General features: G+C 40.4%; 50 protein-coding genes and 3 pseudogenes (1 of these 53 running past the window's edge). 26 read left to right on the plus strand and 27 right to left on the minus strand.

Annotation, left to right across the window (positions count from 1 at the left end; translation table 11 throughout):
- From WH223_RS17070 to WH223_RS17080, 3 genes are all read right to left on the minus strand, one after another.
- On the minus strand, positions 1-166 hold the beginning of the coding sequence (locus WH223_RS17070) for a SusC/RagA family TonB-linked outer membrane protein (protein WP_340049034.1). It extends 3,164 nt beyond the left edge of the window; only the first 166 of its 3,330 coding nucleotides appear in the window; its start codon is at positions 164-166; its stop codon lies off the left edge, out of view.
- 89 nt (positions 167-255) lie between these two features.
- A complete protein-coding gene (locus WH223_RS17075) occupies positions 256-1,365 on the minus strand; it encodes a FecR domain-containing protein (protein WP_340049035.1) in 1,110 nt (369 codons plus the stop codon).
- Positions 1,366-1,435: 70 nt separating this feature from the next.
- Positions 1,436-2,041, minus strand: coding sequence for an RNA polymerase sigma factor (locus WH223_RS17080; protein ID WP_340049036.1), 606 nt, complete (start codon positions 2,039-2,041; stop codon positions 1,436-1,438).
- A 411-nt stretch (positions 2,042-2,452) separates the two neighbouring features.
- Between WH223_RS17080 and WH223_RS17085 the strand changes: the two genes are divergently transcribed.
- The 4 genes from WH223_RS17085 to WH223_RS17100 all read left to right on the plus strand — a co-directional run bounded on the left by WH223_RS17085 (position 2,453) and on the right by WH223_RS17100 (position 5,247).
- Positions 2,453-2,659, plus strand: coding sequence for a hypothetical protein (locus WH223_RS17085; RefSeq protein WP_340049037.1), 207 nt, complete (start codon positions 2,453-2,455; stop codon positions 2,657-2,659).
- Positions 2,660-2,844: 185 nt separating this feature from the next.
- Entirely contained in the window at positions 2,845-3,261 is a 417-nt protein-coding gene (locus WH223_RS17090) for an organic hydroperoxide resistance protein (protein ID WP_340049038.1), read from the plus strand.
- A 167-nt stretch (positions 3,262-3,428) separates the two neighbouring features.
- Positions 3,429-4,532 (plus strand): sensor histidine kinase, encoded by a 1,104-nt coding sequence (locus tag WH223_RS17095; RefSeq protein ID WP_340049039.1) that lies wholly within the window; start codon positions 3,429-3,431, stop codon positions 4,530-4,532.
- On the plus strand, positions 4,510-5,247 hold the full coding sequence (locus WH223_RS17100; protein WP_340049041.1) for a LytR/AlgR family response regulator transcription factor: 738 nt from the start codon (positions 4,510-4,512) through the stop codon (positions 5,245-5,247). The genes WH223_RS17095 and WH223_RS17100 overlap by 23 nt, the downstream gene beginning before the upstream one ends.
- A 348-nt stretch (positions 5,248-5,595) precedes the next feature.
- On the opposite strand, the gene WH223_RS17105 is transcribed toward WH223_RS17100, so the two are convergent.
- Both WH223_RS17105 and WH223_RS17110 read right to left on the minus strand, forming a co-directional pair.
- A complete protein-coding gene (locus WH223_RS17105; protein WP_340049043.1) occupies positions 5,596-6,402 on the minus strand; it encodes a DUF4249 domain-containing protein in 807 nt (268 codons plus the stop codon).
- Positions 6,403-6,420: 18 nt separating this feature from the next.
- Entirely contained in the window at positions 6,421-8,748 is a 2,328-nt protein-coding gene (locus WH223_RS17110) for a TonB-dependent receptor (RefSeq protein ID WP_340049045.1), read from the minus strand.
- Between the two features lie 316 nt (positions 8,749-9,064).
- Here WH223_RS17110 and WH223_RS17115 point away from each other — a divergent pair, with 316 nt between their 5' ends.
- The gene (locus tag WH223_RS17115) at positions 9,065-9,595 is read left to right on the plus strand and encodes a glycoside hydrolase domain-containing protein (protein ID WP_340049046.1); all 531 of its coding nucleotides are present in this window, start codon (positions 9,065-9,067) and stop codon (positions 9,593-9,595) included.
- 62 nt (positions 9,596-9,657) lie between these two features.
- Here WH223_RS17115 and WH223_RS17120 read toward each other — a convergent pair whose 3' ends face one another.
- A complete protein-coding gene (locus WH223_RS17120; RefSeq protein WP_340049047.1) occupies positions 9,658-11,235 on the minus strand; it encodes a Na+/H+ antiporter in 1,578 nt (525 codons plus the stop codon).
- A 193-nt stretch (positions 11,236-11,428) separates the two neighbouring features.
- Entirely contained in the window at positions 11,429-11,809 is a 381-nt protein-coding gene (locus WH223_RS17125; RefSeq protein WP_340049049.1) for a VOC family protein, read from the minus strand.
- Between the two features lie 158 nt (positions 11,810-11,967).
- Between WH223_RS17125 and WH223_RS17130 the strand changes: the two genes are divergently transcribed.
- The 5 genes and pseudogenes from WH223_RS17130 to WH223_RS17150 all read left to right on the plus strand — a co-directional run bounded on the left by WH223_RS17130 (position 11,968) and on the right by WH223_RS17150 (position 21,260).
- On the plus strand, positions 11,968-12,153 hold the full coding sequence (locus WH223_RS17130) for a hypothetical protein (RefSeq protein ID WP_340049051.1): 186 nt from the start codon (positions 11,968-11,970) through the stop codon (positions 12,151-12,153).
- 704 nt (positions 12,154-12,857) lie between these two features.
- Entirely contained in the window at positions 12,858-16,193 is a 3,336-nt protein-coding gene (locus WH223_RS17135; protein ID WP_340049052.1) for a SusC/RagA family TonB-linked outer membrane protein, read from the plus strand.
- 10 nt (positions 16,194-16,203) lie between these two features.
- Positions 16,204-17,979: pseudogene (locus WH223_RS17140) on the plus strand (RagB/SusD family nutrient uptake outer membrane protein).
- Positions 17,980-17,990: 11 nt separating this feature from the next.
- Complete coding sequence (locus tag WH223_RS17145) at positions 17,991-18,692, plus strand: DUF3823 domain-containing protein (protein WP_340049053.1); 702 nt, start codon at positions 17,991-17,993, stop codon at positions 18,690-18,692.
- A gap of 168 nt (positions 18,693-18,860) precedes the next feature.
- Positions 18,861-21,260 (plus strand): family 20 glycosylhydrolase, encoded by a 2,400-nt coding sequence (locus WH223_RS17150; RefSeq protein WP_340049054.1) that lies wholly within the window; start codon positions 18,861-18,863, stop codon positions 21,258-21,260.
- 132 nt (positions 21,261-21,392) lie between these two features.
- On the opposite strand, the gene WH223_RS17155 is transcribed toward WH223_RS17150, so the two are convergent.
- Together WH223_RS17155 and WH223_RS17160 are read right to left on the minus strand one after the other, a co-directional pair.
- Positions 21,393-22,112, minus strand: a complete 720-nt coding sequence (locus WH223_RS17155; RefSeq protein ID WP_340049056.1) for a LytR/AlgR family response regulator transcription factor — start codon at positions 22,110-22,112, stop codon at positions 21,393-21,395.
- On the minus strand, positions 22,090-23,187 hold the full coding sequence (locus tag WH223_RS17160) for a sensor histidine kinase (RefSeq protein WP_340049058.1): 1,098 nt from the start codon (positions 23,185-23,187) through the stop codon (positions 22,090-22,092). The genes WH223_RS17155 and WH223_RS17160 overlap by 23 nt, the downstream gene beginning before the upstream one ends.
- 242 nt (positions 23,188-23,429) lie before the next feature.
- Here WH223_RS17160 and WH223_RS17165 point away from each other — a divergent pair, with 242 nt between their 5' ends.
- Positions 23,430-24,455: a hypothetical protein gene (locus WH223_RS17165; RefSeq protein WP_340049059.1), complete on the plus strand. Its 1,026-nt coding sequence runs from the start codon at positions 23,430-23,432 to the stop codon at positions 24,453-24,455.
- A 92-nt stretch (positions 24,456-24,547) separates the two neighbouring features.
- Here the strand turns inward: WH223_RS17165 and WH223_RS17170 are convergent, their stop codons facing one another.
- Positions 24,548-24,835 carry an antibiotic biosynthesis monooxygenase family protein gene (locus WH223_RS17170; RefSeq protein WP_340049060.1) on the minus strand — a complete coding sequence of 96 codons (288 nt, stop codon included), beginning with the start codon at positions 24,833-24,835 and terminating at the stop codon, positions 24,548-24,550.
- A 190-nt stretch (positions 24,836-25,025) separates the two neighbouring features.
- Between WH223_RS17170 and WH223_RS17175 the strand changes: the two genes are divergently transcribed.
- The 4 genes and pseudogenes from WH223_RS17175 to WH223_RS17190 all read left to right on the plus strand — a co-directional run bounded on the left by WH223_RS17175 (position 25,026) and on the right by WH223_RS17190 (position 29,243).
- On the plus strand, positions 25,026-26,189 hold the full coding sequence (locus WH223_RS17175) for a TonB-dependent receptor (RefSeq protein WP_340049062.1): 1,164 nt from the start codon (positions 25,026-25,028) through the stop codon (positions 26,187-26,189).
- A gap of 33 nt (positions 26,190-26,222) precedes the next feature.
- Positions 26,223-27,461 (plus strand): annotated as a pseudogene (locus WH223_RS17180) (outer membrane beta-barrel family protein); the annotation flags it as partial.
- An 18-nt stretch (positions 27,462-27,479) separates the two neighbouring features.
- Positions 27,480-28,523 (plus strand): sensor histidine kinase, encoded by a 1,044-nt coding sequence (locus WH223_RS17185; protein WP_340049063.1) that lies wholly within the window; start codon positions 27,480-27,482, stop codon positions 28,521-28,523.
- 3 nt (positions 28,524-28,526) lie between these two features.
- Positions 28,527-29,243 carry a LytR/AlgR family response regulator transcription factor gene (locus WH223_RS17190; protein ID WP_340049064.1) on the plus strand — a complete coding sequence of 239 codons (717 nt, stop codon included), beginning with the start codon at positions 28,527-28,529 and terminating at the stop codon, positions 29,241-29,243.
- A gap of 73 nt (positions 29,244-29,316) precedes the next feature.
- On the opposite strand, the gene WH223_RS17195 is transcribed toward WH223_RS17190, so the two are convergent.
- A complete protein-coding gene (locus tag WH223_RS17195; RefSeq protein WP_340049066.1) occupies positions 29,317-30,282 on the minus strand; it encodes an alpha/beta fold hydrolase in 966 nt (321 codons plus the stop codon).
- A 28-nt stretch (positions 30,283-30,310) separates the two neighbouring features.
- Between WH223_RS17195 and WH223_RS17200 the strand changes: the two genes are divergently transcribed.
- The 4 genes from WH223_RS17200 to WH223_RS17215 all read left to right on the plus strand — a co-directional run bounded on the left by WH223_RS17200 (position 30,311) and on the right by WH223_RS17215 (position 32,452).
- Positions 30,311-30,679 carry a MerR family transcriptional regulator gene (locus WH223_RS17200; protein ID WP_340049068.1) on the plus strand — a complete coding sequence of 123 codons (369 nt, stop codon included), beginning with the start codon at positions 30,311-30,313 and terminating at the stop codon, positions 30,677-30,679.
- A 27-nt stretch (positions 30,680-30,706) separates the two neighbouring features.
- The gene (locus WH223_RS17205) at positions 30,707-31,396 is read left to right on the plus strand and encodes a helix-turn-helix transcriptional regulator (protein WP_340049069.1); all 690 of its coding nucleotides are present in this window, start codon (positions 30,707-30,709) and stop codon (positions 31,394-31,396) included.
- A gap of 81 nt (positions 31,397-31,477) precedes the next feature.
- Positions 31,478-31,870 carry a RidA family protein gene (locus WH223_RS17210; RefSeq protein ID WP_340049070.1) on the plus strand — a complete coding sequence of 131 codons (393 nt, stop codon included), beginning with the start codon at positions 31,478-31,480 and terminating at the stop codon, positions 31,868-31,870.
- A gap of 3 nt (positions 31,871-31,873) precedes the next feature.
- Positions 31,874-32,452, plus strand: a complete 579-nt coding sequence (locus WH223_RS17215; protein WP_340049071.1) for a YdeI/OmpD-associated family protein — start codon at positions 31,874-31,876, stop codon at positions 32,450-32,452.
- Between the two features lie 30 nt (positions 32,453-32,482).
- Here WH223_RS17215 and WH223_RS17220 read toward each other — a convergent pair whose 3' ends face one another.
- The 3 genes from WH223_RS17220 to WH223_RS17230 are packed head-to-tail and all read right to left on the minus strand — an operon-like array spanning position 32,483 to position 34,665.
- Positions 32,483-33,448, minus strand: a complete 966-nt coding sequence (locus WH223_RS17220; protein ID WP_340049073.1) for a nitrilase family protein — start codon at positions 33,446-33,448, stop codon at positions 32,483-32,485.
- Between the two features lie 37 nt (positions 33,449-33,485).
- Positions 33,486-34,328 carry an AraC family transcriptional regulator gene (locus WH223_RS17225; RefSeq protein ID WP_340049075.1) on the minus strand — a complete coding sequence of 281 codons (843 nt, stop codon included), beginning with the start codon at positions 34,326-34,328 and terminating at the stop codon, positions 33,486-33,488.
- 16 nt (positions 34,329-34,344) lie between these two features.
- On the minus strand, positions 34,345-34,665 hold the full coding sequence (locus WH223_RS17230; RefSeq protein WP_340049077.1) for a MerR family transcriptional regulator: 321 nt from the start codon (positions 34,663-34,665) through the stop codon (positions 34,345-34,347).
- 364 nt (positions 34,666-35,029) lie between these two features.
- Between WH223_RS17230 and WH223_RS17235 the strand changes: the two genes are divergently transcribed.
- Positions 35,030-35,686, plus strand: coding sequence for a hypothetical protein (locus WH223_RS17235; RefSeq protein ID WP_340049079.1), 657 nt, complete (start codon positions 35,030-35,032; stop codon positions 35,684-35,686).
- 188 nt (positions 35,687-35,874) lie between these two features.
- Here WH223_RS17235 and WH223_RS17240 read toward each other — a convergent pair whose 3' ends face one another.
- The 6 genes from WH223_RS17240 to WH223_RS17265 all read right to left on the minus strand — a co-directional run bounded on the left by WH223_RS17240 (position 35,875) and on the right by WH223_RS17265 (position 41,084).
- Positions 35,875-36,528, minus strand: a complete 654-nt coding sequence (locus tag WH223_RS17240; protein WP_340049080.1) for a YceI family protein — start codon at positions 36,526-36,528, stop codon at positions 35,875-35,877.
- Entirely contained in the window at positions 36,521-37,150 is a 630-nt protein-coding gene (locus WH223_RS17245) for a dioxygenase family protein (protein ID WP_340049081.1), read from the minus strand. Before WH223_RS17245 ends, WH223_RS17240 begins: the two co-directional genes overlap by 8 nt.
- A gap of 84 nt (positions 37,151-37,234) precedes the next feature.
- Positions 37,235-38,074, minus strand: coding sequence for a LytR/AlgR family response regulator transcription factor (locus WH223_RS17250; protein WP_340049082.1), 840 nt, complete (start codon positions 38,072-38,074; stop codon positions 37,235-37,237).
- A 969-nt stretch (positions 38,075-39,043) separates the two neighbouring features.
- Positions 39,044-39,991: a hypothetical protein gene (locus tag WH223_RS17255; protein ID WP_340049083.1), complete on the minus strand. Its 948-nt coding sequence runs from the start codon at positions 39,989-39,991 to the stop codon at positions 39,044-39,046.
- 289 nt (positions 39,992-40,280) lie between these two features.
- Positions 40,281-40,682, minus strand: coding sequence for an ester cyclase (locus WH223_RS17260; protein WP_340049084.1), 402 nt, complete (start codon positions 40,680-40,682; stop codon positions 40,281-40,283).
- Positions 40,683-40,700: 18 nt separating this feature from the next.
- The gene (locus WH223_RS17265; RefSeq protein ID WP_340049085.1) at positions 40,701-41,084 is read right to left on the minus strand and encodes an MmcQ/YjbR family DNA-binding protein; all 384 of its coding nucleotides are present in this window, start codon (positions 41,082-41,084) and stop codon (positions 40,701-40,703) included.
- A 439-nt stretch (positions 41,085-41,523) separates the two neighbouring features.
- Between WH223_RS17265 and WH223_RS17270 the strand changes: the two genes are divergently transcribed.
- Positions 41,524-41,772, plus strand: coding sequence for a hypothetical protein (locus WH223_RS17270; protein WP_340049086.1), 249 nt, complete (start codon positions 41,524-41,526; stop codon positions 41,770-41,772).
- A 422-nt stretch (positions 41,773-42,194) separates the two neighbouring features.
- On the opposite strand, the gene WH223_RS17275 is transcribed toward WH223_RS17270, so the two are convergent.
- Positions 42,195-42,719, minus strand: a complete 525-nt coding sequence (locus WH223_RS17275; RefSeq protein WP_340049088.1) for a GNAT family N-acetyltransferase — start codon at positions 42,717-42,719, stop codon at positions 42,195-42,197.
- Between the two features lie 226 nt (positions 42,720-42,945).
- Here WH223_RS17275 and WH223_RS17280 point away from each other — a divergent pair, with 226 nt between their 5' ends.
- Positions 42,946-43,470, plus strand: a complete 525-nt coding sequence (locus WH223_RS17280; RefSeq protein WP_340049089.1) for a GNAT family N-acetyltransferase — start codon at positions 42,946-42,948, stop codon at positions 43,468-43,470.
- Positions 43,471-43,567: 97 nt separating this feature from the next.
- On the opposite strand, the gene WH223_RS17285 is transcribed toward WH223_RS17280, so the two are convergent.
- The 5 genes and pseudogenes from WH223_RS17285 to WH223_RS17300 all read right to left on the minus strand — a co-directional run bounded on the left by WH223_RS17285 (position 43,568) and on the right by WH223_RS17300 (position 47,846).
- Positions 43,568-45,160, minus strand: coding sequence for an MFS transporter (locus WH223_RS17285; RefSeq protein ID WP_340049090.1), 1,593 nt, complete (start codon positions 45,158-45,160; stop codon positions 43,568-43,570).
- Positions 45,160-45,315, minus strand: a pseudogene (locus tag WH223_RS20145) (HlyD family secretion protein); the annotation flags it as partial. The pseudogene WH223_RS20145 and the gene WH223_RS17285, both read right to left, overlap by 1 nt.
- Positions 45,316-45,327: 12 nt before the next feature.
- Positions 45,328-46,206 carry an HlyD family secretion protein gene (locus tag WH223_RS17290; protein ID WP_340049092.1) on the minus strand — a complete coding sequence of 293 codons (879 nt, stop codon included), beginning with the start codon at positions 46,204-46,206 and terminating at the stop codon, positions 45,328-45,330.
- Between the two features lie 10 nt (positions 46,207-46,216).
- Entirely contained in the window at positions 46,217-47,551 is a 1,335-nt protein-coding gene (locus tag WH223_RS17295) for a TolC family protein (RefSeq protein ID WP_340049093.1), read from the minus strand.
- 10 nt (positions 47,552-47,561) lie between these two features.
- A complete protein-coding gene (locus tag WH223_RS17300) occupies positions 47,562-47,846 on the minus strand; it encodes a hypothetical protein (protein WP_340049094.1) in 285 nt (94 codons plus the stop codon).
- Positions 47,847-47,935: 89 nt separating this feature from the next.
- Here WH223_RS17300 and WH223_RS17305 point away from each other — a divergent pair, with 89 nt between their 5' ends.
- On the plus strand, positions 47,936-48,724 hold the full coding sequence (locus tag WH223_RS17305; protein ID WP_340049095.1) for an AraC family transcriptional regulator: 789 nt from the start codon (positions 47,936-47,938) through the stop codon (positions 48,722-48,724).
- A gap of 629 nt (positions 48,725-49,353) precedes the next feature.
- Here WH223_RS17305 and WH223_RS17310 read toward each other — a convergent pair.
- Entirely contained in the window at positions 49,354-49,653 is a 300-nt protein-coding gene (locus WH223_RS17310; RefSeq protein ID WP_340049096.1) for a hypothetical protein, read from the minus strand.
- A 1,485-nt stretch (positions 49,654-51,138) separates the two neighbouring features.
- On the opposite strand from WH223_RS17310, the gene WH223_RS17315 reads away from it, so the two are divergent.
- From WH223_RS17315 to WH223_RS17325, 3 genes are all read left to right on the plus strand, one after another.
- Positions 51,139-54,204, plus strand: coding sequence for a SusC/RagA family TonB-linked outer membrane protein (locus tag WH223_RS17315; protein ID WP_340049097.1), 3,066 nt, complete (start codon positions 51,139-51,141; stop codon positions 54,202-54,204).
- 2 nt (positions 54,205-54,206) lie between these two features.
- Entirely contained in the window at positions 54,207-55,967 is a 1,761-nt protein-coding gene (locus WH223_RS17320; RefSeq protein ID WP_340049098.1) for a RagB/SusD family nutrient uptake outer membrane protein, read from the plus strand.
- Between the two features lie 500 nt (positions 55,968-56,467).
- Positions 56,468-57,670: a hypothetical protein gene (locus WH223_RS17325; RefSeq protein ID WP_340049099.1), complete on the plus strand. Its 1,203-nt coding sequence runs from the start codon at positions 56,468-56,470 to the stop codon at positions 57,668-57,670.
- The last annotated feature ends 1 nt before the right edge of the window (position 57,671 follow it).

Here is a 57,671-nt window from a genome sequence, read left to right on the forward strand (position 1 = left end):
TCAACATTTGGTTGGAGTACAGGACACTATAGCCTGTTTGTTTTTTGATCTCCTTAATCAGGTCGGCCGCCTTGATACGTTGTTTCCGCAACGTAACATTCCCCTGGCCAGCAGCTGATATGGAAATCTGAAGCATAAGCATAGACACGCCTACAGTTCGTATCATTTTAAATGATTTAAACCACATAATTGTACTTGGATTTTAATGGATACTACTAGATTTATAATTTACTTCTCGCCCCGAAGGGACTTTGGTTATTTGTTTTTTATTTTAATAGAACGCCCTTGTATATCAAACGTTACTTTAGAGGTTAGTCTCAATAGCTTAACCACATCGGTTACTTGTGCATAGCGTGATACCTCCCCGTTAAAAGTGATGTCTCCCGTTTGAGGATCATCAAAAGTGTATTCAATATTATACCATCTACTTAAACGATCCATAATGGAGCTCAGGCTTTCATTCCTGAATACAAAGGCATTATTTTTCCAGTCTACATAATCTGCTACATCAACATCTTTGATTTTTACCTCTTGGCCATCCACTTGTGCTTGTTGTCCAGGACGTAGCTTCTTTTGTTTGTTGATGAGTACTGAACCCTCCAATAGGGTTGTCAAGCTACGCGATGATTGATAGCTGTTGACATTAAAAATAGTCCCTAATACCTGGATCTCTTGCTGATTGGACTTCACGATAAATGGTCTTTTCGCATCTTTAGCGACTTCGAAATAACCTTCTCCTTTAAGCTCTACAATACGTTGAGCTTGATGACGCATATTGACCGCAAAGCGTAGTGATGATGCTGCATTCAACGTTACCTGCGAGCCATCGGGCAGTGCAATTTCATATTGACCACCACGCGGTGTTTCAATGGTATTATAGCCTGTGCCCACTGCGGCTTCGGGGTCTATTGTATATTTTACTAATCCGGATGCTGTTTTCGTAATGGAAATACCCTGATCCTTGGCTGTTTCTGCACCTTTGTCGCTTAGTAGAATCTGGCGACCGTCACTGAGTGTTAGGGTAGCTTTATTTTCACCAGGAAGGATAGGGGTATGGGTTAGCTGCGTATGTTGCTCTTGAGCCTGACGCTGCCAAAGGAGGTAAGAACCACCAATAAGGGATAGCACCAAAGCGGCGGCGGCAGTCCATCGTAAATAGTTAGGCTTGGTACGCGGGGCGAAAGGAATAGCGGAATTGGCTGCTGTTATACGTTGAAATAATCGCGCTTTATCATCAGCACTTAAATTTTTACGCTCAGCGCCTTCTTGTTGCTCAAACCACAGTTCTAGCCACTGACGCTCCTCCAATGAGCACGTGCCTTTGGCATACTTATCGATTAATACTTTGATTTTATCACTGGTCATAACTGGTTCTTTTACTCCCCAACTATATACATGTTGCACAAGTAGGGACTAGGGAGTATAAAAAAAACAATTATTTTTTGTCCCAAAGGAAACTTAGGACTAAAAGCCCCTTAACGATGTCTTCACCAAGCTTATAGCGAAATACTTTAAGGACATTTTGGATTTGCTTGCGCACTGTTTTTTCTGAAATGTTCAATCGCTCCGCAATTTCCTTATGGGATAGGTACTCCTTGCGGCTAAGTTTGAAGATCTCTTGTGCTCTGGGCGGTAATTTCTCCAATTGTTGATCAAAGAAAAGACGGAGTTCTTTTTCTTGAATGACACCCAAAATTGGGTCATAAAAAGGAGAAACAAAGTCAACGATGCTCTGCATGTAGCGGTCACGATACTTTTTCTTACGTAACTGGTAAAGTGCTTGCTTGCGGATAGACATGTAGAGCCAAGCACCTAGATTTTCGATATTTAATTCGGCTCTGCGTAGCCACAATGATGAAAATACCTCTTGGATGATATCTTCTTGGTCCTCACTGTCGAGCGTTATTTTTTGCGCGTAGTTGTGTAGCTTATCAATAAAACGGCTGTATACTTCGGTAAAGGCTGCGTAGTTTCCATGCTGAAGCCCAACAAGTAAATCTTGTTCCGACCAATTTTCATAGTGTACAATAGCATTCCCCATGATAGCTTTGTCTCTAATAGAATTATAACTGATGGCTCAAATATAGATGATATTTTATGAGCTTTAAAATAAGCTTAACAATTTTATAACGATTTAGCTATCTAGAAAACATCTATTTGTATCTTATTCTTTTTAAATGGTTCGTAATGCTGCTTTCATCTTAAGAATCAGTTGACTAACTTTTGTTGGCGCTATTGCTTATCACAGCACTATTAACTTGTCTATGTTCGTTGCAAAAACTTTTTAAATGAAGATAGGAAAAAATGAAAATTTATTTTGTGTTAAGGCATCGTGTCAGCTTACTGATTTTCTGGTTGTTTATGTAACTTTAGGGGGGTAGCTGCTTAGTGAGGCCCTTTTTATCTTTTTGTTCTTAATATTGAGTTAATATTAAATGAGTAACTTTACGCCATGTTACCAATCGTTACTTCTATTTTCGCTGTTGCAGCTGTATTAGCGTTAATCAATATGGATTCAGTAAAAAAGGCACTTTTGTTTATTTTACTTGTGATTTGCGCTGTGGGTTTTATGGTGCTTTGTGTTTATGCACCAGGAGCTACAGCTTTGTTTACAGCTTGTGCTTTGTTTGCTGTCATCCGCTTCGGCGGTATGCGTTAAGCTTTTCTAGACCGGCTGTTCTTTTCTATAAAAGAACATTTTCGGAAGTTGAGCTTTTCATGTAAGCAGTTTGAGCTTTATAGGAAAACGTTTTTCTTTTGTCAGTTTTATATTTGAGTATAATTTTTGAGCGTATGGAACGTTTGTAAATTAGGACTCAATTAAATTGTTAAAAGAGAAATGCTATGAAAGAAATATATCAAACAACTGTAACAGTTAGTGGTGGTCGAAACGGCCATGCCAAAAGTGAAGATGGTTTGTTGGAGTTAGACCTTCGTATACCCAAAGAAATGGGTGGACAGGGTGGCCATACCAATCCAGAGCAACTTTTTGCGGCAGGTTATGCGGCATGTTTTGATAGTGCCCTAGCCTTGGTTCTTCGTAAGGAGAAAGTGGAAACAACAGGAGAGTCCGTAATTAAGAGTACCGTAGGTATTTTCGTCAATGAAAACCAAGGTTACGAGCTTACGGTAAAGCTATCGGTTCATATTCCGGGTGTAGACGCTGATCGCGCACGCGATATCGTCAATAAAGTACACCAGATATGTCCATATTCTAATGCGGTACGCGGAAATATCGACGTCGTATTAGAAATTGTTTAATAAATCAAAAACGTAATAATAAAGCTCAACTTAACCGTTGAGCTTTTTTTTTGATAGCCTTTTAAATAATCGCTATTATTCCTGAAATAAACCATCAAAAAGCCGTATATTACTTGTTAGTTCATGTACCTTTGTCGTACAATAGATGCCTTTAGCTTCTTCATTAAATGAAAAATACACAGCCCGTTGTGGCCTACGAAAATAGTTTGTTTTTAAACTTCGTAATTGATAGGAAATATCGATGGATTCGCCATTTTCTAATCATCGCGGCCATTGTCGGCATACACTTTTTGCCGACCTCGGATCCGCCAAATACGGATGAAGGAAAGGAAGGGTGGATTCTCTTTACGAAGTTTATTTCCATGGCTATTCTTTTGGGCTTTTTCTACATAAACCATTATGTCTTAATTCCAGTTTTCTTACTTAGAAACAGGTTTCTTGTTTATGGGATTAGTCTATTGGGATTTTGTTCGGCTATTTTTTTGATGATGCTAATCTTAGAACGTCTAGACCTACCGTTTATTGATAAGCAAGATGAAACACTACTAGACTGGAAAGACTATCTCGTTTTATTGATCTTACTTATGGTTTTTATTGCCGCCGTAAGTAGCTTGAAGTTGTTTAAAATTTGGATTGTCAATTTAATCCGTTTTAGGGAGTTTGAAACCAATACGTTGACCATTCAGTTGGAGCAACTTAAGAGCCAGATCAATCCTCATTTTTTGTTTAACACCCTTAACAACATCAATTTTCTTATTGATGAAAATCCAAAGCTAGCATCCAAAGTTTTGCTTAAGCTAAGTGATATCCTTCGCAATCAACTATACCTATCCAAAGGAGATACTATAGAACTTAAAGAAGAGGTCGTCGTCTTAAAGAATATTCTCTTCATGGAAGATATTAGAAGGGATAAGTTTGTTGTTGATTTTCAGGTAGAGGAAGGCTTGGACAATGTGCGTGTTCCCCATTTTCTATTTATCCCTTTTGTCGAGAATGTCGTTAAGCACGGAGCACATCAAGCGATGAAGAACGGCCTGCATGTGCAGATAAGCTTTACTAAAGCGGAAGGAAGGCTCTGTTTCACCTGTATTAACCCACAAAAAAAGAAAGCCAACCCGAATGATTATGGCGGTTTGGGCTTAAGTAATATTCAGAAGCGATTGGCCATAATCTACCCCAATAATTACCTTTTGGAGATTGATGAAAAAGCTGATTTTTTTAAAGTATTTTTGTCCATTCCTATAGACGATGGAACCTACGCATATGGATAAATTGAGTATTAAATATATTGTTATTGAGGACGAGCCACTGGCGCGTAGAGGCTTGGTTAAGCTCCTTAATGAGTTTGATTTCTTAGATTGTCAAGGGATGTATAGCAATACGGAAGATGCCCGTTTGATGTTAACGCAGCAAAACCTTGATTTAATATTTTTAGATATCCATCTACCGGAGGAAAGTGGTTTGGATTTTGCTAAAATTGTACCTCCATCTATTCAGATTATCTTTACGACGGCTTATGCAAATTATGCCTTAGAAAGCTATGAACTTAATACGCTAGATTACCTCTTAAAGCCTATTGCAGAAGATAGACTTAAAAAGGCATTGGATAAGGTGTTGCACTATTTTCAGAACCGAAGTAAAGAGAAGGAAGTAGCAACTCCGAAGGATCATATTTTTGTGAAAGCTGATCGCAAGTTATACCGTTTGGAGCTCAATGAGATTCAATATATCGAAGCCATGAAAGACTATGTGATGATTCATACACCCGATCGGAAGCTTATGGTAGCTATGAATATAAAGACCATCTTTAATCAACTCCCGAGTGTCGATTTTGTGCGGGTAAATAAATCCTTCGTCGTCAACTTGAATAATATTGAGAGTGTAGATAATCATTGGGTTACCGTGGCCAGTGTAGAGATACCTCTTGGCGCAAGCTTTAAGGAAGACTTATTGAAGCGTATCGAAAAACATACCATCAACCGTTGATAGGCTAGACTAAAGCAAGGAACTGTTTTACCAGTTCCGATGCATTAGCTTTGCTATCTTTTATCTCTTAATTAGCAGCATATGAAGCCTTTTTTAGAAGAATAGGGTAGATAGCGTATTGGAAAACATAAACTTTCTAGTGTTTTTTAAGCCTTCGACTAAGGCTAGGAACCACCATAGTGTGGTAGTTCCTTGGCATTAGCCTTGCTATTTATTGAGGGCGTACTATACGTTGAGGATGTATAAGCACGTATTTATGGACTTTTTGTCTTTGGCTTAATCCATTTTAAGCAGTAAGAAGAGGTTAAAGCAAGGAACGGCCTCCACTGTCCCTTGACAATAACCCTTCTAGTTTACCACTGTATTTTTCGTTGATGTTGTAAAGGCACTGAAGTAGCCTAACACTGTCGGGCTGATGTTCGTTGGCGGGTTGCTCGGTGTAATACCTCCACCTCCTGATTGTTGCATCAAGCTGTACCAATATTTGTGCATCGCTTTGTCGATACATTGCATCTCTACGCGAATTTTGTCGCCCGGGTAAAGCTTCAAATCATCATCACTATTCAAGTAGATGGTTAAGCTCACCTGATTGCCATTGTTGAAATCATCATCTGCTATCAAGATGTCTTTCGTTTGTTTGTCATTTACAAAAACAATAAAACGGTATTGATTCTCCTGGTCTGCAGGATCCTTATAATACACCTTAATATTGCGTGTATCTTTCTCTCCAAATTGTGGTTTCTCCGTAATGATAGAGTCTAGCAATACAACTTGTGGCATTTGTGATTGTGCAACATACTTTTGGTCGTCAACACGAACCTCCATATTGTAGGTTCTCCCCGGAATACCTGTGAAGTCTTTAGCAATATAGGTTCCCGCTTTGTTAACGCTCTCGCGAAACACATATTCATTCTTCGCATCATCGTGTACAATGATTGTGGCGCCAGTAACCGCAGGGTAATTGTTGCCCGACGAAAAAGATACATTTCTACTGAGCTTAAATTCCTGCTGCGCTGTTGTATTATTGATTTGACCTTCAATGACCAGCTTGCCCGTATCGTCATTAACTTTGATGTCGATAACCTTTTCGCAAGCCGTCAGCAGGCACAAAAATGCAAAGACTAAAGGGTAGGTATATGTACTATATTTTTTCATGATTCTTCTGCGTTAAGATTAAAATTTAAAGTTCCAAGTAACCGATGGAATCGGAACTCCAAAAATACTGGTCTGTACAGCTTCTGTTGCGTTAGGCACCTTTTTGCTATCTCTGAAAGCGATACGGTACGGATCTTTGTTCGCATACACGTTGTAGACACCGAATGTCCAGCTCGAGCTGTAGCGTCCGTTATTTTTACCTTCATAGGTTGCCGCAATATCGAGGCGGTGTGTCGCCGGCTGGCGGTATGCATTTCTATCCGAGTACGAATAGGTCGTGTTTCCGCCTACGTTATATTTTCCCGTAGGGTAAGTAACAGCCTTTCCTGTTCCATACACGAAGTTACTGGAGAATGTCCACTGGTCGTTGTATTTGTAGATGGCTACGATAGATAAATCGTGCGTTCTATCATGGGAGGAAGGGTAGTAACGTCCGCCGTTGATGCCATCAAACTTACGTTCTGTTTTAGATAGGGTATAACCAATCCATCCGTTCAGCTTGCCATATTTCTTCTTGAAGAAGAACTCCGCACCATAAGCACGGCCTACACCGTATAACAGTTGCGATTCTACATTCTCGTTTACTAATAATTGCGCGGCATCTTTATAATCGATTTGATTTTTCAAATCCTTATAGTAGATTTCCGTAGAGAACTCATAGGTATTATCCTTAAAGTTGCGGAAGTAACCTGCAGAAAACTGATCAGCAATTTCTGGCTTAATATTATTGCTACTCATCACATACAAATCTGTAGGGCTCGAGCTCGTCGAGTTGGTCAAGAGGTGGATGTTTTGTGTATTCCTGTTGTAGGAAGCCTTAATAGACTGTTGCTCATTCAAGAGGTAGCTCATGCTAAAGCGAGGCTCTAGATTAAGGTAGTTTTTAACCACCTCGCCCGAACTATACTTCTGTGAAGAGGTAATATGTCCAGCGGCATCATAGGTGCTGTATGTTCCTGGACCAACCAACAGCATGGAGCTCAGGCGCACACCATACATCATGCTCAATCGGCTGTTTACTTTCCATTCGTCGCTCGCATAAGCGGCTAATTCGTAGCCATAGCGGTGCTCTACATGCTTATCATTGAAGCTAGAGCTTGCCGTTGTGGTGATGTCACCTGGAGCAATATCATGACGCGTACCATGCACACCGAACTTTAGGGTGTGGTTGTAAGCTGCATAGTATTGAAAATCTTGCTTGGCATTAAGGTCCATGATTTTAGAGGTTGCCTTAAAGCCATCCTCACGGTCAAGTCCTTCGATTACATAGTTGTAGTTACTATAGATTAAAGACGTGTTGGAGAACAATTTGCTGTTAAAGACATGGTTGAAGCGTAAGGTAGCCGTTGCATTTCCCCAGTTGGTGCCAAATATATCCTTCAAGCCCAATACATCTTTACCAAAATATCCCGAAAGGAAGATGGCATTTTTATCATTAAAGCGGTAGTTTGCTTTAGCATTAATATCATAGAAGTACAAGGTACTTTTATTGATAGTCGTGTCTGAAGAGGCTTTTAAGAAAAGATCAGCATAGGTGCGGCGAGCCGACACCATGAAGGATCCTTTATCTTTAACTAATGGACCTTCCACTTTTATGCGTGAAGCAATCATCCCGATTCCACCCTGAACGGTTATTTTTTTATTATTACCCTCATTCATCTTCACATCTAACACCGAAGATAGACGACCTCCATATTCAGCAGGCATGCCTCCTTTATAGATGCTTACATCTTTAATAGCGTCCGAATTGAACGTAGAGAAGAAGCCCAATAGGTGAGAAGCATTATATACGGTAGCTTCATCGAGTAAGATTAAGTTTTGATCTGAGCTACCACCACGAACATAAAATCCGGTGTTTCCTTCGCCCGAAGTCTTGATACCCGGCATCAGGGTAATACTCTTCAACACATCCTGCTCCCCTAAAACAACAGGAAGCTGATTTATTTGTGCCATATTAAGCTTCTCAACGCCCATTTGCGGTGAAGCTACATTGTTATTGTTGCGTCGGTTGAGCGACACGACAACTTCCTCCAGCATCGATTGCGATTGCAGCGCGATGTGTAGGGATTGATCTTTCTGTAGGGTTATTGTGTCCGTATAGTTTTTATAGCCTACATAAGAAGCTATAACGACGTAGCGTCCTTCGGGAGCAGCAATAGAATAAAATCCATAGGCATTACTTGAACTACCAGATAGGGGGAGTTCCTTAAGTTTTACGGTCGCACCAATGAGTGTCTCCCCACTGGCAGCATCTGTTAATGTACCCGATAAAGTATAACGTTTTTGGGCAAAGGATGCCGTAGATAACGATACGATAAAGAATACAATAGATAAAGGTCTTCGCATTTTTTAAATTTTGTACGAAAGTAATCCTTAAGCGGTATCGAATAATGCTTTTTATAGGAACCTTGAGATAATTTATATGAACTGCTGATTTTAACGTTTTTTTTTCAGCAGCATAGCACCGTAAGATGGTTACGGGAAGGTCGTTTTTTAACTACAAATTAAAAATGGAAACTACTCGTATCGTCACCAAAATGTCCCTTTATTCCTCAAATTTATCGTTTAGCATAAAAATAAAGGCCTCTATAGCCTTTGATATCGCTGTGCCACCATTTTTCGGAATGGAAATTGTAAATAGATTCTTATAAAAATGTACAAAATGAAATATCCGGTTCTGGTGTTATTGGTCATTAGCTTTTTCGGAGGTACCTATGCTATGGCTAAGACAAAACCGAATTTGCTTTTAGCTATTCAGCATGGAAAGGGACAAGAGGCATCGTTGAACTGGAAAAGTAAACAGCGATTATCGGCAAAAGTAGCTAAAGGAGAGTTGTATATTTTTGAACTTAGCTTATTCGCGAAAAATCAAGAGGTGAAGGATGTACGCATCAAGCTTCAAGGGGATTTGCTGTCGAAAGGAAAGATGGGGATTTTGAGTAAAAGTTTCTTTCGCTTCGCGGATAATGAAAAAGCTTTGCAAGAGGAGGGGGTTATGCTGGAGCCATTTGCGCTTGCACAGGGCGATAAACACAAGGTTTATTGTGCGGTGAAAATTCCAGTTTATATTTCGCCAACGACGTTCAGTGGTACGTTAAACATTGAAGTAGATGGTGAAGTTTACACATCGGTAGATATACAGATGCATGTATCACCGAATATGATTAAGCATACACGTTTTTCAGAACAATAAATAAAACAAACACAGGTCTTAAGCAGACTGTCCAATGCGGGCAGTCTGCTTTTTTATTGATTTTATTCTTCTCCTCGAATGCGGTTTTCCTCGGTATCGATTAGGGCTAGATACTTACGCACCACTTCCTCATCAATTCGTTCATTATTGTTATTTTCCTTCAGCAGCCATTGCCTTTGTTTTTCCAAGAGATTTCTGTATTCCACGCGCAGCTGTGGTAAGGATTCATAATCTTTTACTTCGGTACTATTTTCTATCCAGTGCTGTGTTATTTTCTCCAGTTCTGGATAGAGAGCATGCCCTTGCATACCGGCTAAATAAGCCTTCGCTTGTGCGTTGATGCCTGCATCGAGGTAGCGTTCCGTTTCCTTTTCATCGATATGGTCATCAAAATCATTAAGTTTAATTTTCTTAATCAGCAGCGGCAAAGTTAGTCCCTGAATCAAAAGCGTGGAAAGAATAACCACAAAGGTGATAAACAAAATAAGGCTACGCTGTGGGAAGGGAACGCTATCGCTTATGTACAGCGGAATAGATAGTGCTGCCGCCAAAGAAACGACTCCACGCATACCCGTCCATGCAAAGACAACGGCAGTTTTATAGCCTGGATTGCGCGCATCGGCAACCTTCACATAGCGACTAGCAACCACGGTGAAGAGCATCGTGAGCAGGGCAAAGACGAAGCGGCTGATGATAAGAACAAGCGTGATTAAAAGGCCATAGCCTACGGCAGATGTAAGGCTGACGGACTCCGCGCGTAAGGAATGCACGATTTCGGGAAGATCCAGGCCGATCAACATAAATACCAATCCGTTCATCACAAAAATTAAACTCTCCCATACATTCAGTCCGCGCAAGCGGGTGCTGCTGGTTAAGAATAAATAACGTTTTGCCGACAGGAAGAGACCTCCAGACACCACGGCGATAACGCCAGAACTTTCGACCTCCTCGGCCAAGATATACATCACATAGGGAGCAATAATGGTCAGCACGATATCGACATTATCGTTCGAGTGTAGCAATTTGTGTAGCTTAATAAAAATCCAGCCCAGCGCAAGTCCTACAGCTAGTCCGCCGACAATCATCCATGCGAAGCTAAGGAGAGCTTGCCCTGCAAAAAATTGACCTGTCCCCAACGTTATCAAGGCGAAGCGAAAGATAATCAGTGAGGAAGCATCGTTAAGTAAGCTTTCACCTTCCAATACGGCCGACATGCGCTTGGGTATTTTCACAAACTTCATGATAGCCCCTGCACTAACCGCGTCTGGAGGGGACACAATGCCGCCCAAAAGGAAACCTAACGCAATAGAAAAGCCCGGAATAAAGTAGTTGGCCACAAAAGCAACCGACAGCGCCGTGAAAAATACCATCCCGAATGCAAATCCGGTGATGACCCTGCGCCAGCGCCATAGCTCTTTCCAGGAGATATTCCATGCCGCTTCATACAATAATGGAGGAAGGAAGATGGTGAATATCAACTCGGGCGCAATATGAATAACGGGGACGCCAGGGATAAAACTGATGCCTAAACCACCGAGTACCAGCAGGACGGGGTAGGCTACCTTAAGCTTGTTGGCCAGCACAATTAAAAAGATGATGACCAAGATGAGGATGAGGTAAAATGGAAATACTTCGTGCATAAATTTACGTTGTTGTAAGGCCTTAATAAAGCTGCTTTTTTCTTTAACAGCTTTATTAAGGTTTAGTTACAAAAGTAGATGCATTTATTTTACACTAGTTTCGTGTAAGGCTCAATTTTACTTTTTGTTTCTCTTTAGCTTTAGGCTGCTAAAGCCTAGGACCTTTGGGTTTTGGCGTCCCTCGATTTGTATTTTACGCTCTTGCAGGGGTGAAAAAGTTAACCAAATTACCATCGGGGTCACGGAATAATAATGATTTATTTCCCCATGGCATTAGCGTCGGCACTTGCACGAGGTAAGGTTGAAGGAAGTCTGCTAACCTTTCAAAATCTGTATCTACGTTGTCTACGCGAAATTCAATAATCGCACTACGGTTGTGTGCCGCCTGTGCTACGCTTTCGCCACCGAAAAAATGCAATGTATTCGTACTACCAATGGCTAGTGTCATACTTCCGGTCTTCAATTCGGCGAAGTCTGGGGTGTATTGCACCGCAGACAATCCTGTTATTGTTTCGTAAAAGCGGATCATTGGTTCTATGTTAGAAGTGATGATGCGAAGAGATGCTAAATTCATATGCTTAACTATTTTAAAATATGCCTCAAATGTCGTGGGCGATAATGACAATAGTCTGTCAGTAGTTTTATCTTTTTTTAAGAGATTTGTATACCGGTGTTATTTTGTATCGCAAGCTAATAGCATAGTAAATAGTTTATTATAAAATAAAAAGCAAGATGGAATCAAAATCAAAAAAAATAGCGCTCTTTGTTTGTATTGGTGCGGCCTTTATTTCTTCATCATTTTTAGTGTCTCAATTTTTGCATGTAACTGATTTTACTTTTGGTCTTCTGTTCGGTCTAGGCATTGGCGTTTTCATTTTAGCCCTTAATATTAGCAGAAAGCGATTTATCGTTAAATAGTTAAAGCATCTCTATTTGTTATAGAGACGCTTTAATAGTACCCGTATGCATAGGTTCATGACCTTTGATGAACCTTCGATTTGGTAGACAAATCAGCAAATAGCCCTCCTTTGCGTTTAACTGCGCCTAAGCAAAATCTATTAAGGTATTTCGGGAAGTCCTTGGATGAGCTGGACAAATCACCCTACTTTGTTACGGAAGTCAGCATCTATTGAAAATTGCGCAAACGATGTAGTGACCTTGTTTCGGACAAAAATGGATATCCTTTTTTTTTACGTTTGATTTACTTGTTGGTAATGATATATTTGTCTACGTAAATTATGCAATTCACCAAAACATACACAATACCTACGTTGTGTAGATGACGTGAACAGCAACCAACTATAAGCATGTATAAACATAAAAAAATCCAGAACAGGAGCTGTAAGTGTGCACCCGGATGAGGGATACACAAATTAAACTAATAGGTAAAGAATCTACGCCCGTAAAGTCTTTTTAACCTAGTGGTGATTGCATTGTCTCATTAAATGATGATAATGACAGATTATTCTCGTCGAATAAAAAATCAATTTATAAATCAACGAGCTGTCTAATTGGGGGATTATAAAATATACATCCTCATTCCTTAAAAAGCCCATCAAATTCGTTACGCCCGTATACACGTTTGATATGTAGGGTTAGGCTCGTTTAAACCAAGTTATGATATGTTAAAAATGTACAGAAGGGATTTCTATGTCCAGTTTCTAAAGGCTGTAGATTGTATTTATTTGTATGCTCTATCAACTCGAAAAGAAAAGCCTGAAAGGCAACCATCACTGCTTTTGGTTTTTTCTTATCCTCGCTCCACTACTAATTTTTCTACTCTGGGGAAGCTGTATCGTTCGAAATCGGCTGTTTTCAGTAAACTTCTTTTAACCCTTTGTCTTTTCGGAATTTTAGCGTCGGCTAAGGCTTTAGCGAAAGTAGATCTGAAAGAAAGTGGAGTCCCAAGGAGTGTCGCATCGGTTTTTTTCCTGCAACAGATTTTACAGGGTAAAGTTGTTGATGAACAAGGAAACCTCATAAAAGGAGCCACCATCCGTCTGAAAACGGATGCTACGAAAGCAGCAACAACGAATGATGAAGGATTGTTTAGTATCGCTATCCCCACGTCGGAAGCTACCTTAGTGGTTAGCTATTTAGGCTACGAAAGTCAAGAGGTGGTTTTAGCCCCCAACCACAAAGGACCTATCGAAGTACGCTTAAAAACGATCGATAATGAAGTCGAGGAAGTTGTCGTGGTGGGCTACGGTCAGCAAAAGAAAACGTTGGTTACCGGATCCGTCGTGCAGATTAAGGGTGAAGAGCTGAAAAAGGCTCCTGTAGCAAATGTTACTAATGCCTTAGTCGGGCGTCTACCAGGCTTACGGGCTACGCAGCGTAGCGGACAGCCCGGTGCTGATGGAAGTGGCATTGATATTCGGGGTTTTGGCGCTGTCTTAGTTATTGTAGATGGGGTGCCTGGTTCTTTTAGCCAACTAGATCCGAGTGAGATTGAAAGCCTTTCTATCATTAAGGATGCTTCAGCATCAGTATATGGTGTACGTGCGGCGAATGGGGTTGTGCTGGTTACCACTAAGCGCGGTAGCAACGGTAAGTCCACCATTAACTATAGTACGTATTACGGTTTACAAACAATTAATAGTTTTCCAGAGCTAGGCGATGCGGCGCTATTTGCGGAGTTAAGCAATGAGTCTGTTTTGAACAACTGGGTGATTGGTGGGCGCCAGTCTGCGCTTAAGCTTCCTTTCACGCAAGAACAAGTGGAGCAGTACCGAACAGGAGCACTTCCTTCCTACAATTGGTTTGATAAGGCTATCCGGCGCACATCGGGTCAATATTATCAAAACCTTAATGCTTCGGGAGGAACAGAAGATATTAAGTATTTTATGAATATTGGGCTCCTGAATCAAGACGGAATGTGGAAGAGTGATGCAACGAACTTTAAACGTTACAACGTGCGTGCTAATGTGGAGGCGAAAGTGGCAGAGGGACTTACAGCAACGCTTAACTTAATGGGGCGACGGGAAGCGGTCAACAACCCGAGTACAGCGACCCCCCTTTTAATGGCGGGTTTATACCGTACTTATCCCACGTATTCTTTTTATGCTAATGACAACCCTGACTATTTAGGAATACCGAATAATGCAGCTCAAAACACATTGGCACTGATGGATACCGACCTTACGGGCTATGACAAAAGGTTAAAATCGGTATTCAACGGTATTTTTTCCTTGAAATATGATATCCCTAGAGTCCGTGGCTTATCGGCAAAAGCACTTTATTCTTTCAATTATGAAGTGGTTAATCAGAAGTCATATAGCAAACGCTATGACCTTTATCGTTACGATGCCGATAAGGATCGGTATGAGGTTGACTTTAGTGACAATATGCCGAGCAATCTGGAGGTTGTAAATAGCAATACCGAGAATCGTACTTTTCAGCTATCCTTAAGTTATGCACGAAAGTTCGCCAATAAACACAATGTAGGGGCTTTATTTTTGTTTGAAAGTCAAGAAGGCATAGGGAATAATCTTTCGGCCTATCGACAATTTTTATTGGACGGTGTTGATGAACTCTTCGCCGGAATGGGAACGAATCAGCGCAATAATGGCTCTAGTTATGAAACAGCAAGGTTGGGCTATGTTGGTAAAATAAATTATGACTTTAGTGATAAATATTTGGCGGAGCTTGCTTTTCGCTATGATGGTACGTATAAGGTGAAATCTGGTGCACGATATGGATTCTTTCCAAATGTTTCTGTGGGCTGGGTATTGAGCAGAGAAAATTTCTTGAAAGATGTAGGCTTTTTAAATCTATTAAAACTACGTGCATCGCATGGTAAGGTGGGCGACGATGAGCAGATAGCAGCTTTTCAATACCTAGTAGGTTATACGTATCCTACAGCAAATTGGGTATTTGGGGAGTCGCCTGTTCCAGGACTAGTCGACCGTGGGTTAGCCAATGGGGATTTGACATGGTATACCTCTAAGACAACGAATATCGGCCTTGATTTCTCCCTGTGGAATGGCCTTTTGAGTGGAGAAATCGATGTGTTCTATCGTAAACGAACAGGATTGCTGGCGAGTCGTCTTTTAAGCTTGCCGAATACTTTTGGAGCCTCCTTGCCACAAGAAAACTTAAATACAGACAATAACAGAGGCTTTGAAATCGCCTTATCGCATCGCAGTCATGTAGGAAAGTTTCAGTATAGTATTTCGCCCAATATGAGCTGGGCACGACGTCAGTATGGCTTTGTCGAGCGTGCCGAATCCACTAATGCACTGCATAATTGGCGTAATAACTATACCAATCGTTGGGATAATCTCTATTGGGGCTATAAAGCTATTGGACAATTTCAAAATCAAACAGAGATAAATACGGCGGCTATTCATGATGATCAAGGGAATAAAACACTACTTCCTGGTGATATTAAATATGCTGATCTCAATGGGGATGGTATTATTGATGATAAGGATCAGACGATTATCGGTCGAGGAATGACACCAGAGATTTTTTACGGATTGAATATCAGCGCCTCCTACAGCGGATTTGATTTATCCGTGTTACTACAAGGAGCTACCAACTTCAATGCTTATTTCTCTGAGGAGCTTCAAAATCCACTTTTTAATAATGCTTCGGCTTATCAAATGTTTGGTGATCGTTGGCATCACACAGATCCAACAGATGCTGATAGCCCTTGGGTCGCAGGGAAGTACCCAACGACCGTCAATTCGGGAAGTAATAATAACAAAAGGGTATCCGATTTTTGGTTAAGAGATGCTTCCTACTTACGGTTAAAAACATTTGAATTGGGTTATTCTTTCGATAAGGAGAGGCTCCGTCGAGTGAAAATTAGAAACCTGCGCGTATATGCCGCAGGACAAAATATTCTGACCATTGATAAAATTAAATATATCGACCCAGAAGCCCCTTCTGGAAGGGGAAATTACTATCCGCAGCAGCGGGTTTGGACGCTCGGATTAAATATTGGCTTTTAAATATATATTCATGAAAACATCGATAATATGTTATCTCGCACTTGTTTTACTCGTCATATTAGGCTCCTGTGCAAAAGATTTTTTAGATAAAAAACCGCTAGACTTAATTACGGAAGACAATGCCTACGGCTCTAAGAGTGGACTTGAAGCATTGACGGCGAAGCTATACAATGACATGCTTGTAGAGGATTTTAGCTATGAAGTGGCTGAACAGGCAGGCTATCTGGCGACGGTGACGGACGAAGCAGTGCGGAGTTATACTTGGTCGTCGGGAACAATCAATGGCACCCTGTTGGGAAATTGGTTTGGTGCTTGGGACTATGGAAAAATAAGAAGAGTAAACGATTTTATAGCCAAAGTACCAGGAGCCAACGTGTCACAAGAATTACGGGATCGCTTTGTTGCAGAAGGTCGCTTTATCCGTGCTTTCCATTACTTTCAGCTGGTGAAACGTTATGGCGGAGTTCCTTTGCTCACGACAGTTCAGCAATATGCTGTTGGCGAGGATCCTACAGGTTTGTTTGTGCCGCGGAATACGGAGAAGGCGGTTTTTGATTTTATTGCTTCCGAACTCGATGCTGTTAGTGCTGTGCTTCCAGCTTCTTATGTAGAAACGGATAAGAACCGGATAAATAAGTATACGGCTTATGCGTTAAAAAGTAGAGCTATGCTTTATGCGGCATCTATCGCGCAATACGGACAGGTACAGCTCAATGGTTTGGTCGGTATTCCAAAGTCGGATGCTTTACATTATTGGCAGGCGTCTTATGTGGCCTCGAAGGCTATCATGGTGTCTGGCCGATATAGTTTGTTGGATGAAGGGACGGATAAAGTGTTGAATTTTCAAAACCTTTTTTTAACAGAAAATAGTAAAGAGGTTATTTTTAATAAGGTGTATCGCTTGCCGGAAGTAAATCACAGCTACGATTATTTTAACGCACCACAGAGTTTCAAAGTAGATTACGGCTGTGCGATCAATCCGACTTTAGACCTCGTAGAGGCCTTTGAATATATTGATGGCAGCCCTGGCAAGCTTCGTGTTAATGACGCTGCTGGTAAACCGATAGCCTACACAAATCCTTATGAATTGTTCAAAGATAAGGATCCACGTTTGTTAGCATCTATTATGGTTCCTTTTTCGGCTTGGCAAGATGGCCAGTTGGAGATCCGTCGAGGCGTTATTGTGAATGGAGTCCAGTATACAGCAGAAAATTAAGCGACAGGCTATCCTGACGATAAATCAACTTTTAAGCTCGTTGGAAAAGATGGCCCATTAACGACTAATGACCCCACGAAAACAGGTTTTTATGTGAAAAAATCTATGAATCCTACGAAAAGAGTTAATGAGGCAGAGTCCAATACGCCTTACTTGATTTTTCGTTTTGGAGAGATCTTATTGAACTATGCCGAGGCTGCGGCCGAATTAGGGCAAATGGCGGATGCACTAGCGGCAACAAACGAAATCCGTAAACGGGCGGGGATTGCACTTTTGGTCTCGGTAGATTTGACTAAAATACGCCATGAACGCATGGTAGAACTGGCTTTTGAGAACCATCGTTTCTGGGACTTAAGAAGATGGCGCATCGCAACAGAGGTGTTGAACAACACGCAGTTTCATGCTTTATATCCGTGGTTAGTATGGGAAGAAGGGAAGACGCCTGAGCAGATGAAATATGTGTTTGAGGTGGTCAATGCGCCGAAGAATCCGCGCACTTTCCCGGAGAAACTCTACTATGAGCCGCTTCCTCAAGGAAACCCAACCTACATTCAAAATCCATTATATTAATGCTATTTGTTATGAAAAAAATATCAACATTAAGTCTGTTGTTGTTCACTATACTATTGCTCGCTGTGGGCTGTAGTAAGGATAACTATACGGCACCTAAAGCGTCGTTAAGTGGTAATATCATCCGTGCGGAAGACGATGCATTGGTTCCGCAACAGACCATTAACGGAGGGCTGCTACAACTATTTCAAACCGACCTTAATGAAAATCCTACGAGCATAAATAGTGCTTTTCATTCGGATGGTAGCTATGAAAATGCTATGCTTTTCGACGGTAACTATAAATTGGTGGTCAACGGTCCTTTTTTCTATGATGATACGTTGCGGGTTGATGTGCGTGGTGCTACACAGCTTGATATCAAGGTGCGCCCTTATTTAACGTTATCGGCCGAGATAACAACCGTGACAGCTAGTTCGGCAACAGTGACGGTAGGGGTTGCACTAGGAGCAAATAATAATGCGCAAAAAATTGCTCGTGTCGGTGCGGTGATTGGTACCACGAACTCTTTAGATGTTAATTTTTCTAGTCAACGCTTTTTGACAAATACAGAGTCGCAATCCAATGTAGATATTGTCACAAAACAACATAGTTATATGTTTACAAATCTAACGCCAAATACGACCTATTATATTCGTGGGGTAGCACGTACCATTAATCTCGGGAATTATTACAATTATGCGCCACTCATCACACTAAAAACTTTAGCGAACTGATAAAAAATGTATTCATTAGTTGAAAATAAATTATGTAAATAAACAGGATTATGCATCTATTTATTAGTCCCGAATAAGGGAACGAAATTGGACAGCCTAGCCTTTATTTTTTAGCCGAAGAATAATCCAACTATGTAGGTGTTTTCTTCGTTAAATAACACAAGTGAAATGACAATGAACAAGAATAGTAAGAGATATAAACGTTTATTTTCCATAAGTTATGGACTGTTGTTGCTAGCATGCTTTACGCTTGCGAAAGGGCAAGCTGGCAACTTGGATAGCCTGAGCCTGGATCAGCTTAAAAAGAGCTATTTTACGCCATTAAAGCTAACGGAGAAGGTGCTTGAAGTACCTACCATTGCTGGTTATACGGTGACCTTAATTGGTTCGGACAATCCGGTCATTATTGATTTGCAAGGGAATGTGCATAAACCCTTAGTTTCCAAGAAAGTAAGTCTAGTATTTAAAGTTGTTCGTCAATCGGATGAATCTGCTGGAGAGATAAGCGTTTCCAATATCCGCGTAGCGGGGAAATACGAAGGAGGAGGTCCGCTGGAAAAGCCTTTTGTTATACCCGCGTTGCGGGAATGGCAAGGCAAAGATGGTGATTACCAATTGCGCAATACTAGCCGTATTGTTGTCGCTGATGCTGGCCATACAAAGCTTATGGAGCTAGCGACCATGCTGCAAGGCGAACTATTTACCTTACTCAAATTGGAGCTTACCATTGCAACAGGGAAAGCCCAGGCTGGCGATATTGTGCTTATTGAAAATGCTGATTTACCCTTGGGCGAGGAAGGTTATGCGCTGGATATCGGCGAAACTTTTTGTATTGAAGCATCTAAGTATACAGGATTTGTGTTTGGCACACGTACTTTATTGCAACTGCTGGCGCAGCAACCTGAGAAGTTGACCATTCCAATGGGGCTATGTCGTGACTATCCACGCTATGCCGTTCGCGGTTTGGTATTGGATGTCGGGCGTAAATTTTTTACCATGGATTTCCTGATGGACTATGTAGAGCTCTTGGCCTATTACAAGATGTCGGACTTTCATATCCATTTGAATGATAATGCTTTTCATAAGTACTTTGATTTTGACTGGGATAAGACGCCTTCTGGTTTTAGGCTTGAAAATGAGCGCTATCCTGACTTGGCAACTAAAGACGCTTTCTATACCAAGGCTGAATTTCGGGAATTACAAAAGAAAGCGATGCGCTATGGTATAAAGATTATTCCGGAAATTGATGTGCCGGCCCATTCCTTAGCGATTACCAAGGTGGTACCGAGCATTGCTAGCACCAAATATGGAAAGGATCACCTGGATTTAGATAATCCGGAGACCTATACTGTGGTGACGAACATTTTTAAGGAGTATCTGGATGGTCCTGATCCCGTTTTTATTGGCGATGTCGTGCATATCGGGACGGATGAATATGATAAGTCTGATGCGGAGAAGTTTCGATTCTTTACCGATTCGCTTATCCGGTTGGTGCAAAGTTATGGTAAGGAGGCCAGAGCTTGGGGCGCTTTGACGCATGCTAAAGGAGAAACGCCCGTAACGAGTAAAGATGTGGTGCTCAATATGTGGTACAATGGCTATGCCGACCCTTTGGAGATGAAGGCTTTGGGTTATAAGCAGATTTCGACGCCTGACAGTTGGTTATATATCGTGCCTGCCGCGGGCTACTATTACGATTACCTGAATGTAAATCGTATTTATAACCGTTGGGAGCCACGGAATATTGGTAATGTTACCTTTGAGAAAGGTGACCCCACAGTTGTTGGCGGTATGTTTGCCGTTTGGAACGATATCGTTGGTAACGGTATTTCGGAGAGAGATGTTCACAACCGTGTTTTTCCTGCTTTACAGGTGTTAGCAACGAAAATGTGGGCTGCCGAGGAAGACCTTTTATCGTTGGCAGATTTTAATAATAAGAAAGCTGAAATTGGTGAAGCTCCCGGACAGAATAGCAGAGGGCTGTTTCCGAAGGATAAACCTGTGGTGGTTCAATTTGGAATGATTTCCTCTATGATAGATGATCGTGGAATGGAGGAGGGGGCTTCTTTAAGCGATGTGAAAAATACAGAGAAGCTTACTTCCATGCAGGTGAATAAAACGGAACTTTCGCTAGCTGACATTGGCAATGCTTATACGGTAGATTTTTCTTTTACACCCATTGATGAGCATGCTTGGCTTTCTTTTCAATCTAAAGATGCTACATTCGAGGTGACCAATTCCCAAATTAAATATAACCGCGATGGTTATGAATTTTCGGTAGATTGTAATTTTCCGATTGATCAAACAAGTCGGATAACAGTGGTCGGCAACCAAAGAAGTACGACTATTTATGTCGATGGAAAATTATGGAAAGCCTTTATCCCCGAAAAGATTGTTTTGCCGTATACCGACAAGGCAGGTAAAGAAATTAGCTACCAGCTGATGAAGACCCTTACATTCCCATTAACGGAACTCCTGGTACGGCAGATGAGTTATGTAGGTGTTTGGGTCGTTACCCGGGAGCTTTCAGCCGAAGAAGTATGGGGTCTTTATAATAGGGGAGAATAAGGCTTTTTTATAACGTCAAAGGCACAGTTAGCTAGCTGTGCCTTTGTTTTTTAAGAGATAACCAAAGGTATATTTTGGTTCATAGCCAAATACGTTTTATTGTACAAGGCTATCTCTTTGATTAGCTTTTTCTTACACCATCAAGTCGCCCCCAAAATAGAGGTTGAAGAAATCCTTTTTGTACACTTCGCCAAGCGGAATTTCAGTGCCTTGCAAGAAAATGGTGTTGTGGTCGAAAGAGTCAATAAAGTTCACGTTGATGATGTAGGACTTGCTGACCCGCACAAAAGTATTTGCAGGAATCTTTTGATAGATGGTCTTTAAGTTCATGGCCGTGATGAGCCTTTGGTTTTGTAGATAAATTACCGAATAATCTTTGAGCCCTTCAATATAAAGGATGTCAGCATAGTTAATGCGGTAATAACGTCTATCTGATTTTATTAAAATAAAATCGCATGTACTTTGTGCCAATGTGTTTTGTTGCGGACTTTCGGCTAGCAGCAACTTGTATGCTTTAGCCTTGGTAATAGCCTTTCTTAGCCGCTCGGGATCAATGGGCTTCAACAGGTAATCGAGCGCATCGAGCTCATAGCTATCTACCGCATATTTTGAATACGCGGTGGTAAAAATAATCAATGTTTCCTTGGGCACTTGCGCCGCAAAAGCCAAACCATTAATCATAGGCATTTCAATATCTAAAAAGATAAGATCTACCGTGTTTTCTTTTAACAAATCTATAGCTAAGCAAGGGTTTGAAAAAGTACTTACTATTTGCAAGTCCGATACTTCTTCGATTAAATCTTGCAGCTCTTGCCTTGCTAAGGGTTCATCATCGATGAGTATACAGTTCATAAGGTATTGTTAACGTTATTTCAAATTTTGTGTTGGTGTCGGCTAACGCAAAGCTATGACGGTTCCCATAAAGAAGCTCCAGTCGACGTGTTATATTCGACAGCCCAATTCCGCTATTGCTATCCTTTATCGTTTGGCTGTATTGAGGATCTTTAGAGTTCGCACAGCGGAACGTTATTCCTTTATCATCAACCCTTATAAGCACTTCTACGTAGGAGGGGAGACCATGAGCATTCACGCTATGCTTTATAGCGTTCTCAATGAATACAGTAAATAGGTTGGGCGGAATAAATATCTTGTTTAACTCTTGCGTTTGCACGTCAAGGGATAGTTTAGTGCTGAAATTATCCCTCCGGATGTTTTCTAGATCTAGGAAATTAGATAGAAAGTTTATCTCCGCATTTAGCAGGGTCTTTTCTTCCGTATTTTCATATAGTTGGTAACGCAGAAATTCCGATAGCTTCATGATCACGGTATTTGCTTTTTCGGGATTTGTACGTATCAGCGAGCGTATACCGGCCAGCATATTAAATAGAAAATGAGGATTTATTTGGTTACGTAGCTCATTGAGCTCCATAGCGAAGCGGATACTATTCAGCTCGTTAATCTTCTTACTATCCTGCATCCAACGCTGAAAGAGCTTAATCATGGTGGTCACCAGCGTCGTTGTTGTCAATGTCATTACCGCTTCATGCATACGCATGGTATTTCGCTTCGGCGTAAAACCATCATGGGTTAATAAGGAACCTATTATAGTTGAAAGTAGTGCTATGCCTAAAATCGAAACAGTAATAATAGATACCAGATATAAAATATACTTCCCTCGAAAAAAGAACGATGGCACCAGAAACATGATGTTGAAGTAGAACATGGCAATCAACGTAACATAGATGATGGCTATGTAGGTCAGTCTGTTTGATTCTGTAATTTCTGGGTATTCGGGTAGGCGTTGTGTAAAGTAAAGCATCACCAAAATGCTCAACAATAGCGTGATGTGGCGTATTGGTTGATAGCGCTTCTCCGTTATAAAATTTATTATTTTGGTGTCGGGCACCGTTAACATGTTATTTATCATCCATCATTCCCACTAAAAATTAATCAAATATAACGTTTGCCTATCCTTAAGTCTTTGAAATTATACCAAAGCTATCCGCTTTTATACTAAACCCGTTAATGAAGGTCTTTAGTATAAAATTGAGGTCATTTGGTCTAAAAACAAAAAAATAGACTTTTCTTATTTCTTTTTTTGTGTCGTTCTGATTAGGGAACTGTGGGTATAGTCACACCTCAACCGGATAAAAAACAAAATTCAAAAATATGAGAAGGATAAAAATTGCGACACTTTTTGTCGTGATGCTATTAGGCCTAAGGCCATCGTTTGCCCAGCAGCAAGATACTGGTTTAAAGAAGGCATCACGCGATAGCATTAGCGAACCCAAGAAAGCTATGGTATATGTGATCGATAAGTTTGCGATGGCTCGTCCTTTAAATATGGAATTTTACAGTACGGCAGCCCATAATTTCAACATCAAGAAAGGTGATGTAGAAGGTCCCGAACTAAAAATGAATACCTATTATCAGGCGAAAGCAAATATGAATATTCATTGGGTGAAAAGGAAAAATTGGCTCTTGAGTACGACCCACAACTATAGCTACACACATATGGAGGTGGAAGGGAGTGAGGCTACTGCCGATAGGCCTGCCGCCCTAGATAAGGATTTTCAATACCTTTCTTCATCGCTTAACTTCTCTTATTTTTCTTCAGCTTTCAAAAAACGGATGATCTACAATGCGAGTGTTGTTGTGGATGGGAGTGAGCAGCATCTAGAACGTGTTAAAGGGCTTGCGTCGGCCGTGATGGTATTGAAAGGTACGCTGCAAACCAAAATGGCAATCGGGGTGATGGTCAATATCGACCCTAGCACGCAGATTCCCGTGATTCCCGTGTTTACCTATGAACATAAATTTAATAGCGGATTTATCGTTGATCTTACCTTACCAAAAAGCGCCTACTTGCGCAAGCATGTATTTAGCCATACCGGAAGGATTTCGATGGGGTCTGAGTTAAATGTAAATTCCTTTTACCTGTACAATGCAGATGCAACGGCCCAGAAGTATGAATATCGTCAGATTGATATCAACTCCGGCTTAATGTATGAGCATGCGCTGGGGCATTTTGTCTTTACTGGAAAGGCTGGTGTACGCTCTTTAGTACGTGGACGTGCCTTCAAGAAGGAAGATTCTTTTGATAAACCTGTAGCTGAGGTAAATGCTGATACGCCTTTCTATTTTAACGTAGGTGTATCCTTCAATCCATTTACCATGCTCAAGCGAAGCAAATAAAATATAGCATTAGTACCCTTAGTTTAATTCCTCAATAAGGATGGCCTTATTCGCTTTGTTAAGTGGGTAAGGCTTTTTTTATGCCGTAGATTCTACAAACTTTCGTAGTGAAGTACCGTTGGAAAAGGGTCGTAGAAATGATGAAGCAGCGCTTTCCATGTTTGGTATGCTGCAGACTGGCGGAACCCTTCGGTATGATCGCTTAGTTTTTCCCATTTCACCAGTAGTATATACTGATGGTCATTCTCTATACATTTCTGTAGCTCATGGCCAATGTAGCCCGGCATGGAGGCGATAATTGCTTTCGCTGTATCGAAAGCTTTTTCAAAGTTTTCCGTTTCTCCAGGGATAATATTAAGCGTAGCGACTTCGAGAATCATGATGGTTTGGTTTGTTACCGCTAAATGTAGCCACTTTTTTTTGTTTCTTCGAGATCTATTAATTTTTAAGCCTCTATTTTCTAGATTTTTTATTGCTACCCGACCGTTCATCCCTTATTTCTTACCATCCGTATAAAAAAATATAGAAAGTATTTCCTGTAGTATAGCTTCGGAAGAAATTAAAAACTGGATGACATTAAAACGTATTATTATTCTACTTTTTCTTCTCGTTTATAGGCTTTTTGACGGCTATGGACAAGCGTCAATTAAAGGTCGAATTGTAGATGGACTTGGTTTTGGAATACAAGGTGTTAACGTTGAGCTAAAGGATGAGCAGCGCGCAAAGCCTTTAGTTCCGGTAGTAAGCGGTGTGGACGGCTATTACCAAGTAGTAAAATTGCTATCCGGCAAATACCAGCTAAGCTTTGTTAAAGAAGGTTATGAGTCTGTAAACATCGCGTTAGCAGATAGCCTCCAGCAGTTGCCAACGGTGGTCATGGAGAAGCAGGTTGTCACGCTCGATGAACTACAGGTTGTAGGTCGTAATAACCCGATTAAATTGTCTTCCGGAAAATTGAGCTTCGACCTGAGTAAGTCTTCCTTTGGTACTTTAGGGAGCGCCCTAGATGTATTGCAGAAGATGCCTGGCGTAATCATATTGCCCAATGGAAAGATCAGCCTAAATGGGGAAGAAGGCGTCCAACTCCTTATCGATGGCAAAACCAACTTTATGACGGGTGAGAGCGTTATTGCTTACTTAAGTTCCATTCCGGCCGCCTCGCTCGCTATCGTGGAGCTGATCAACCAGCCCAGTGCCGAATTGGATGCAGCGGGCAGCGCACGGTTTATCAACTTGAAGCGAAATAGCCAACCTAGCAAAGGTATTAGCGCGGTGCTTGGTAGCAATTATGAACAGGGCAAAAAATACCGTATGCATCATAATGTTGCTGTGGAAGCCAACTTAAATAAGGTACAACTATCCAATGTTTATTCTTTTTCAAAAGGAACAGACCTGCTAGATCTTACCTCATCGCGCTACTTGAATACGGCGCCGACAAGCGGACAGAAGCCTCTGCAGTTGGATATGGACGCAGAAAGAAGGAAGCCTTATGCAAATCATTACTATAAAGGACAGCTTGATTATATCGCTACAAAAGTGCTACGCTTAGGGACTTATCTTTTAGTCAATAACACAAATCGTAGCAAGGACGAGCGGGTTAATTCTTTATTTTACTATGATCAAGCAATACCCGATTCTGTATTGAAAACTGACAATCTCTTAAAGCATCGTTTTAAAAACCTATCTGTTGGCGGACATGCTACCTTTCAGTTTGCTGATGATTCTAGTTGGTAAACCTATGTCGACAGGCAGCTCTTCAAACAAGACGACCAGCAGCAGCTGAATTCATATTCATTTCGGGATGATAGGATGAATCCTGTGCAATCGGCACTGCGCGGAGGCACCCATGGCGATGTAAACATCAACACCTTGCAGAGCAAATACCGCTTTAGGATGCGTCCTAATTGGGAAACAACGCTGGGTGGTAAATACACCCGTATTCATATCGAAACAAACTCCATCTATCAAGACTTTGTAAACGATCAGTGGCAAGACAATCCAGATTTAGCGAATAGCTTTGCACATAAGGAGTACCTGAAGGCTCTTTTTATGCAGTCGCAATACCGTTTGTCCGATAGGCTAAACATCGACCTCGGACTACGCTATGAAAATGCAGAATTTGAAAGTGTGGCCAGCAGCACCATAGGGGACAATGCAGCTATCGCACGTTCCTACCATAACCTGTTTCCAAATATGACCGTTGGCTATGCCTTTGCGGAGCAGCAAAATCTATCGTTACACTACAATAGGCGTGTAAATAGACCTAATTTTCGTGATTTGAATCCCTTCGTGGAGTTCAATGATCCGTATCTCTATGAAAAAGGAAACCCGACCTTGCGGCCTGAGTTTATCAATAACCTCGAGTTGACATGGACATTTAAAAATGCCTATTCCTTTAATATGTTCTACAGTATGAGCGAGGACCCGATTACAAAGAGTTATAATCTAGTGGGTGAAAATATTGCGGTAGTGATGCCGCTGAACTTGGCCGATGCCTATCGCCTAGGATTACGTTTTAATGCGGCCAACATCACATTAGCCCGTTATTGGCAGGTACAGGCCAATGCTAACCTCGTGTATAAAAGCTTTGCTTGGCTGTCTGATGTGACGCAAAAGACAAATAAACGCTTAACACCGTCCCTTCAGTTGCAAAATCAAATAAAGCTGCCCTTCAAGTTAAATTTTGAAGTCAACGGTTTTGTTAGTGGCTCTTCCGTAGAGGGGCAGGCACGTATTTCTTCTATATGGTCGATAAATACAGGCTTGCGTAGAACTTTGTTTCAAGATAAATTTACTTTGTATATTTATGCCAACGATATCTGTAAAACTAACCGTCCGCAGATACACCTTATCGGAGATTTTATGAATGGACAATACCAAGAAACCTATGACAGCCGCGCAGTGGGCATAAGCCTTTCGTATCGGTTGAGCAAGGGAACAAAAGCCAATTTGAAAAATCATAGCGATGGAAGTCGCCTAGAGGAAAATAATCGTATCGGTTACTAAGTTTAAATAAAGCATAGCATGATTTCAATGCGTCATATACTTCCTGGCTTATGGGGGATTGTATCTTTCAATATCCTGCGCATCGTGACAGATCTGACTAAGAAAGATGAGTTTTGGTCGGGCGGATTTAAGATGCATGCCAGCGCGATGGCTGTTTCTGTCGTCGCTTGTTACTTTATTGCCTTTTTGTTTCGTAGAAAACTACAGCGCATTTTTCAAGCGCCAAACAAAATATACGGTAGTCCCTTCAAGGAATATGCATTGGTGGTGCTCCAGCTTATTGTGATTATCAATGTTGTTGCACTATCGGCAGAAAATCGTGGTCTTATCTACATGGGCGACGGTTTTATTGACTACATCATTATGAATGCCACCTATATTCCCTTGCTGTTGCTCTATTATACGCTGCTGCGAACGGAAATTATCAATAAAAATCTGGCGACGAACAACCTATATGTGGAGAAGCTTAAAGCCGATCAGTTAGATACCGAATTGCAATTGCTGAAAAATCAATATCATCCACATTTTCTCTTCAATGCTTTGAATACGATTTATTTTCAAATTGATGAGACAAACAGCTTGGCGAAGAACAGTGTAGAGCAGCTATCTGAATTATTGCGTTATCAAATTTATAACGCCGATGCACAGGTGTCCATGCTAGAGGAAATCACCTTTTTGCAGTCTTACATAGCATTTCAAAAGCAGCGGCTGACGGAACGACTGGTGGTAAAAACAGAATTTGAAACCGACTGGAACGGACTTGCGCTATATCCGCTTATCTTCCAGCCGCTATTGGAGAATGCATTTAAATATGTACGAGGACAGCAGGAAATCGTCGTATCGCTGAAAAAGGATGCACATAAATTGATTTTTATAGTTAGCAATACATTGGCTGATCGACCAAATCAGATAGCCGGATTTCCTGCCTCGCCAGCAGCAAATGGGGGTGCAGGCTTAGCGAACTTAAGGAAACGACTAGACTTATTATACGGTGATGGCTACACCTTGAACACAAAGGTAGCGCAGCAGCGCTTTATTGCCGAATTAACAATTACGATATAGGGTATGGAACAGCTTAGATGTGTGGTCGTAGATGATGAGCCTTTTGCACGCAAGGGTATCGTTGCTTATGTAGAGAAGATAGATTTTCTTCGCCTTGTCGGCGAATGTGAGGACGCGATGTCCCTTAATCAGCTGCTGAGAAAGGAGAAAATAGATGTTATTTTTTTGGATATTGAAATGCCCGAAATTACAGGCCTTGATTTTATAGCGACGCTCAGCAATCCGCCCAAAATTATTATTATCTCGGCCTATGAGAAGTATGCTTTACGGGGCTATGAACTGGAAGTGATCGATTACCTGCTAAAGCCCGTATCGTTCGATCGCTTTTTCAAAGCTGCTAATCGGGCTTTTGACACGATGCAGTTGGCCAATTCCGCTACATCTACGATTGTGAAGGCAGTAGCCGATGATCATATCTTTGTGAAGGTCGATAAGCAACTCAAAAAAGTATATTTCAACGATATATTGTTTGTGCAAGCGATGGGAAATTACAGCCTTGTACAAACGGTACATGGGCAGGAAATAACTTACAGCAGCTTACAACAATTGGCCGCGCAGCTGCCTAGCGATAGCTTTATTTCTAGCCATCGATCTTATATGGTGAACAGGACAAAAGTAGATGCTATCGAAGGCAATCAGTTGCTTATCGCGAGCTATAAATTGCCCATCGCGCGTAACTTGAAAGAGCAGGTGCTGGCCGCTATCTTGGGCGAACGGTAAGCACTCTACCGGATAAGGATTGAATAGGGGAACAATAGTGCATTTTGCTCCCCTCGGCATCTATAGAAAAAGATTAACCAGCTAAGAAATTCAAGATAAATTGAGCCGTTTCCGTAGGCTTTTCTGCCAATAGAAAATGACCACAAGGTTCTACTTTCTCCAATCGGAAATCTAAAGCGGTATGCGGCAAAGAAGCTTCCAATAGGGCATAGCCGCTGCCACCAATGCCCAATACAGGCATCGCTACTTTCGCATAAGATTTAGCATCTTCAATGTCTTGCGGAAAAGCTTGATACCAAGCATTCGCTGCGCGAATAGATTCTTTACTGTTGTAGGCTGCCGTGAATATAGCTTTGTCAAAAGGACTAACCGCTGTAGGCTCCACAAGCAAGTACTGATATAACCAATCAATGACGATATCCATACGTCCTTCTAATAGCTGTTCGGGGAGGTCCTTCACCTGATTAAAGGCGAGCCACCACGGGTATACGTAGTTGGCTCCCAAAATAGGGAGCATCGGCAGTTGATACATCCCTGCATCAGGATGTGGCGTGTCTAGCAGCAGCAACTTAGCGGTAGCCGTAGGGTAGTTTGCGGCAAAACTGAACGCTACATGTGCGCCGATATCATGACCGCCAATAGCTACCTTGCCTAGATTTAGCACCTCTACAAGCTCAAATAGATCTTTCGCCATATTCTTTTTGGTGTAACCATCAGGCGCCTTCGCTGAGCTTCCCATACCGCGTATATCCACCACGATAACTTGATGGTGCTTTGCGAGCAAGGGCATGACTTTATGATAAGCCCACCACGTTTCGGGATATCCTGGAATTAATAGTAAAGGTGTTCCTTGGCCACCCATCACGTAGTGTAGCGTGTGCCCATTGACTGTTGTATAGTGATTGCTGAAGCCCGGTAAGTGCTTGATTAAGGCTTCATCTGTATAGGCTATATCCATTTCTTTATGTTTTATTCTCGACTTGTTGATAGCGAAATTAAAGACTATTTTTGCAAGTGACAAGTGTGAAGTATACTTCATGGTTTGTCATTTTTTTAATACATACACCATGAAATTAATAAGTCAGCTTTCGAAAGAGACAGGCATACCCATCGGGACGATTCGATTTTATGAGAAATCAGGTCTTTTTTCTGGTAAAACGAGAATGGATGTGACGACCAATAATTATGTGTATTACGGGGATGAGGTGATCGACAAGCTGCGTTTTATACAGATGGCTAAAGTTGTCGGTTTTACCCTTGCGGAGATAAAGGAAGTCATTGATGCTTGGTATAAAAAAGAAATCAGCAAAGCGGCCAAGATTACCGTGCTTAACTTAAAACTGCTTCAAATAGATGAAAAGATGAAGGAGCTTAAAGCCATGAAGAAGCAGATTGCGCTATGTAAATACAATATAGAGCATGATTTAAGTCAGTAGACCCCTAACCAATTAGCGCACCACAACATGAAGGATAACGATACGAAAAGGCTGTCTAGGCTTACGGCTATTTTAATACAATTGCAGACCAAAAGGCTGATTACGGCCCCAAACCTTGCCGAAAAATTTGGAGTTAGTGTACGCACCATCTATAGAGATATCAGGGCGCTAGAGCAGGCTGGTGTGCCGATTCTCACCGAAGAGGGAAAGGGCTACAGCCTGATGGAAGGTTATAAGATTCCGCCGATTATGTTTTCGGAAAGTCAAGCCAATGCGTTGATCCTCGCGGAGCAGCTGGTGCTCAAAAATAAAGATGCTTCTTTTATTAAAGATTATACCGAAGCGGTAGACAAGATAAAGGCGGTTCTCCGGCAGGCCGAAAAGGATAAGGCAAATCTCCTTGCTGAACGTACGCGCTTTGACCAAAATTTGAATAGAGAGCGGAACAGTGACAATATTTCCCAAATTCAACAGGCGCTAACGAATTTTCAGCCCATCGCGATCGACTATACCAACGAGCAGGGAAGTAGTACCCGAAGAATAATAGAGCCTTTCGCCTTGCTGAGTACCAACGAAAATTGGCTACTCGTGGCCTGGTGCCGATTGCGCGAAACCTTTCGCTACTTTCGTCTCGATAGAATCAAAAAACTGGAAATTCTATCCGATACGTTTGAACCCCACAAGATGACTCTGCAAGAATATTTCGATAAATATTAATAGTCGTTTATACCCCTGACATAAGGCTGTCCTGAGCGCCATTTACTTTTGTGGTATCAATACACAAACAAAGTTTAAAGAATGGAAAAGCAAATTTTTGACCCTTGGGAATGGGGGAAACAGACGAATACAGTGCAGGCTGTAGAAGTGAAAAACGTAACAGGAACCTTGTACTGCTCAGGGCAGGTGGCCATCGATGCACAAGGCATACCTAGCGCTGCCGATATGCGCACGCAGCTCATTCATGCTATTAAAAACTTGGAGGAGCTTATCGATAATGCTGGTTATGCATGCGAAAATATCGTGCGTCTAAATGTATATACGACCTCTACGCAAGAGTTTTTCGTCAGCTGTATGGATGTTTTTGGACCTTTTATTCAAAAATACGGCATCAAACAGGCGACAACATTACTAGGTGTTAAAGAATTATTTGCAACTTTAACTATAGAATTGGAAGCAACGGTTGTCAAGTAATTCATGCAAGAAACAGACGTTTTTTATCCGACGAGCCTAACAGCGTGGCGAAAATGGTTTGAAGAAAATCATCTTTCAAAGCAGGCTGTTTGGCTTGTCTTTCATAGCAAGTCGTCGGGAAGACCTAGCATCTCCTGGAGCGAGGCCGTAGATGTAGCCTTATGTTTTGGCTGGATTGATAGTAAGAAAATCAAGATGGATGCGGAAACATCACATCAGTTCTTTAGTCGCCGAAAGGCGCAAAGTACCTGGTCGAAAATCAATAAAGAGAAGGTTAAATCATTGATAGCGCAGGGGCTGATGACGGCAGCAGGCCTAAAGGCTATCGCTGTGGCTAAGGAAAATGGTTCGTGGACCCTTTTAGATGAGGTAGAAGCGCTTGTCGTTCCCGAGGATTTAACGGTAGCCCTTGCTGCGGTTGAAGGTGCTGAAGACTATTTTTTAAGTCTGAGCAAGAGTATGCGCAAGATGCTATTACAATGGTTGGTGCTGGCCAAAAGGCCCGAAACACGGCAAAAGCGTATAGCTGAAATTGCTACGTATGCAGGTCTGCAACAGCGACCGCCGCAATTTCAGCTATAGTACAATAATCATCCGCAAGGCGGGAAAAAGCTACTTTTTATCTTTTTCGTCGCTATGCAACCAAACTACTTTTTGTTGAGGCGTATGCTCCTTCCCGATGATCGAACGGTATAAGTCTGGTCTTCGTGCTTGTAGATAGCGGCTACCACCGGCCTGCGCCAGTTTCTCGGCTGTAATTGTTGCTATCACAAAGCTGTCTTCAAATGTTCTACATTCCGCAAGGATATCCCCGAAAGGGTCTAAAATCATCGCACATCCATTTTTCAGCTGGTCGTCATCCATCCCAATAGGGTTGGAAAACACGGCGTAGATGCCATTGTCGTAGGCACGCGCAGGCAACCATTTCAGGAGCCATGCCCGTCCCTTCATACTGTCAAATTCTAGGCGCAAGGAAGTAGGGTCGTTCTCTCGATTTATCCATAGCTGTGGATACACAAATCCAGCGCCAGGACGAGATGATGGCGTACACATGGTGACATGCGGCATGAAAATAATATCGGCACCGAGGAGCTTCGTTGCCCGTACATTCTCGATAATGTTGTTGTCATAGCATATTAAAATACCACATTTCCATCCCTGAATTTCAAAAATTGTATAGCTATCGCCAGGCGTCAAATGTGGGTTTATAAAAGGATGCAGCTTACGATGTTTCGCGATTAAGCCGTTCTTGTCTACGCAGATGTACGGTTTATATAAATTGTCGTCTTCATCTTTTTCAAATAAACCCGCAAGGATGACGATGTCATACTTTGCTGCGATCTCGATAAGCCTTTGCGTGCTATCGCCATCGGGCACCAATTCGGCTAGCGCCAGCATTTGCATCTTACTTAAATTGCGTGCAAAAGTATAGCCCGTAATGGAGCATTCATGAAATGCGATAACGTCTGCGCCTTCGGCGGAAGCTTGCTGCGCCAGCCGCTCAATAACGGATAAGTTATAGGCTTTGTCGCCGCTTTTATGTTCGAACTGGGCGGTTGCTATTTTAAGATTTTCCATATTTTCTTGTCTGGTGAAAGACAAAACTATGGGCTATCTATTTCGATAAATTGTACAAACCCGACATAGGTACTTTACTTTCTTGAAACTCCATAAAATTGATTGCCAAGCGGTGGGTTTGATGGAGGTAGGTGGATGGCGTTATGCCTGTATATCTTTTGAAGGAACGTATCAGATGCGACTGGTCGAAATAACCAGCTTCAGCCGATAGGCTCGTCATATTGCCTAAGTGCGCCTTTTGTTGCAGTAGCTTGAGGAAGGCGTGGAGCTGCACGATACCGGTAAATTTCTTCGGGCTCAGCCCAATAGATTCACTAAAGGCACGTTCGATATGACGCTCCGTATAGCCGGTATGCTTAACCAAATGTTGCACGGTGACATTTCCCTTATGTTCCGCAATGAAAGCTAAAGAGGACGCAACAAGCGTATGGCCATAGTCTTTTTGAACCTGCGCAAACGTTCGGAAGAAGGTGTTGAGGGTATTAAGCCGCGCTGTCAGTTGCTTTTGCTCCAGCAACGCTTCTTGCAGCAGCCTGCTTTTGTGGCCCACGATATCTTGCAGCGGAATGATGCTATCCCTCAATTCATGGGCCGAAATGCCCAATAAATTAAACAGACCATCGGGTTTAAAAACGACAGCCACCATAGAAAACTGATGCTGTATGTATAAGTCTTTGAAAGCGTCCACCTGCCCATACAGGAAGGAGGGCGGTAGTGGCTTCGCTTGGTCAATAAAAATAGGGCTGTCGCTCAAGCAGAAAACCATACCTGCATGGCCATCAGAAAACAGGCGTAGCTGCTTTAGGCTATCCGTTGCACTCGCTAAAAATAGATAGTGCTTGATGTAGGGCTGAAGATCTGCTGATGGCAATAGCTGCATAGGCCTTGAGGTAAATTTAGGGGGCTTTTTTGAACTTGTTAAGCGTTTGCTCAATTAGTTCAGCACGTTTTTTTACTTTTTCTGCGGATGCATCAAGCGTGTAGCCTTCATCCAACAATTCTTTGATAAGTAACATCTTTTTGATGTTTTTATAATCGTATCGTCTGTTTTTTCCTTCTTCTTCCGTAAGGCTTACGATGATGCCTTTCTCCTCCCAATAACGAATCTGACGTGTCGGAATGCTTGTTATTTGAGAAACTTCGCCAATACCAACAACCAGTTTGTCTAGAAATTCATAGTCAAACGATAGGTCTGTAGCTGTAGTTGATTTACTCATTTTGTAATTTATTTTCAATTTATGTTGCTAATATAGAAATAAAGCCTTTACTTTACAATTGTAGATTAATTACAATTTTTGTATTAAATATACTTTTATTGTCTTAATTGTACATTCGTGCTTTTCGCCCCGAAGCATGTTTTATCCTTTTGTTCGCTAAAAGGGAAAGATTTTTTTATAAACTTTAATATTCCCCATCATGAAATTAGAAAATTAGCCCTCTTTAATTACCGAATTAGGCTAGGGAGCAGGCTCCTCATAAAGCGGATATATTTTCGCTTAGGAAGCTTTTGCAGCTCGACGTCTGATTAAACCGCGCCAAAGGCCCGTTTTAATAGCTACCAAATCATCTAAATAGATAATAATGGAAAATAAACGAACACATGGATTTACCCTAATTGTGGTACTCACCTTTTTAACAACAAATCTAATGACAATAAACTTCTCTCAGGCACAAAAGGTTTCTTTAACTGAAGCCAAGCCTTTCCTTACGGCCTTCCAAGAACAGATAGAAATTCCTGCTGTTTACAAGTTTGTGTCCGTAAATAAAGTAAAGATAGATACCGTATCAGCTTATCTTTTTCGGTATGAAAAAGATGAAAATAAAGGTCTCGAAGGTGAACATTTTTCTTTCCTAGTTGGGGAGCGTGACCAGAAAATATTGGGTTTTATCAATATGGATAAGAAGTATGCAAATGCAAAACTACTGCCCGACGAGGAAGCCGAAAAAATAGCGCTTGGATTCTTAAATAGAATCGATGCTGGCCTGGCGGCTGAACTCAAAAAGCAGTGGAATGCACGACATGATGATAGCATCAATATTAATGGTGAAAAAACAACCCTCGCTGTATCTAAATTTAAGTACTATCGCTCCTCGCTCAATGATTATGTATGGGTATATGTAGGTTTTGATGGTGCCGTTCAATCTTTTGAGCGTGATACAAAATGGGATATGGAAAAACGACAACGTTTCGCCGAACAATGGATACATGACGGCTGGCGCATTAATAATAAAAAATAAGTATCCTTAGGAAGATTGGTACAGCACATTTGTCGATAGTGGCGCTGTGCCGATTTTTTTATTTCGCCTCCTGTGGGTAAGGGTAATATTCAATGTCTAAATTGAGTTTATTCTTTTATATTTTGTAAATTCGTATCAATGATAAATTTGTCAGGCATCAATTTTGCTTAACCTGAAGTAGGTCTTCATCACGGTCGGTTCTTCCTGACTCGGGGTTCAGTTATTATTTCGATTTTCAGTTCTACGTCTTTGTCCACAAGGGTTTTGTCAGCCCAATTTCCTTTGTAAGCAATATTCCAGTCAAACCGATTAAACGTGAAATTTGCTCTAAAAATGCTGTCATTTTGATGAGCGAAAAATTCTATATTCTTCGTAACTTCTCTTATAGAAAGGTTCCCAGAAATTCTAAGGCTATCAATTCCAACTTTTTGAATATTGGTTAGCTCCAATAATGATTGTGGGTACTTTACAACATTGAAAAAGTCAACGCTTTTCAGATGGTTAAGCAGATTGTTTCGGGCAATTTTTTCGTTTGTGGGAATATCAGTTACGTCCATGGTTTCCATTGCCACGATGAAGTTTCCACCGACTAATTCATTCTTCCTCATTAGAAAAAAACCATTTCCAAATGAAAGGATTCCTTTACGACGCCGTATTCCCCGCATCTCGGTAGCAATCCACTGGATTCCAGATTTTTGAATATTCACTCTTAGCGTGTCGGCTTTCACATCTTCGCTGTTTTCAATTACGGGATTTACTATCGCTTTAGGTGCATCAGATGTGTGTTTGCCTGTACAAGAAAATATGAACAAAAAGACAGGTAAATAGAATATCTTATTCATAATTCGGAATGTTTTTACCTAATATAATATTTCGGTTAATGGTCAGAATTTTATTTTCAGCTTGTGGGCTTACAATCCCTGAACCACCTCTGTTTTTCAATGTGTTTTTTATGCTTGGAGTCAATAATGGGTCGTCGTCAAACAGATATTCGTCAAGGTAGTATTCATTTTTGTCAGATTCTTTTATCGTGATGTGAATGTGTTCGCATTCGCTACCATCGGGATATGGAGCGGGTCTGAATGTATAGAACGTATATAGGCCGTCTTTTCCCGTTTTGACCCAGCCCCGAATAAACCCATGTCGTTTAGCCCAACCTGTTTCATTTCCTTTGGTTTCATAAATACCTTGTCTGTTAGTGTGGTATATATAGATAATAACATTTTCTGCTGGCGTTATACCATCCATTTTGAAAACGGTACCCGATATTTTCAATTTGGGTTCATTTTGTTGAAATTCGGGAAGGGTGTCTACTGAATACAATATTTTGCTTTCATATTCATAGATTGCTTCGCACCCATCGCAAGCTCCACCAACTTTTTTTTTGCTTTGTGCCTTACATGATGTTAAACTCGATATAATCGTTAATAGTAATAAGGGAATAACTCTGATTTTAAAATCCATAGCTTGTCGTTTTTAAATGTATTTATCGACAATATTATGGATACGAAAAAGAGCATGAAAATCAAATCGTCTTAGCTGATGAGTTTATATGCCAACCCGATGACCTGTATTAAATTGATTTTTAAAATCAGTAGCATAGGTACGACTTAACCTTACGGAAATTCCATTTATCAATTGCAAATCATAGTCGCCATTTAATCGGGATTTGAACGAAACAACTGTTGACATGTTTACTACGGTGGATTTGTGTATTCTGACAAAGATATTTGCATCCAACCGTTCACAAATAGATTTTAGCGTTTCCGAATGTAAATATTTCTTATTCTCAAGATGAATGCATACATAAGGTGTGGCAGACGTAATTTGCATAATATCTTGTACATTTATTATTATATTATCCTTTCCGTTATTGATGATAATTGTGTCTAACGAAAATTTACTTTCTATAATAGCTGTATTAAGGGCTGGGTTTGAAAAATATCTGGAGCCCAAGACAAAGATGGTGTAGACAATGACCAATTTATAAAAATCCTGTGCCATCGTATAGGAAAAGAATTTGAATAAGTCGTATTCCCCTTCATAGAAAAACATAGACAAAATAGTAGCAACAAAAGGTAAAATGAAAAGGTGGGCTGCAACAGGTGAAATAATGAATATGAAAATTTTGGTAACACCATACAATGTCTCATTCTTTAATCTTCGGTACAGAGTCATTAATATCGGAACGAACAAAAACCAAACGGTTTTAAACAGCAGGGATTCGCTGAGGTAGAAGGCGTAGCCACTTCTCTTTGACTCCAAAAAGTCTTGAAAAATCGTTATACCTATGATAAAGAGGAAAACTCCGGAAAGTATTATGAATAATTTCCTTGTGTCAATGGGGAAACCTGATGTGGATTTGTTATTTGAAATCGAGTAAAGCATACGTTATTATCTTTGATATTTTTTTGTTATGCAATCGACACTTTCGTTCTTAACAAATGTAATAAAAAAAGTACTTACGATTAATGATACCATCCGTGTCCAAAATAGTTTCAAATATTAATTTTATAATTCGGTCAATAGTATCATTATTTCTCAAGAAAAATTCTAAATAAATTTCCTATTAATATTGTTTACCGCTTAACCTATATTTTCAAAAGTATTATTCTGTCTTGGAAACAATTACTAAATGGGATGATAAGTCACAGAAGAAAAGTAAAGGATAATATTTAAAGGTTAAAAAAAAACGGAGCAGTCTACCATTTCATCCTTCTAGCTATTTGCTTTGTTTTAGCTGGTTATTCATACCTGTCATTAATGGTGAAAAAACAACCCTCGCTGTATCTAAATTTAAGTATTATCGCTCAATGATTATGTATGGGTATATGTAGGTTTTGATGGTGCTGTTCAATCTTTTGAGCGTGATACAAAATGGGATATGGAAAAACAACAACGTTTCGCCGAACAATGGATACATGACGGCTGGCGTATTAATAATAAAAAATAAGTATCCTTAGGAAGATTGGTACAGCACATTTGTCGATAATGGGGCTGTGCCGATTTTTTTATTTCGCCTCCTGTGGGTAAGGGGAATATTCAATGTCCAAATTGAGTTTATTCTTTAATATTTGGTACATTAGGCAAAACTATCAAGAACATGAAGAAGACTTATTTCGGATTATTTTATTCAGACCCTGCTAATCCTTTATTTTTTGTTAAAAAAGAAAATGGTTTAGGATGGACTATTAATGTTGGACATCAGAAATTAGTTATCACGTTAATTGGAATTTTGATACTAGTTATTTCTTATTTTTTAGTCAACTAATCGACAAATCGTATGGCTGTTTCTTAATCGAAATTCTTAAATAGAGACAGAATGCCTATTTACATCTAAAACAACCATTCTATACCTTATTTCTCCTGTAATTCATCGGCTATAATGACTTTCTCTGCATTTATATTTTCATCGAATTGGGCAGCTTTCATTCCTGTTTCTCTGCGGTAATAATAGAAGTAAAAATCAAATGATCCTCCCACAATTAAGTGTTCTGGATGGTAGATAAAGCGGTCAATTCCTCTTTCGTAAGCGAAAACACCGCGTGGATTGGGATCTACGGATTCAATAATCGTTTGTCCCCAATCGGTATAGGTCCAGAATTGAAAAAAGCGGGAGGCACCGTTTAGCGTTATTTCCTTAGAGAGATATTCTCTACGATCTCTTCTTCTGTCAAAGCCGCTATCGTTGGGAGGTAAGTTCAACGGGAAGTTCGCATAAGAGTAGGTATTTTTGAAGATAGATCTAAATGCTACAATAGAAATAGGCGTTTGGTCAGTGTTTATCGTTCCATAAGTATTGGTGAAGATGTTTGGTCGGTTGCGAATCGCAAAAAATTGAAGTAAGCAATTTTTTGCCACGAAGTATTGCTCACCGCGCTTAACGATGAGCTTGTATTCATTCCAATATTTAGTTTTATCTCCGTAATTGAAATCAAATAGTTGTAGTAAGGACTGTTGACTTAGTAGGCGTAACTTTCCTGTAGAAAGAATTTTGTCTTGAATAGTGTCTAAATTTATCGCTGTCCAATTTTCTTTTTCTATTAAGTCTGGCAATACCGAAAAAAGTACCAATGTGTTTTGCTCCTCAGCTCCCTTATAATTAAGGGGCTCGGTAAGTAGGATATTAACTAGCGCTATCTCCGCCTTGATTGTATACAAGGACGCTGTGTTTAGCGTGTACGACTTGCTGCTGTATTGACTACTGTTTTCATCCAACACGAAGTATTGCTGCCCGTATACACTTTGTATTCCCATGAAGAAGATGCATAATGTTTTAAGTAGAGGTATCGTTAGTTTTCCCATTGTTGCGCTGATTATTGAGTGTGTTATACCTTTTTTAGGAAAAGGTGTTCGGGCAATTGGGCATGTTAAATATATTATTTATTTTCTAAGGAAGGGGAAGTTGGTGTTTACGGTTTCCGTAAGTGGAAGTAAAAAATCCTATAGCACATCCTCATCGGGGGAAAGTGTACATGTAAAAGGATATACGCGAAAGAATGGGACTTACGTTAGGCCGCATACAAGATCAGCACCACGTAGGCGATAAGCGCACTATTTTAATAAGCGCTGCTACGATTCAATAGCTACCTTTTTACGGGGTAGCTAATTCCTTAATTACACTTTGTAGCGTATTGATTCCCCAATGTTCGAAATACTGGCCATCTTTTAGGCGTACGATATCGATAATATCAATTTTTATCACCTTTCCTGTAGGTTCAATATCGAACAATTTTCCACGATGTGTACCGCAGATTGATTTTCGGGTTACTACTTTATCGTCTTCGGATATTTGGTCATGGATAATAACCTCCAAATCAGGAAAACTAGGTTTTAATATCTTGGTGAATGTATGCCACATTCCATCGGCGCCATTTGCTTCGGCAGGGGCGGTGTGGTTCACAAAATCAGGGTGCATAAGTTCCGTAAATGTCGCATGATTGGATTGTTCAATAACCTCCTTGTTGAACCTTCTTACAATGTCTTTATTGCTCATGATTTTCAAAATTTTATGTTAAACAGCTTTGTTCGATTGATTCGCCCGTGCTTCATCATATTCCAGGCGAAGTTTTTTTGATAGCTTTTTCAGCACCTCTTCAATAGAATCACGTATACACTGCTTGACGGCCGTATCATCCATATCGTCATTGAGTAGAATACTATTCCAATATTTTTTGTTGAAGTGCCAAGCAGGATTCACGCTATGGAAACGATCGCGCAGTTCGATAGCTCGTTCGGGGTCACACTTCACCGTAATCTTCAATTCAGTATCCTGGAGCGGAATAACTGCAAACCACTTGTCGTAGATACGGAAAATAAGATACTCATCAGCAAAAGGCATATACTCTGTCGCTAGTGGAAGTGATAGGCAGTATGCGCGCAGTTCTTCTATATTCATTACCTTGCTTTTATACTTTTGTTTAAAGAGTAATCATCTAATTTAATACGTGTATTTCGCATACGCCAATCTAATCTTTACGCTATCTGTTTTTGTTAGTATATTTAAGTAGTAGCAATGAGTTGATTACTACATTCTTGAAAATATATTTGCTACGTAAAAATAAAAAAAAGGAAAGCAATAACAGTCAAATATTTTGATGTATTATCCATAGGTCGATATTGGTTGTCTAAAGGATAAGGGCGGTTTGATCTGAAATAAAGTATCAGCATTTTTTCTTCCTAATTAACATAGGGGTATAGGTTTTGGGCTGTTAAAAGGGGCTTAGCATAAGTCGAATCTAGGGATTAAATGTCTATTGGTAATCGTTGAACTTTTAGGTGTAATTAGTTTTTTGTGTATATTATGTATGTATTTGGTTTAATGTAATGTTAAAGATATGAGAAAGAACATTGATATGGATGAAAGAGTACTGACAAAATTGAAACTGCTATCCGCGTTCGAAGAGACAAGCGTTAAATCTCTTATGGAAAAAGCTATTTCCTTTTATGTAGAAGTAAAGGAAAAGGAACGGTTAAAATCATTGTCTGATGAGGAAAAGGAAGATTTAGGCTTGTTATTGTTGATGCAGCAGTCGGATAGAGAGGATGTCGTAAGTCGTGAAGACGTAATGAGTGCTTTGGACTAATGGAAGTTGTTTTTTTAAGAAGTTTTCTTGTTGACATTAGCAAACTCAATGATAAAAGATTGAAAACCAAAATCAAAGAATTTATCGTTGACCTAGAGAAATCATCTTCTTTAGAAGAACTCAGAAATGTTAAAAAATAAAAGGCTATTCTTCCGTTTATCGCTGGAGAACTGGAGATTATCGGCTGGGCTTTTATAAAGACGATAATAAGATTGAATTGGCTCGTTTTGTAAAAAGAGAAGATATATATAAGGTTTTTCCTTAAAAGAGCGTGGTCATATGTATTCTTCACCTATGGCAGTAGGGGGGGGAAATTAATGGATCTGTTGGCTTAGATTGGCGAGGTTTTGTGAATTACTCCAAAGCCTCTCCTAGAAATAGTATATTAGAAGGGCTTTGGAGTAGTTGTTATTAAAAATCCGCTAAGAGTTTCTGTTTTGCAAGTCGATTTCAAAAAGGCAACATTTTGGTTCCTTTTGGTAATGCGCTGGTAAGGTCAGTGTGTCCGTTAATTCAACTATGCCTAAGAAATCAAATCCTGCCGATGTGTAATGTGCAATAAGCTTGGTATTGTTGCCTAAGGTGTCTAAACGCACATAGCGTTTACCAAGCTGCTTGGCATATGCTATTGCCCATGCTACGATTTTATCAATGTATCTATTTCCGCGTAAGTTCGGGTTTGTGCATATACGATGAATGTAAATAGCGTCATTCTTATCTTTATTCCCCCATATTTCTCGGTCAGCAAAAGTAATGGCCCAGTTGCAAGCTATGGTACTTCCATCAACTATTTTCCATTGTCGTTCTTCCCGAATTTCATTTTCAATGAAAGCATTTTCGAAGGACGGCCAAACGACCATTTCTCGCTGAATTTGTAAATTCCTTGCCGCCTCATAAAGCGATAAAATTTCAGCTACATCAGTTAGTGAACAATTCTTAATTTCCATCTTGTCTATTTTTGAGCTGCAATATCCCTATTAATTAAAGGGGATAAAATCCAAATCTTGCTAATTATACGTTATTTCACAAGAATCTATGCATAGATAATATTAATAATTGCGAATTGTTTGTCTTTCTTTAGATTGTGTTTTATAGAATTAAAATGCGTGTTTTTTTATCATTTGTAAAAAATTTATTCAATCTCCTTTTGGATCTTTGTTAATAAAAAATAAGATGGAAAATATAATCGTACAAAAAGTTACGTTGAATGATATTGAACAATTGCAAAAAATTGGAAAGGAAACATTCTTAGAAACATTTGCTGCAGTAAATACAGAAGAAAATATAGCCCAATATTTAGCTGAAGGTCTTTCGAAAGAAAAATTGTTACAAGAACTACAGGATGAGCATTCCGAATTTTATTTTTCTTTATTGGATAACGCTATTATTGGCTATTTAAAAGTCAATTTTGGAGCTTCACAAACAGAATTAAAGGATGATAAAGCGCTTGAAATTGAGCGTATTTATGTTTTAAAAGATTTTCATGGCAAGAATGTAGGTCAAATTCTTTATAAGAAAGCCCTTGAGATTGGGAAAGGAAAGGGACTTGAATATGTTTGGTTAGGGGTTTGGGAAGAGAATCCTCGAGCTATTAGTTTTTACAAGAAAAATGGATTTGTTGAGTTTGATAAGCATATTTTCAAATTAGGAGATGATGAGCAGACTGATATCATGATGAAATTGAAATTAACCCAATAAACTTTTTCGCATAAAACAACAAACCATGACCGTCAACATGGTTTGTTGTTTTTATTATCGTATGATTTGCTTGGTTTCCTGTTTGTGAATACTTCTTTTAATAAGGGATGGTTCCCTTTTTTAAGCGCAAAACAACCTTTTGAAGTTGAGGAAGAATGAGCAGAAGCAGAATAACGCAAACTAAACCTACCAGCATCAGGTCGTAATAGTCGCGCGTCGCGCGAGCAACAATCTGTTGGCCTATTAGCTTCGTGAAATATATATTCGAAGCCCCTTTAGCGGTATACATGTCGCTGCCCGCATTGCTATATTGATTCTGTATATCCAATAAGGTTAGGGGCAATTGCGGGTTCGTTTCCGTTAGTGTTTCGCGCAGCTTCTCGCGAACGGCAGATTTGGAGAACAGCTGAAGCTCATTATTAAGTGCTAGGCTTGCCGTAAACCCCGTGAAGCGGGATAATATCCCAATCAGCGAAGCATGCAAGGCTAGCTTTGGCGGCGCTGCCGAGCTGGTGAAAGAAACGATAGGGACAAACAAAACGCCTGTAGCAACGCCATAGATAAACAAGGGAAGGATAAAGTCGGCCGTTTCTCCTTGCACGGAAATAAAAAGCAGCATATACCCATAGTACAAAGCCATGATGCTAAAACCGACGATAATCATCAGGATAAGGTTATAGCCCATCAGTACAAATCGAGCCGTAACAAACATACTTAAGGAAGTTCCAGCAATAACAGCAGTCCATATCGGAATGGTGCCGAATGGGTCATTGCCTAACACAACCTCTAGATAGCCGTAGGTAAGTCCGGTGCTTCCTTTGAAAATGTAAAACACAAAAAGTAAGAGTAGGCCGACGACAAAATTCTTAACCTTGAAAATTTGTAGGTTAATCAAAGGACGTTTAAGCCTCGATTCCCTCCAGATGAATAGCATAAGCAGCGTAAGATCTGCAAAGGTCAGCCGTTGGATTATTGGGCTGTCAAACCAGCCCAGCTGGCGCCCATAGATTAATAGGTAACCGAGGGTCAAAATAAAAGATACATAAAATAGATAGCCGAACCAATCCACCTGATAGAGCGGTATCTTTTTGGTAAACCGAGCCTGGCCATTCATCGTCAGCATGACCGTTACTGCTACAGCGATAAGCATGATGCTGAAACCGTAAAAAATCCAGTTGAAGTCCTGAAAGTAAAGCACGATACTAGCATAGATGGAATAGAAAGGAACGGATATCTGGATGCTTCCATAGAGTAGCGTGTAGCCAATTACACGTGCACGTGTAGAGGCGAGCCGTGGGAAGGTGAGTTGCAGCACGATGCCCGACAGCAAAGCGCAGGTAATTCCTTGGATGAACTGGCAGACGATAAACACGGTCCAATCTTTACTATGGAAACAGATGATGGAGCATAGCGCATTGATGGCGAGAGCCGTTAATAAGTATTTTTTTGGTGCAAAATACTTGACTATACGAAAGTCTAGGGCCAGAAAGGCGACTGTGGAGCCATAGATGACGATCATGCCATACTGTACATCGGTCGGCTGTATGCCATAATAACCCATCACAGCAAGGGGACTTCCGTAAAAGGCGAAAGCAAAGAGGCAGGTCATCAGGACGGCAAAAATCACAGATCTAGCCATCCATTCAGAAACCCAAGGTTTGAAAACCGGAATTTTATGTGCTTGCATCATTAATCTTTTAAAACATAAACTTGAGCATTCATCCCTGCGGAAAGTTTCGCTAACTTCTCTGGTGTATCTGTCAGCTTGATTCGCACAGGAATACGTTGTATAATCTTCACGAAGTTGCCTGTGGCATTGTCTGGAGGAAGCAAGTAATAGCGAGCGCCTGTTGTGGGTTAAAACGACTCTATAATACCCGTGAACTTTTCGTTAGGAAAGGCGTCTACCGCTATAGATACCGCTTGTCCAACGTTGAAATGACCAACCTGTGTTTCCTTGAAATTCGCCATTACCCATTTCTCTTCACGTATGTTTACCAAAAAGGCTAACGTCTGTCCGGCTTGTATTAATTGACCTTCCTGAATGGTCTTCTTCCCAAGCAGCCCATCAAAGGGCGCCGTAATAACGGTATATTTAATGTCCAATTCCTGTCGTTCAAGGAGGGCTTCCTTAATTTTTATTTCCGCAGTTATCGCATTACGCTGCGCGCTCAAATCATGTAACCTAGACTCCGCGACGGCTAGCGAAGCTTTGGTCTGTTCATAATCGGCTTGGCCAATAGCCAAAGCCGTACGCACATTCTCAAACTTTTGTGGCGTGGTCGATTCATCATCCAATAGCTTTGTGTAGCGTTCAAACTCCCGTTGCTGCTGGCTTAGTTTTGCCTGTGCACCAGCAAGCTGAGCTTTGATGACGTCGATGCTTTTGGCCTGCGTGGCCTCGCTAGCCGCCAAGATGGGCAGCTTAGCCTGCGAGCTCATCAGTTCTGCCGAAGCGGCATTTCTTTTAAGTCCGTACTCGTCAAGGGCAATTACCACCAGCGTATCGCCCTGATGGACTTGTTGGTTGTCCTGGTAATATATTTTGTGGATGTAGCCGCCTACTTTAGCATTGACAGGCGATAAATAAGCGTCTATCTGCGCATCATTTGTTTGTTCATAGCGGTATCCTCGAAAGAGATATAGGGCTGCCCAAATGAGGATTCCTAGGAAAAGGACGATGCCAAACCATTTTGTTAGCGTTACGACTATTTTATCTGTTTTATTTGTGTTCATGATCATTGTATTAAAGGATTCCGATGATGGCTAGCAGTCGGATATGGCTGACTTTGAAATTTGTTTGTGCTGTCGTTAAGTTAAATTTGGCCTCCAGCAAAGCGTTTTCTGCTTCCAAGAGGTCGGTCAATAGTGATTCTTGATTGAGGTAACTGTTTCGGATAACGCGAACCGTCTCGGCCGTTTTGATGCTATTTTTCTCGGCTGTCTCTATGCTTTCTAAAGCTTGCTGTTGTTGCAAGAATGCCTCTTTCACCTGCATTGTGATTTCATCTTTCTTGCTATTCGCTTTTTCTTTAGCTTGGCTGTTTATGACCGTTGCTCGGGCAATGGTATGCTTGCTTTTGTATAGATTGTCGATAGAAAATTGAACCTTAACGCCCGTCTGTCCAAAGCCCCACAAATCATTTGAATAGGGGTAAAAGGAAATCTGTGGATAGGTATAATTGTAATTGGAGTACAAAGACACCTTGGGCAGCAAGGTCGCTTTAATTTGCTTGATATTTAGTTCGCTCCATTTAATATCGCTATCCACCATTTTGTAGGCAGGCGATTGGTTAAGGGCGATAGCCAGGTAATCATTATAGTCTCTGGTATCTATAGCTTTCGCTTCAAAAATAGGTTGATAACTGATGGCTAACGGCGCTTCATTATCCCGTCCCATCAAGATGTTAAGCCGTTGCGTCGTTAAATCTATTTTTTTCTTAAGATCCGAAAGACTTAATTCCAATTGGGATAGTTTTACCGACGTTCGCAGCACGTCACTCTTTAGTACAATACCGTTTTTGTGTAAGCTCTCAATAAGGGATAGCTGCTTGTTTTCGGCGGCAATCTCAGCAGCAAGGAAATCACGGAAGTGCATAAACTTGTATAAATCGAAGTAAGCAAGGGCAATGCTGTATTTTACGCTGTGTCGCTGCTGGTCGTCTTCATAGTGACGGTGTGTTTCTTCTTCCTGCTTCATCTGGATATTTCTTTTGTCTTTACCACCATTGAAGAGGTTGTAGTTTAGGCTATAGCCTGCCGAGTAACCGTAGCCCTTTACTGGCACATTTTGTGGTGCCGCGAATAGCCCATTGTCGTAAAGGAGGAATTTAGTGTTTAGCTTGGCATCTCCACCAATGGTCAGTTCGGGGAGCAGGCGATCTTTGGCCTCCAGCACCTCCAAGGCACTTTGCTGTAGGTTTAAATCCGACAGCTTCAATTGGCGGTTATGGGCTTCAGCGACTTTCCACATTTCTTCTAGGCTCCATAGTGGGGAAGGTACTTCATCTTGCGCATGGAGTATTTGTACGAATAGTAACAGTAGAACTCCCAAAAGGGGAGTTGATGTATAGCGTTTCATGGATGTATAATTATAAATGATGCGTACGTTTTCTTCTTTTTATGAACCACTTTTTTACCTCATTAAAGAAAATGGTTAAATCAATCATCGGCATCAATGGGTTCGCATACGAAATCCAGTACATGCTGTTTAGATCTATCTCGTTGGCGAATGGTCGTTCGTCCGAATCTAGTGCATCGTCCGATTCAGGAGATACCGGCATCTTTGAGGTTTCGGGCGCTACCATATCATTGCGGGCTTGCTCTTTTTTCCTAAGGTCAAGCGCTTTATCTGGAAGTATGACTTTCTGTTTCATCGGGATTCAATTCTTTATAACACAAAATTATCCCAATCGAGAAATCATCATTTTATATAATTAGCCTATTATTTGTTATATTTGGCCATATGGATATTCTTGAACAACTTGTAAATAGTGTCGATCAGAATCCAGACGCTATATTGGTGGTACGCCAGCAAACGGAGCAGCGCTTGCCTGCACATCAGCACGATAAAGCACAGCTATTACTCGTTTTTGGAGGTATTGCTTATCTACAGACGGCCGAGAAGGATTTCTATATTCCATCCAATCATTACATCTGGATACCTAAAAACTATCCGCACAACCTGATGTTCAACACGCAGGATCTCTATATCATCAATATCTATTTTCCGGGAGAAAATACGGAGGCATTCTATAATCAATTAGGGATTTATCCGGTGAGTAAGCTTTTGGCAGAAATGCTATCTTTTAGTGAGAAATGGCAGGGCGATTATTTTGCAGGTTCTTGGGAATTTGATTTTCTGACGACGTTACGTAAGGTGCTGTCGAAAGAAAATCTGAAGCGTTTTTCCATTCAGCTTCCGACCACCGATGATCAGCGCCTCCAAGCGATTGTCGCATCGCTGCGGAGCCGTCTACATGAAAATCTGACCCTCGAAGGTGTCGCAAACCAATGGGGGATGAGCGTGAGGAGCCTAACGCGGCTATTTCAGGCCAAGCTGCACATCACCTTTATTCAGTACATAAAAATGTTGCGCATTATCAGAGCCATGGAATTGATTAAAGACAGTGATCTCAATATGACTGAAATTGCCTACGAAATCGGCTATTCCAATATTGCGGCTTTCAGCAATAATTTCCATCAGTTGACAAACATGAGACCGACCGAATTTAAGACCATGTCGAGCGTGTAGGGGCGTAGAAAGTAGGAGGACCAAACAGAGATTAAAATATGCTATTTACCGTATAATAACTACCTCTCCAAATTGTCATCCTGAGCCTGTCGAAGGATTCGTTGTAAAGGGATTATGAAAAGAAGTCTATTTTATCCAACAATCATCCTTGTTTGCAAGGAGGATGTCCGAGAAAAGCGTTTATAACGCTAAAAAAGAATAACAGAGCTATCTAAATTGCTTCCTACATGCGACCCCGCTGGGGTCGTCTTTTATGCTATTTATGTGCTATACAGATGTTACCCCGCTGGGGTAATGATTTTTGGTAGTTTAGGGGTGTATCCGTCTTTTTTTTAAGTCAATTCGATGGATTGCTATATGAATAGCCATAATTTTTTCGCTAGGTATAAGAGTCCAGCGAGCTCATTTGTTTATTTTATAGCGTCTGAGCCCTTTTTTTGTAAGGCCCGAGATTATGCATTACCTTTTCTTATCAGCACACGAACCTCTCCAAATTGTCATCCTGAGCCTGTCGAAGGATTCGTTGTAAAGGGATTAGATTATGAAAAGAAGTCTATTTAAATTCAACAATCGTCCTCGTTAGCAAGGAGTATGCTAGGAAAAAGCGTTTGCAACGCTAAAAAAACGAATTAATCTTGATAGTCAATGATTTCATAATCAATGTCGTTGCTTTCGATATAACTCTTCAATTTATCAAGGTCAGTCCATAGATAAGAAGAGTTATACTGACAGATATAAATTCCATCTTCCATAAAAATGATATGTATGTTCGGCAGTTTACCGGTATTAGATGCTTTTCTATAATCCCAAAACTCCTCGCCTTCATATTTGTACTTTTTGTCAAACATTAGGTCGCTAGCCAGTAAATTTTGAATCTCGCCAAGTTGATTTTCCGTAAGTTTCGTTCTTAATTTATATTCAAATCCCATCTTTATTTATCTAGTATTTCAAATGTTTCAAAATCAATTTTTCACGATTTCGTAGTTCCTGTCGTCCGTATCTTGGTTCTATTCACCAATGCCATTTTTATCGGTAGCAACTTCCCTGTAAGGAAATTTATGTATCAATTTTCTTAACGGCTATTTGCTATATCTGCTCTTGCTAATTTTTTATATTATTTTTTTATAAAAATAATCAGCGTAGCGGGAATTTTAAATCCCTTGAAATAGGGATTTTTGTAGAAGAAAATGCTTGCTAGATGCGACCCTGCTAGGGTCGTGACTTTATACGGTTTATGTGCTAAAGAGATGTTACCCCGCTGGGATAATGAATTTTAGGCGATGATTTTTTAGGAGTCCTATTGCGTTTATGACGAGAATGCTTGAGCATAGCGTTTGCAATGCGAAAACAAATATGTACTGCCTTTTCTTATCAGTATCTACTTTCCCCGTTTGTCATCCTGAGCATGTCGAAGGATTCGTTATAAAAGACTTTAGCTAAGGATAGGGACATTTCTATTCATCCAATAATCATCCTTGTTCCGCACGAGAATGCTTGAGTTTAGCGTTTGCAAGGTTATAAAAGAAACTATAATAGCCTGTCCAACTCGTCACCTAGACCCTTCGACAAGCTCAGGGTGACAGGTCAAAAGATTGTTTAGCAAAGTAAATCTGTACGACCTTCTTCCATTTGCTTCATTTCGAACGGAACGAAGTGTAGCGAGAAAGCTACCTATCCAATTTGTCATCCTGAGCATGTCGAAGGATTCGTTATAAAAGACTTTAGCTAAGGATAGGGACATTTCTATTCATCCAATAACCATCCCTTTGTCCGACGAAAACGCCTGAGGATAGCGTTTGCAAGGTTATAAAAGAAACTATAATAGCCTGTCCAACTCGTCACCTAGACCCTTCGACAAGCTCAGGGTGACAGGTCAAAAGATTGTTTAGCAAAGTAAATCTGTACGACCTTCTTCCATTTGCTTCATTTCGAACGGAACGAAGTGTAGCGAGAAAGCTACCTATCCAATTTGTCATCCTGAGCCTGTCGAAGGATTCGTTATAAAAGACTTTAGCTAAGGATAGGGACATTTCTATTCATCCAATAATCATCCTTGTTCCGCACGAGAATGCTTGAGTTTAGCGTTTTCTACGCTATTTTAAATAAAATCCAGCTGTTATTCTTTCTAGATTCCTCTTTAGTGTGACATTAAGAAATTTGCGTCGAAACTTAATTTTATGCTAACACTGTCTTAAACACTGACCTTTAGTTTTGTGTTCGCAAATCAACATGAACATGAATAGCCTGGCCACCTCCATAACTGCAGTATACAACTGTTGTAAATTAACCTATTTATCTCGGGTATCTGGCTTTTGGGAAAGTAACACCTACTGTTAATCATTTTGGGGTATACCGATCCATATCATTGCATTTTAACGAACACCTATTTTTTAATCACCTATATGTACAACAGTATGAAATTTTCTACTTTTTCAGGAATGAAGAAGGTCTGTTTAACCAGCTTAAGCTTGTTTAGTATGACTGTAGCAGCATCTTTACAGGCACATGCCGGAGCAACAAACTTCACTACATTTGCGAATCCGGCAAACACTGCCGTGCAAAAAACATTTGGGACAGCCACACGAAACCAACAACAAGAGACCATCAGGGGTATTGTGTTGGATAACGAGGGCAACCCACTTGCAGGCGTAACCATCCGTGAGGAGGATGGTCGTACGACAACTTCCAGCAATGCTAATGGTGCTTTTGAGCTACGATCAGCGGTAGGGAAAAAGCTAATCGTCACCTATGTTGGTTACAAAACGCAGGTGGTAAGCATTACGAAAGCCAATCTGCAGATTACGTTAGAGGCAAATGCCGACAACTTAGACGAAGTGGTTGTTATTGGTTATGGTACACAAACGAAAAAAGATCTTACAGGTTCTGTTGCTCAGTTGGATGCGAAGAACTTTCGTCAAGGTGCGGTCGTGTCGGCAGACAACTTGCTGCAAGGTAAAGTTGCCGGTGTACGTGTAGTATCCAATTCTGGTGAGCCAGGTGGTGGGGTAGATGTTACCATTCGTGGTGTCGGCTCTATCCGTAGTGGAAGTACGCCTTTATTCGTGATCGATGGTGTTCCGTTGAATAACGACAATGTGAGCCCTGGAGGTCAGGATATTGGTTTAGGTTCTAGTAGATCTAAAAACCCACTGAACTTCTTAAATACGAGCGATATCGAGTCGATATCTGTTTTAAAAGATGCATCTGCGGCGGCTATTTATGGTGCTAGAGGATCAAATGGTGTGGTTATCATCACCACTAAAAAGGCTAAAAAAGGAGAGGCTTCCTTAACGGCAGATAGTTATTTAGGATTTTCATCCGTGGCGAAGAAAATCGATGTGATGTCAGCAGATGAATATCGGAATGCCATTAAGGATAAAGCTTTTGATCATGGTAGCAGTACCGACTGGCAGGATGTAATCTTTCGAAATGCGCAAACACGTAATCATTCACTTTCTTTTGCGAAGGCCACTACTTCGGGAAACTACTACGTGTCCGCAGCGCAAATGGATCAGGAAGGTATCGTTAAGAATAGTGATTTTAGACGTACTTCAGCACGTGTAAATGCATCAGAAGGTTTCTTAGATAATCAAAGGTTATTAGTTGGTGTTAATTTAACGGTTAGCGAAACGCGCGACCAAGCAGCACCAACCAGCGATAATGGTGGTTCCAATGGACAGCTGATTGCGCATGCTTTAATGGCTAATCCTACACGTTCGGTGTTTGACGAAAACGGCAACTACACGAACTTTAAGATGAATGCGCATTATAATCCAGCTTATTTATTGGATATATACCGTGATAATACCCGTACACTGCGTGCATTGGCCAATCTGAATGTTAGCTTTCGCATTATTGATGGTTTAGCTTATAAACTAAATCTAGGCTTTGATAGAGCCATGGCGGAAAGAAATACGACAATTTTCAAGAATGATACCGACTTAACGCCTAACGGTCGTTTTGTGAAGAGTAATCAAAATAGTAAAAATACTATTCTAGAGCATTACCTTAATTTCAATAAAACCTTTGCTGCACATAAATTGGAGGCTATTGCCGGATTTTCTTATCAGAAGTTTGAGAATGGCGGTAATGGATACAATATTGAAGGTGTCGGCAGAAAAGGAGAAGGGATATTGCCAGAAAACAATCCTGGATCTGCAGGTCGTCCAAGCACCGTGAATGGTACTACGCAGGAAAATGAACTACAATCTTACTTTGGCCGTATCAACTATGGTTACGACAACAGATATATGCTTACCGCTTCTGTTCGTGCCGATGGATCTACGCGTTTCGGTGACAACAACAAGTATGGTACTTTTCCTTCATTTGCGGCAGGATGGAATATTACGAATGAGAAATTCTTACAGTTTCCAAGCTGGTTAAATGAATTGAAATTGCGTGGTAGCTGGGGTGTAACTGGAAATCAGGAAGTGCCTAACCGTATTACGAAAGCCAGCTATGCTTATTCGCCAACAGACGGTTATTACCTAAATGACGACTTAAACTTAGTGAATGGTATTTCTGTTAAAAGAACACCGTATCCAGATTTAAAGTGGGAGCGTGTTATTCAGACGAACGTAGGTCTTGATTTCAGCCTGTTTCAAGGTAAGCTTTATGGTACTTTGGAATATTTCAACAAAATCACCAAAGATGCTATCCTAAATATTCCGTCGCAACCTTTAAGCTCTACGTCTGATATTTGGTTAAATATTGATGGTAGTATTGTTAATAAAGGATTTGAATTTATGTTAGGTTCACAGCTTGTCAATAAGCCAAATTTCAAATGGTCTGTTGACTTGAATGGGGCAACATTGCATAATACCTTAAAAGACCTTCCTATTTCAGAAATCCTATCCGGCTCTATCGCTGGTCCTGGTCAGTCGGGAGTGAACATTAACATCTATAAAAGCAATTACGCCATCGGTTCATTTTACTTACCGGAATATAAAGGCGTAAATGATAAAGGCTTGTATGAATACAGCGCTGATCGTCAGGTTATTGGTGGAGCTATGCCTAAATTTACGTTCGGCTTTAACAATTCAATGAGCTATAAAGCCTTTGACTTAGGCTTATCATTTATGGGACAATTGGGCGGTTACAACTATAATAATTTGGCTATGCATGCGCTAAATATTAATAACCTAGCGTCTGATAGAAATGTTTCCAATGAATATTATGCGCCAAATATCAGTTCGGCAAATAACCCACAGATATCAAGTTTGTATTTGGAGAAGTCTGATTTCTTACGTCTAAATTCGGCACGTCTGGGCTATACTTTTAGTTCCACATCTATCAAATGGGCGCAGTCTATTGGTTTATATGTCACAGGACAAAATCTATGGACGTTAACTAAATATTCTGGTTATGACCCATTGATTAACAGTCCACGTAGCACAAACGGAAACCAATCTTTAGGACTTGACTATTCAGCTTTCCCAGCGGCTAAAACTATTCTATTTGGCGTAACTGTAAAATTATAATCATGAAAAACATATTAAAGACAAAATATATCGTACTGGCAGCATTGAGTTTATCCCTAACTTCCTGTACTAAACTAAACGAAAAAATCTTAGACGAGTTGCCAGGAAGTAGCGTAGCCAATCCGGAAGCTGCTTTAGCAACGGCCTATGGACATATGGGAAAAGGCGTCTTTGTAGACCATGGTGGCGTATTCTCTTTACAACAGTATACGACGGATGAAGCCATGTTGCCTACACGTGGTAGTGACTGGGGTGATGGTGGTAAGTGGCGTTCGATGCATGAATTCACCTGGAAGCCTGACAATGCTATCGTGACGGACAACTGGAATATGTTGAATACAGGAAGCACACGTTCATTGGCTGCCATTAAAGCTATTACGGAGTCTGATTTTCCTTTAAAAAAGCAATACCTAGCGGAAGCAAAAGGCCTATTGGCTTACTACATGTTCAACTTGTTGGACTTATATGGTCAAGCTCCTTACCGTGATCCGATGAGCGAGAAGGCTCCATTAGAATATAAGCAGGCTGCCACAGGGATCGATGAGCTTATCACACAGGTGGAAGGCTTAATTCCTGATTTAGCAAGCTTAGGGGAGAGCGCAACCCATAATGGGCGTTTTACGAAAGAAGCTGCCTATGGATTTTTAGCGAATATGTACATGAATCGTGCGGTATTAAAAGATCGCTATGCGGGTTCATTCAACTTTACGGAGAAGGCGGTATCGGGTAATGATACCGATATGGATCGTGTAATCTATTACACTTCCTTACTTATCAATTCACCAAAGTTTAAGCTAGAAAGCAACTACTTCAACAGCTTCTCCATTAAGAACGAGAAAGGTCCTGAGCTGATCTGGGTGGTTACGCAGAAAATCGACAAAATTCGTAACGGGTCGAACTCCTTTGGTTATGTAGGGGTAGAGCGTAATCAACGTCCAACGCCAACCAATAGAGGAACGAATGCGGCTTGTATGACGCCTGAATTCTATTATTCTTGGGATGGTAATCATGATGATCCACGATTCTCGCGTAAATACCAGTACGCCGATGGTACGTGGTTTCATAACGATAGAGAGCAGGATGTGCCATCTACAGACATCGTACCGGGCACTAGCTTGATGTGGTTTCACTTTAATCGTGGAATTATCGAAGGACAGCAATATGGTCCTGTGTTAGCCAACAATACTTCTTTTGTGATGACACCAAACAATCGTATCAAAGTAACGGCTTTGGTTATGGAGAAAAGTACCAGTACAAAGATGGACTTCACGCCTGAGCTTAACTTTGACAACAATAAAGAAGCTGTATTTAAACAAGATCAAATTAATCGTGGCGTGCGTGTCTTTAAATATGAGTATGATCCAGGCGATGGAAACGGCGCAAGTGGTGTAGATATTCCTTTGGTTCGTCTAGGGGTGATGTATACCTTGCGTGCGGAGGCTTATTTAAGAAAAGGTGACAATGGTTTAGCCCTGCAGGATATCAATAAGCTTCGTACGTCTAGAACACGTGAAGCTTATTATAACAATGCTCCGGGAAAACAAATTGCAAGCTTAGATATGCCGCAACTTTACAAGGAAATCGCTTACGAAACTTATTGGGAACTTTTCCGCCGTCAGCAGATGGTTCGTTTCGGGAAGTATGATTTGGCATTGCCAAAAAGTGCGAAGCCTGCTACAGATCCTACACGCCGTATATTTCCAATACCGCAAAACGTGCTAGATGTGACAAAAGGCGCCATCAGCCAGAATAAAGGTTATTAATAACGCTAAAGGCCAGTCTTTCCATAGGACTGGCCTTTGCTAATGCTATTTTCTGCGATATAATTTAGTATCGCTAATAAAAAAGGTTGTCTTCTATGCTCATGAAGGCAACCTTTTTCTTGTTATGGGGGATATTGATAGGGGGGGATGCTAGTTAAAATATTGTAGCTATGAAGAAGGCCTCTTATGCGAATATGAAAAATTAATAAAATTTAATATTTTGATTTATAGGGTGGTATGTTAGCTTGTTGTAAACTTGAGACGTATCTTTTATACCAAATACATATTTAGTTAACTTTTTAGAAGGCGGTAAGATTTATCCATTTCTATAAAGTAAATATAGAACGTTGTTATTGCAATCGCTAGTATACTTAGGATACACGTTCACAAGTAAATAAAAATGTCATTTTGTTTTAAAAAAATGTATTAATACATTTTTTTAAAACAAAATATATCCATTAATACTTTTATTATTACATTTGTAATGTAATAATAATGATATGGATAATTTTAATGTAGACGATTTGTTAGGAAAGATAATGGCGGAGATGGGAAATCAATCTTCGCAAACATTATCTTCTATATTTGAGCAAAGATTGGTAGAGCTTAATATCAATCAAACTACAGCTGCCGAAATAATGGGTATTCAATATCGCGGTTTAGTGGGAGTTTTAAATGGAACATTAAAACGCATCGATTTTTCTACCCTGAATAAGTTATCATCCTTTTTGCAATTGTCACAGAGAGATGTTTTAGAGCTTTTTATGAATACATTCAGCGATCGATATTCATCAAATGTCGATCAGGAAAAGGTTAATTTTATTAAGGATAATTTTGACTTAGCTACTTTAAAGAAAGTTGGCTTTATTGAAGATATTGCTGATTTTAGCGGAATTGAAAGTCGCTTGTGCAAGCTATTTCGTGTGAATAATATTTTAGATTACAAACCCTCAGAAAAAGTTCCAGCATTTAGCGCAGGAAAAATAAAAAAGAAAAGTAGCTATAGTCAGAGTACTTGGTTAACAAAAGCAGAAGAAATACTCAATGAACTTGATCAGCCTTATCCCTATGATCGAAATCAACTTATTGAGATTTTTCCAAAAATTAGATGGTATTCCACTGACGTAAGTTTGGGATTGAAGAACGTCATAAGCCTGTTGTATAGATGTGGGATTAGTGTGATATTTATGCCTTCTTTTCCGAATTTGCACGTAAGGGGTGCTACAATACCAATAGAGGGGAAGCCAGCCATTATTCTTACAGATTACAAGGGTTTTTATGCAACGTTATGGTTCGCATTAATTCATGAACTATACCATGTGTTATTCGACTGGGAAGAGATATCTCAAGGGAATTATCATTTGAGTATTGACGATTCAGATGATGCGGTATTAGTTCAAAAAGAGACCGAAGCAGATAGCTTTTCTAGGAAATATCTTTTCTCTAAAGAGAAATCTTCCATGATAAGAAGGTATTTAAATAACCATTCAGAGGTCGTGAAATTTGCAAAGTTTAATGACGTTCATCCAAGTATGATTTATTTATTCGAAGCTTTCGATTCGGGAAATAAACCTGCTAATTGGATTAAAGCTCAAAAGTATAATGCAAGTGTGCCGGATAGTTTAGGGAAGTTAAATTCGACGTGGAGTGATATTGACAGTATTAATCAATATGTAAAACGAAATAAAGAGATATACAATTAAT

This window comes from Sphingobacterium sp. MYb382, assembly GCF_037572665.1.
In the GTDB taxonomy this organism is placed as follows: domain Bacteria; phylum Bacteroidota; class Bacteroidia; order Sphingobacteriales; family Sphingobacteriaceae; genus Sphingobacterium.

Bases quoted from the DNA above. Each gene is read 5' to 3' on its own strand.
- WH223_RS17265 (WP_340049085.1), bottom strand. From the start codon at position 41,084: ATGAATATAGAAGAACTGCGCGCATACTGCCTATCACTTCCACTAGCG.
- WH223_RS17270 (WP_340049086.1), top strand. From the start codon at position 41,524: ATGAGAAAGAACATTGATATGGATGAAAGAGTACTGACAAAATTGAAA.
- WH223_RS17145 (WP_340049053.1), top strand. From the start codon at position 17,991: ATGAAAAAAATATCAACATTAAGTCTGTTGTTGTTCACTATACTATTG.
- WH223_RS17245 (WP_340049081.1), bottom strand. From the start codon at position 37,150: ATGGATTTTAAAATCAGAGTTATTCCCTTATTACTATTAACGATTATA.
- WH223_RS17165 (WP_340049059.1), top strand. From the start codon at position 23,430: ATGAGAAGGATAAAAATTGCGACACTTTTTGTCGTGATGCTATTAGGC.
- WH223_RS17175 (WP_340049062.1), top strand. From the start codon at position 25,026: ATGACATTAAAACGTATTATTATTCTACTTTTTCTTCTCGTTTATAGG.
- WH223_RS17090 (WP_340049038.1), top strand. From the start codon at position 2,845: ATGAAAGAAATATATCAAACAACTGTAACAGTTAGTGGTGGTCGAAAC.
- WH223_RS17275 (WP_340049088.1), bottom strand. From the start codon at position 42,719: ATGGAAATTAAGAATTGTTCACTAACTGATGTAGCTGAAATTTTATCG.
- WH223_RS17315 (WP_340049097.1), top strand. From the start codon at position 51,139: ATGAAATTTTCTACTTTTTCAGGAATGAAGAAGGTCTGTTTAACCAGC.
- WH223_RS17325 (WP_340049099.1), top strand. From the start codon at position 56,468: ATGGATAATTTTAATGTAGACGATTTGTTAGGAAAGATAATGGCGGAG.
- WH223_RS17250 (WP_340049082.1), bottom strand. From the start codon at position 38,074: ATGCTTTACTCGATTTCAAATAACAAATCCACATCAGGTTTCCCCATT.
- WH223_RS17125 (WP_340049049.1), bottom strand. From the start codon at position 11,809: ATGAATTTAGCATCTCTTCGCATCATCACTTCTAACATAGAACCAATG.
- WH223_RS17310 (WP_340049096.1), bottom strand. From the start codon at position 49,653: ATGGGATTTGAATATAAATTAAGAACGAAACTTACGGAAAATCAACTT.
- WH223_RS17185 (WP_340049063.1), top strand. From the start codon at position 27,480: ATGATTTCAATGCGTCATATACTTCCTGGCTTATGGGGGATTGTATCT.
- WH223_RS17305 (WP_340049095.1), top strand. From the start codon at position 47,936: ATGGATATTCTTGAACAACTTGTAAATAGTGTCGATCAGAATCCAGAC.
- WH223_RS17230 (WP_340049077.1), bottom strand. From the start codon at position 34,665: ATGAGTAAATCAACTACAGCTACAGACCTATCGTTTGACTATGAATTT.
- WH223_RS17075 (WP_340049035.1), bottom strand. From the start codon at position 1,365: ATGACCAGTGATAAAATCAAAGTATTAATCGATAAGTATGCCAAAGGC.
- WH223_RS17205 (WP_340049069.1), top strand. From the start codon at position 30,707: ATGAAGGATAACGATACGAAAAGGCTGTCTAGGCTTACGGCTATTTTA.
- WH223_RS17200 (WP_340049068.1), top strand. From the start codon at position 30,311: ATGAAATTAATAAGTCAGCTTTCGAAAGAGACAGGCATACCCATCGGG.
- WH223_RS17220 (WP_340049073.1), bottom strand. From the start codon at position 33,448: ATGGAAAATCTTAAAATAGCAACCGCCCAGTTCGAACATAAAAGCGGC.
- WH223_RS17285 (WP_340049090.1), bottom strand. From the start codon at position 45,160: ATGATGCAAGCACATAAAATTCCGGTTTTCAAACCTTGGGTTTCTGAA.
- WH223_RS17320 (WP_340049098.1), top strand. From the start codon at position 54,207: ATGAAAAACATATTAAAGACAAAATATATCGTACTGGCAGCATTGAGT.
- WH223_RS17295 (WP_340049093.1), bottom strand. From the start codon at position 47,551: ATGAAACGCTATACATCAACTCCCCTTTTGGGAGTTCTACTGTTACTA.
- WH223_RS17170 (WP_340049060.1), bottom strand. From the start codon at position 24,835: ATGATTCTCGAAGTCGCTACGCTTAATATTATCCCTGGAGAAACGGAA.
- WH223_RS17105 (WP_340049043.1), bottom strand. From the start codon at position 6,402: ATGAAAAAATATAGTACATATACCTACCCTTTAGTCTTTGCATTTTTG.
- WH223_RS17225 (WP_340049075.1), bottom strand. From the start codon at position 34,328: ATGCAGCTATTGCCATCAGCAGATCTTCAGCCCTACATCAAGCACTAT.
- WH223_RS17260 (WP_340049084.1), bottom strand. From the start codon at position 40,682: ATGAGCAATAAAGACATTGTAAGAAGGTTCAACAAGGAGGTTATTGAA.
- WH223_RS17080 (WP_340049036.1), bottom strand. From the start codon at position 2,041: ATGGGGAATGCTATTGTACACTATGAAAATTGGTCGGAACAAGATTTA.
- WH223_RS17300 (WP_340049094.1), bottom strand. From the start codon at position 47,846: ATGAAACAGAAAGTCATACTTCCAGATAAAGCGCTTGACCTTAGGAAA.
- WH223_RS17195 (WP_340049066.1), bottom strand. From the start codon at position 30,282: ATGAAGTATACTTCACACTTGTCACTTGCAAAAATAGTCTTTAATTTC.
- WH223_RS17280 (WP_340049089.1), top strand. From the start codon at position 42,946: ATGGAAAATATAATCGTACAAAAAGTTACGTTGAATGATATTGAACAA.
- WH223_RS17130 (WP_340049051.1), top strand. From the start codon at position 11,968: ATGGAATCAAAATCAAAAAAAATAGCGCTCTTTGTTTGTATTGGTGCG.
- WH223_RS17160 (WP_340049058.1), bottom strand. From the start codon at position 23,187: ATGATAAATAACATGTTAACGGTGCCCGACACCAAAATAATAAATTTT.
- WH223_RS17135 (WP_340049052.1), top strand. From the start codon at position 12,858: ATGTTAAAAATGTACAGAAGGGATTTCTATGTCCAGTTTCTAAAGGCT.
- WH223_RS17085 (WP_340049037.1), top strand. From the start codon at position 2,453: ATGTTACCAATCGTTACTTCTATTTTCGCTGTTGCAGCTGTATTAGCG.
- WH223_RS17255 (WP_340049083.1), bottom strand. From the start codon at position 39,991: ATGGGAAAACTAACGATACCTCTACTTAAAACATTATGCATCTTCTTC.
- WH223_RS17150 (WP_340049054.1), top strand. From the start codon at position 18,861: ATGACAATGAACAAGAATAGTAAGAGATATAAACGTTTATTTTCCATA.
- WH223_RS17290 (WP_340049092.1), bottom strand. From the start codon at position 46,206: ATGAACACAAATAAAACAGATAAAATAGTCGTAACGCTAACAAAATGG.
- WH223_RS17155 (WP_340049056.1), bottom strand. From the start codon at position 22,112: ATGAACTGTATACTCATCGATGATGAACCCTTAGCAAGGCAAGAGCTG.
- WH223_RS17210 (WP_340049070.1), top strand. From the start codon at position 31,478: ATGGAAAAGCAAATTTTTGACCCTTGGGAATGGGGGAAACAGACGAAT.
- WH223_RS17115 (WP_340049046.1), top strand. From the start codon at position 9,065: ATGAAATATCCGGTTCTGGTGTTATTGGTCATTAGCTTTTTCGGAGGT.
- WH223_RS17100 (WP_340049041.1), top strand. From the start codon at position 4,510: ATGGAACCTACGCATATGGATAAATTGAGTATTAAATATATTGTTATT.
- WH223_RS17240 (WP_340049080.1), bottom strand. From the start codon at position 36,528: ATGAATAAGATATTCTATTTACCTGTCTTTTTGTTCATATTTTCTTGT.
- WH223_RS17095 (WP_340049039.1), top strand. From the start codon at position 3,429: ATGAAAAATACACAGCCCGTTGTGGCCTACGAAAATAGTTTGTTTTTA.
- WH223_RS17120 (WP_340049047.1), bottom strand. From the start codon at position 11,235: ATGCACGAAGTATTTCCATTTTACCTCATCCTCATCTTGGTCATCATC.
- WH223_RS17110 (WP_340049045.1), bottom strand. From the start codon at position 8,748: ATGCGAAGACCTTTATCTATTGTATTCTTTATCGTATCGTTATCTACG.
- WH223_RS17190 (WP_340049064.1), top strand. From the start codon at position 28,527: ATGGAACAGCTTAGATGTGTGGTCGTAGATGATGAGCCTTTTGCACGC.
- WH223_RS17215 (WP_340049071.1), top strand. From the start codon at position 31,874: ATGCAAGAAACAGACGTTTTTTATCCGACGAGCCTAACAGCGTGGCGA.
- WH223_RS17235 (WP_340049079.1), top strand. From the start codon at position 35,030: ATGGAAAATAAACGAACACATGGATTTACCCTAATTGTGGTACTCACC.